This window comes from Candidatus Hydrogenedentota bacterium (assembly GCA_019637335.1).
GTDB lineage: Bacteria > Hydrogenedentota > Hydrogenedentia > Hydrogenedentales > JAEUWI01 > JAEUWI01.
In genome coordinates this window covers 1-57,671 of record JAHBVV010000027.1, presented here as the reverse complement: position 1 = coordinate 57,671, position 57,671 = coordinate 1, and the positions used below count along the sequence as shown (strand labels likewise).

Sequence of the window (57,671 nt, the reverse complement as noted above, 5' to 3'; positions counted from 1 at the left end):
TCATGGCGCGCAGTGTAGCAGGCGGGGCGGGATTGTTGCGACGCCTGGCGCGCTCCGGGGGATGCGGCGCCGACGTGGCGCCGTGGTCGCGGGACAGCCTTTCAGGCGCCGTTCCCGTTGGTGACGCGTGCGGCGTCGGCCTCCATTTCGAAGAGGAGATTGTCGCGGCATACTTCGGCGGTCATGGTGATGATCGGGAGGTTTTCGAGTCCGTGTTCGCGGCGGTAGGCCTCAAAGCGCCCGCAATCTTCGGGATGTTTGAGGTAGGCAATCGCGCGGGTCACGTGGGCCCAGTCCATATGGCGGGAGCGGAGGATGGCTGCGACCACCTCCATCGTCCGCCTTATCTGCCCGTCGATGTCGTTCTCGTGGATTGTTTTCCCGTGGGGTTCGATGCTCGCGGTGCCGGAGATGAATACCAGCCGGGCGTCCGGGAAATTGATCTCGGCGGCGCGGCTGAATGAGCTGCCGTAGTCGGTGGCGGCGCCCTGCAGGGGCGAGGGCACGGCAGCAATTGTGACGGCGTCTGACTTGGGCTTAACGGCAATGAGGCCGCCGACGATGGAGGATCCGCTCACGTTACAGGCGCCGATGCCGGTGCTTGCGGGCAGCAGGCCTTCGTAAACCCGGTGTTCGGAGAAGAATTCGTTTCGCGCGCGGTTGAAGTCGTTGTACCAGGAGACAATGTCGCAGTTGTAGTACCAGGTTCGGACGGTGTGTTCGAAATCCATGCCGGCGGCGTGGAGCGCGTCCTCGAACTCGTGGAGGGCGGCGAGGGTCTGCTCGGCCTCGGTGCGGGTGGGTATGCGGCCGGTGAGCCCGCCCAGGCGGGCGATGGTGGCGTGGGGAGTATCCACCAGGGACCCCGCGATCTGCCCGCGAAGCCGGATTGGGGTGACGCCGGCCTCGCTCTCCGCCCAGAGCTGAATGCCGCCGGCGCCGCCGGTGCGGGGTGCGGCGATCCATGTGAGCGGCCAGGCGACGGGGCCGGTGATGCGTTCGACGGCGGGCAGGCCCGGATGCATCGGAATGCCGAGGATGTCCATCGAGACCAGCGTGGCGCCCGTTTCGCGCAGTGCGGCCATGGCCCGCTCCAGGACGGTTTCGAGACTTTCGCCGGGCGCTCGCTGGGCGGTTATGTAGTGGGCGCCGCGGCCGGCTCCGTGCGGGGAGATAATCTGTGGGTCCTGGCTGGCCGTATTCATGCGGGGTGGAGTTCTCCCGTGCACTCGGTGGTATTACATTCGGCTGCCGGCATGGGATCTCCTGGTGATTGTGGGGCGTTGTGGCTTCTCGCCCGCGTTCTCAGAGCGAGAGCAGGTATTCGACGAGGTCTTGCAGTTGCTCCGCGGTCAGGTTGCTGGTCTTTCCGTGGGTGTCGCCCCTGTTGAACGTGGTGAGCATTTCCATCAGGTTCGCGGCCCGTCCGTCGTGGAGGTAGGGCGCCGTGCGCCAGATTTCGATGAGCGTGGGCGTGTCGAACGCGGTGTCGGCCTCGCGGCCGAGCCCGGTGCCAACGTGGTGGGTTTTCAGGTCGGTGAAGAGCGGCGGGACGTGGCAGTTGGCGCAGTTGGCGGCGTCGAAGATCTCCCTGCCGCGCTCCGCCGCCGGTGACAATTCGCCATTGACGAGGTGCGGGCTGGGAACCGGCCTGAGGGCCTTCAGGTAGGCGTCCACGGTCGCGGCCTGTTCTTCCGGCGCCTGGTTGAACAGGATGAAGCGGATGCCCGAGCGCACGGACATGGTGGCGTCTTCCCGCACGCCGGTGACCGTTGTCGGCGGCGTATCAAAGGCGTGGAGCAGGCTCCGGGAGTTCTTCGGGTTGCCCATGCCGTCGTTGAGCAGGTCCCAGTTGAGCCCATCCACCCGCGCGTCCCCGGGATGGCAGCTTGCGCAACTCTGCCATTGCTGGAAGCAGACGGTGGCGTCATGGAAAAAGAGGTCGCCTGCGCGTTCGGGGGTCAAAGGTGGTTCGGGGCCAAGCATGAAGGATTCGGCGCGCGGGGTGCGATCGCCGGTGAGGTCGACCGAAGCGAGGGCGCCGCTGAAATACTCCGCCGCGAAGACGCGGGAATCCAGTGCGGCGACGCCCCGGGGTCCTTTGCCGAGGAGTTTCACGCGATGCCGCAGTTCCGCGGTGAAGGACAAGTCGTTCGGCACATTGTCCCGCTCGCCGCCGGCCTCGGCGGCGGCCAGCTTCTCATGCAGGCGCTCGCGGTCCAGGATGCTCAGTTCGTGGGTCCCCGAGATGGCCACGCAGAGCCATTGCCCGTCGGGGGTGCAGGCGATTCCCCAGGGGTTGGCGGCGCCAAGATCAACATCGTCGAGGAGAACCGTGTTGACGGCCGCCATACGGGCGGTGTCGATAATAGTCACCGCGTTGGTGTTGACCCAGCCGCGTTCGAGCTGGGTGGTCGGCAGCTGGTAGCGGGAGAGGATATGCGTTACGTACGCATACTGCCCGTCCGGGGAGACACAGATACCGAGCAGGCTGCTGCTGCCGTTGGGCAATGGAATCGCGCCCGCGACTTGCCGGGAGGGGACATCGATCACATCGACGGTGGCGGCGACGTAGTTGTCGTCGGCGCGTCCGGCGGGAAGCAGGTTCGCCACAAAGAGGCGCGCGCCATCCGGCGTCATGGCGGCGGCCACCGGCTCGCGGCTGACGGGGATGTGCACGGGGGCGGCTTTTCCGGCGAGGTCAAATGCCACGACGTTGTTGTTGTGCTGGTTGCATACGAAGAGTGTTTCGCCATCGGGGGTAATCGTGGGCGCCGTGGGGCTGTGCCCGGCGGCCAGCGAAGCCGCCAGCGCGCGGTCGGCGAGCCGGACGATCGCGATCTGGCCCGCGGGGCCGCCCAGGGTGACGTACAGGTGGCCGCCGTCCGGCGCCAGGACGAGCCCCGTGGGCGGGCCCGGCAGCGGGATGACGCCCTCCACGGCGTTTTGCGCGGGGTCGAACACGGTCACCTGATTGGCCGTGAACTCGGCGACGTAGACCTTTCCGCCGGCCGCCGCGAGCGCGAGGGGCGAGCGGTAGGTTTCGCCGGCCGCCGCCGGCGCGATCGCGATTACGGCGAGGCAGGCAAGCAGAGCCCGAAAGGTCCGGTGGGGCGCGCTGTGCGTCACGATGCTATCTCCTGTGTCTGCGACGGCGTACCATTACGCGGTCATTGTTCACGTTGCGCGAGGGCGCCCGCCGGGACGGACGGCTTCCACCAGAGCGATTCCCAGTAGGCGCGGTCGGTTTCATAGGGATTGATGGGGCCATCGTCCGGGAAGTCCGGCGGCAGGATGCCGTAGCGCCGCAATTCGCGCAGGTATTCAGGCCGCGGCTGGAAACCGGGCATGTCGAAGCGCTTGATCCTGTCCAGATAGCGCTTTGTTTCCTCGATGCCGAGCAGCAGCGTCTGGTAGCCGGGATCGCGCGTGTCCGAAAAGATGGCGCGGCCCTCCCCGGTGCGGCATATCCCAAGCCCGCCCGCTTCCGCCGCGAGCGGAGCCAGCACTTGCAGCGAACGATCGGGCCGGCTCAGGTTGTAGAGGATGTGGCGCGAAAATCGCAGGCGCGGGTCGGTGTAATTGATCTCCCAGGGGGGCATATTCATGTTGTCGGAAGGCGAATCGGGCAGCGCGAGGGGGCCGTGATGGCAACCCGCGCAGCGTTCTTCGAGTACGCGCCGCGCCGCCTGTACGCCGGGCCATTCGGTGTCGCGGCGGTCGATGATGTTTTCCGCGTAGCCGCCGACCATACCCGATCCAAGACCCGCGTAGGTGCCGGGGTAGGGCGCGCCGGTCTCAATCCACAGGCGGACGATTTTCCGTTCACGTTCGGTGCCCTTTGCGCCGTAATGGCTTCCATCCAGCAGGGTCAGGAGCCTGCTGGCCGCGCTGCCGAAGGCGCGCGGGGGATAGTTGCTCATCGGGGCGTTTCGGCCGTCGGAGAACAGGCGCTGGGCGCTCAGCGTGAAGTAGCTGTGTGAATAAAGCGGGCCGCGGTCGCCGGTAAGTATCACATGCCCCGCCCTCGGGCCGCCGGCCTTGCCCGCCGAGTAGCCGTGGCAATCCACGCAGAGCCGGTCGAGAATGGGCTGAATGTCCCGTGGAAAATCGAACACATCGGGCACACCGGTGATGGGTTCGATGCGGCTGGGTTCGCGCTTCATGGCCTGCAGGGTGGATACCGGCATCGTGGTGCGGGTGCGCTGCTCGTGGCAGCCCACGCAACTCATCACCTCGCCCGGCTGCACCGTAAGAAAGCTCTGCATGCGCTTGACCGCCAGGTCATTTTCGTCAAGCGCCACGAGAATCAGGCTGCGCAGGGCGGGGACCTCCACGTAGGCCGAGCCGTCGGGCTCGACGGGGGCCGTGCCGAGAACCCGCTCCAGGGTGAAGGTGCCGCCGTAACTCAGCGGCTCCATCCCCCCCGTGTAGTTGATGGGCTTGGGGAGCGATTCGAGAACGAGCAGTCTCTTGATTTCCCCGGGCGTGACAGCGGCCATGTTGCGGCCGTCGTAGATATTGGCGAGTATAAGGCGGCCCGTGGCGCTTTCGGGGCGGGTTCGATCCGGGAGAACGGGTTCCGGCGTGCGCGGCTGGATGGGCCGCGGTTCGTGACACTCGAAATCCGCCGCGAGGTCGTTTGCAGCGAGTTCGAAAATAACCTGGATATCCCCGCGGTCATCCATCAGGTAAATACGGCCCTTCCGGGCGATCAGGAAAGACTCCGCGGAGAGCGGGTAGGGATCGCGAAAATCCTGGTCCTGGTGCAGCGTGCGGGCCGAGCCGAGGGCGTCGGGCCCGGCCTTGGGGTCGATAATCGTGGGCCTGCCGGCATGTTCGCGCCGCCCGTGTCCGGGGGAGAAGATCGAGAGCACGTTTCCGGCGCCGGGGATGGGCTTCGCGCCAATCATGAGGATGCCCGGTTCCATGTTTCCATAGTAGACCATCTGTCCCGTGCCATCGGGGTTCATGGTCCAGAGGTGGTGGTAATGGACCTGGCTCCGGTCGACGTATTCCCAGCGCTGGTAAAGGATGCGGCCATCGGGAAGGGGCCAGGGCGTGTTGTCGTGTTCATTGTTGCTGGAGACAGGGCGGATGTTCCCGCCATCGGCGTCGCAGCGGTATAACACGGCCACCTGCGTGAGCCAGCAGTTTACCCAGCGGTTGCACCGGCTCGAGACGAACATAATCCCGCCGCCGGGCAGGTAGGTCGGTTCAATGTCGTCGTAGGCCCCGTCCGTCAGCTGCCGGAGCCCGGAGCCGTCGGCGTTGATCTCGTAGAGGTGGAAGTGCGCGCTATCGCCCTTCCGGTACGAGAAGAGGATCTTCTCTCCGCTGTAGTGCACCTGCGGATCGCGTACGCCACCCAGCGGATCATCGAGGAGCGCGGTGACCTCGCCCGTCCGAACATTGAGCTTGAGCAGCCTGCCGCCGGGCTCGTATGTCACCCGATCCGGCCCCTCCGCGTAGTAGCTGAAGTTTGCGTACCAGTGGCCGTCCTTTCCGGGCTTGCGAAGCGCGAATACGATCTCATCCGTCCCGGCGAGGGGGCCGGCGAGGGCGTTTTCGAGCAGGGTGGGGTTGGTCGTCTCCAGCGCGCCGGGCGGGGTTTCGGCGAAGGTGGCCGCCGCGGACACGAGTAGCAAGGCGACCGCGGGCATGAATTGGCGCATAGACCTCTCCTATTCGAGCCAGGGACGGATGAGATCGCCCCGGGCCTGCATTTCCGCGTCGTGGTAGGCGCCGTAGAACACGCTGTTGCAGTCGAGCCAGAGCGTTATCCGGTAGCGTTCGGCGTCGGTGAGTTTGACGCCATAATGCGATTCTTCGAGGTAGGGCAGCAGTGTGGAGCCCATCGCGCCGACCTGGCCGGGGATGGAATACGAAGTAACATTCTTCTTCAGGGCGCCATTGCCCCCGTGCTTCGCCCAGGCGAAGGGCGCGAGGGTGTGGTAGGCGTCCGTCCAGCCCCACTTGCCGAATGCGTCCGCCGCCAGGCTGGGCGCGGCATCGTCCTTCGCGTGGCAATCGACACAATGCTTGTTCAGCACCGGCTGCACGAGCCTGGGGAAGGAGACCGGATACGCGCCGTCCACTTCGGGCGTTGGTTTCGACGGCGGCCGCCGCATCGCGAGTGGCGCGCCGTTTCCCGTGAACGGAACTGTTCTCTGTTTGTCCTCGTGACAGCCCGCGCAGGACAGCATTTCTCCGGGGTGGAGGTAGGTGACGGATCGCATGGTCTGGACCGCGCGGCCCTTTTCGTCCAGGGCCTGAAAATAGAAGGGAATCCCCGCGGGGGCCTCGCAGAAGACGCTGCCATCGGCCTCTACCGGGACCGTCCCGAGCACGCCGCGCACGAGGGACTGATCGCCAATGCCAACCTGGGGATCGGACGCGGCGGGGGTTGTCTTCGGGAACATCTGGATGATCCGCATCCCGGTGATTTTCGTATCGTCGGGCCAGGCGTGCGCGCTGTCATATATGTTCATAATCGCCAGATGACCGGTGGAGGGCATCGGGCCCACGCGGTCCTCCTCGGCCTGCCGGGTAAGGCTGGGAATTATCGGGGGTTTCGTTCGCGGGCGAAGGGGGATGGGGTCGAGGCAGGCCACCTCCGGATCGCGGTAGAGCAGCTCCCGATTGCCGAAGGCGTCCACGAGGTAGAGCCCATAGTGCTTCTGGCCCGGGTCATACACGGCGAGATAGTAGTTCTCGCTCAGGGGCCACGGCGCCCCATAGCGCTCCGCCCGCTGGCGGTTGCGCCCGGCGTGGGGCGGGCATTGAACGCCGGGATATTCCTCCGATTCGGGAAAGGCCGTGTCCGGGGTAATTCGCTTGATCTGCGACATGGCGCGGTCGTCGGGCTCGGCGAGATCGATCAGCACCAGCGATCCATAGCTTTGCCCGTGGTGCGGCGCGGCGACCGCCACGTACTTGCGCGAATCGGGGATCGCGCGAATGGACAGCTCCATCCAGGGGCGGGACTCGCGAAATTCCGGATAGTTCGCGTGCGAGGTCCGCGGATCCCGGCCGTCCGGATACGTCAACCAGAGGTGGTGGGCGATGTCCGAATCGCGGTCCACGTAGTCCCACCGGGTATACACGATCATGCCGTCGTTGTTGACGCTTGGATGCCACTCGTGGGTTTCGTGATAGCTCAGCGTGATAATGTCGGAGCCGTCGGCGCGCATGCCGTGCAGGGTGAACGTGGGATTGGGGCGGAGCCCACAGCGCAAATAACCGCCACGCCGTTCCGAGATAAACGCGATCCTCCCATTCGGCAACCAGCAGGGATCGAAGTCGTTGTAGGCGCCGTCTGTCAGTTGGGTCAGGGCCGTCTCCGCGATATCCGCCTTGAATATGTGGTAGGTGCTCTCCGGCGTGAAGAGATCCTCGTGCGGGGTTAGATCTTCGGGAGGTACGGGCACCTGCGCTTCCGACCAGGCGAAGAGGATCTGCTCGCCCTCGAAATCCAGATCCAGGGATATGAACGAGCCGTTGTCGAGCGTCCTGCCGGCCAGCCGCCCATTCGCGATGGGAACATCCCGGAGGAGCTGCCGGACCGTGGGCGCGCCCGAGAACGGCTTTTCCAGAACGTAGATGCCGCCGACAGGTTCCGCGTGAAAACCGTAGTATTGGTCCACCATGTGTTCATAACGCGCCCGCTGGTGGGTCAGAAAAATGATGCGGTCGAAATCGAGCAGCGGATTCTTGAAGGCGATCCGCCGCCGGAGTGCGCAGGCTTCGGCGAACAGGCGCATGGCGGTCTCGTCCGCGTCGGGGAGCACGCGCGAAGCGATGCGCTTATCCCGCAGGGCCGCGAGCGCTTGCTGTTCCGCCTCCAGATCCGGCGCCGAGGGGGCGGCCTTCAAATCGTCAAGCAGCGCACGGGTCCGGCGCAGCACAACATCCACGGGATGCCCGTCGTCCAGGGCGATGAGCGCCGCCTGATGCAGACTCTCCGCTTGCAGGCGCGCCTGCGCCGCCGTATGCTCCCGGTACTCCCGCATCTGCGCGGCAATCGCGTCGAATTCCAGCTGGTGCTCCGCGTCGAGGGTAAAGGATTGACCCGCGGCCGGGAGGAGCCCCCCGGACAGCAGAAGAAGCGTCTGGATAAGCCGGACATGCATGGCAATGCCGATTCTGGCGCGCGGGGCACTATGAAATGCCGTGCGCGGCACACACGGGACGCGTTGTTCCCCCGTCCCCTGCAAGCATAGTCGCATGCGGCTTCCAATTTTGTCAATACGGGTTGATGCGAATCTTTCGATTGCGCGCGCCGCTATCGAAGGCGTATCATTCGCGTAGAAGACAGAGGGACAGAATCATCTGGTCCTCGAGTGGAGAGACTCCTGGCGCGTGCAGGCCGCATCCATCCGTTGCGCCCGTACCACATTCCAAGCGCCCGCAGATGGTCCCGCCCCGCCTCCTGTCCAACGTCTTTGACCGGGAAGGGTGTCTGTACATGAACCCTGCACGCCGCCTTCGGATATTGCCCGTCTTTGCGCTGCTCTGCGCAACGCCCGTGATTGCCCTGCCCCACGATCCCCTGGGCGCGGCCCTCGATTCACTCCTCGTCCGATCCAGCCAGGGCTGGGGCGCGCTCGGCATCGACACCGCCGCCGCGCCGGCTGGCGGGCGCCCGGGATCGCCATTGCAGCTGGGCGAGACGACCTTCGCACACGGGATCGGCCACCACGCGCCCGGGGAGTTGGTCTTCACATTGCCCCCGGACGCCTACACCGCGTTTGCCGCGGAGGTCGGGGTGCACTGGCAGGGCGGCGGTAAGGGCAGCGTAATCTTTCAGGTATTTGTGGACGGAGCGCTCCGATTCGACAGCGGGATCATGACGGACAGCGATCCCGCGCAATCGGTGAACGTATCCCTGGCGGGCGCGCGGGAATTGCGGCTCGTGTCCGGCGACGCGGGCGATGGCATAGCGTGCGATATGGCGAACTGGGCCAACGCGCGGCTGCTGCGCGACCCGGATGCGCCGCAATTCGGCCTGCCGTCCGTGCTGCTGTCCGGCGAACCGGCGCCCGCGCCCAGCTACGCGGTTGCGAGCTTTTATCTAATCGCGAATGCGTCGGGGCCCCAAGTGGCGGCGCTGGGGGAATCCGGCTTCGCCGTGTGCGTGAATCCGGGCGAAGTGGCGGAGTTGGTCATTCCCGCCGCGAATGTAAAAACTCCATTCTCTATCGAAGCCACTGTGGAGCATCTCCACGGCGAGGGCGCCGAAGTCATCGTCTCGGTGGACGGCGGCGAGGCGAAGTCCGTCGCGTTGGTTCCGGGTCCGAACCACATTGTGGTGGCGGCGGAGCCAACGGGCGACGAAACCGCAATCCGCCTTTCCACACGCGGCGGCGGAAGCGGCGAATCGCTCGTGCGATGGCGGAATCTTCGGTGGGTAACGGATCGGGGCGCGAAAGCCCTTCAGGCATTGCCCGATCCACCTGCGGAAGAAGTCTATCCGCCGCCCCAGCTGCCCGCCTTGCGCCCGGGCATGGAATCGGCCCTCATCGAGTGGGACTGGCGCATGCAGGACGGCATCGAGACGGAGCGCGAGGCGGTAACCTATGCCGCCGCTATAGAGCGCACGATCGCCCGAGGCGGCCTGCTCCTGAGCGACTTGCAGGAGAGCGGTGTCGCACTGGAGGAGTTGGCGGTGCAATGGCAGGGCGTGCGGGACACATTGACCAGGCTTATCGGGGCAAATCTGGATGGCGACGATCCGGCTTGGGAGACGCTCTGGCGGGAAGCCCACCACCTGCGACGTCGAATCGCGTTATCCAACCCGCTGGCGGCTGTCGGGCCGCTCGTATTCGCCAAACATATCACCGGCGACATGAGCCACCAGCTCACCCAGTACTACGGGCGTTGCGCTCGGGCGGGCGGTGGGTTGTTCGTGTTGGAATTGCCCGGCCAAAACATGCGCACCCGCGCGCTTACCCAGGGCCAGCTGCCCGAGGGCAGCTTCATGCAGCCAGAGGTAAGTTATGACGGGGATCGCATCCTCTTCGCCTACTGCGAAGTCTCCAGCATGATTCCCCAGGACGACCCCGCGCGGCTCGATCGCTTCTACCACCTTTACGAAATCCGGCCCGACGGTTTGGGACTCCGGCAACTGACCGAGGGCCCCTACAACGATTTCTCGCCGAAGGAGCTGCCCAACGGAAAGCTCATGTTCATTTCCACGCGGCGCGGCGGCTACCACCGATGTGGCGCCGGGCCTTGCGACGTATACACCCTGGCCGTCGCGGAAGCGGACGGCAGCGCGCCCCGCACCGTCTCCTACCACGAGACGCAGGAGTGGGATCCCGCGGTGCTGGAGGACGGCCGCGTGATCTACACGCGCTGGGACTACGTGGATCGGAACGCGGTCCATTACCAGCAGCTGTGGGTAACCCACCCGGACGGCAGTTCGCCCCTGGCCTACTATGGCAACAACACGCTCAATCCCGTGGGGGTGTGGGAAGCGCGGCCTGTGTCCGGTTCGTCCCGGGTCATGGCGACCGCCGCGGCGCACCACGCGATGACGGCGGGCTCGATCATCCTCCTGGATACCACCAGGGGGATCGATGGGCTCGCGCCAATCACGCGCCTGACCCCGGACGCGCCCTTCCCCGAAAGCGAAACCTATGTGCTCCCGAAGAACTGGCATGCGCCAGGGAGCCCGAAGGACTACGTGACGCCGGAAGAGGAACGGCGCTGGCCCGGCCATTGCTACCGCAGCCCCTTCCCGCTTTCCGAAAAATACTTCCTCGCGGCCTACAGCTTTGACGCGCTCATCGGCGAGCCCGACGCGAACAAGGCCAATATGTTCGGGCTGTATCTCGTGGATGCCTTCGGCAACAAGGAATTGATCTACCGCGACCTGAACATCGCGAGCCAGTGGCCCGTTCCCCTTCGCGCGCGACACCGGCCGCCCGTGTTGCCCGATCGCCTCGACCCGCGCCTGGGCGAGGAGGGCACATATTTCGTCCAGGACGTGTACCAGAGCAACGTGGAATTGCCCCCGGGTAGTGTCAAGGGGCTTCGCATTCTGCAGGTGCTGCCGAAGACCACGCCCCACGCCAATAATCCGCCCGTTGGTCTGGCGAACGCCTCGCCGGGCAGACAGGTGCTCGGCACGGCGCCGGTGGAAGAAGATGGCTCGGCCTTTTTCCGCGCGCCCGCCCGGCTCCCGCTGAGTTTCCAGGTGCTGGACGAGCGCGGCCAGGCGATCCATACCATGCGGAGCATCACCTACCTCCAACCGGGCGAACAGGCCTCGTGCGTCGGGTGCCACGAGGACCGCATGAGCGCGCCGCCCCACGCCCCCGCGGGCCTGGCCCTGCGCCGCGATCCTTCGGCACTCCAGCCGGGTCCGGATGGCTCCAAGCCGCTGAGCTACCCCTTGCTGGTGCAGCCGGTGCTCGACAAGCACTGCGTCTCATGCCATGGCGCCGAGCCGCTCGCCGGTTCGCTGGGGCCGCATATCGATCTGACCGGCGCGCCCGAAGGCCACTACACCAAATCGTATGTGGAGTTGGCCAAACGGGTGCCCTACTCCGCGTGGGGGGCGAGCCTGGAGGATAACAGCGAACCCGCGGCGGGCGCGGACCGCTTCGGCGCGCGCGCCAGTGAACTCATGAAGATGCTGTTCGCGGGCCATGAGGGGGTCGAGCTGGCATCGGACGAAATCGAGCGGCTGGTGACCTGGATGGACGCCAATGCGCTGTTTTACGGAACCTTCAGGCCCGAGGATCAAGCCCGCCAACAGCGGGGAGAGCGTATTGAGGGTCCCGCGCTCGAATAATGGGGTGAAAACCAACTGCCGCCGGAAGTGGCGGGGAGACCGACGGAATGAAACCGCATATGCTCATTAAAGCCCTGGCGCCTGTGTTGTGTGTGTTGCTCGCAAACTTGCCGGGAGCCACCGCGCAGGAGACCTCGGAGCAAGCCGTGCAGACGGGCCCGGGCCACCACTTTGCGGCGGCGGACTACACCGGCCAGAAGGTGTTTCTGGTGAACGCGGACGGCGAGGTGGAGTGGGAATACGAAACCGGCGGCGCCTGCAACGATATCTGGGTGCTCCCCAATGGCAACCTGCTTTTCAACACCGGCACGGGCGTGACCGGGGTCAACCGGGACAAGGAGATCGTGTTTCGCTACGCTTCCGATAGCGAAATCTACGCCTGCCAGCCCCTGGCCAACGGCAACACGTTCATCGCCGAGTGCAACAGCGGGCGCCTCCTGGAGGTGGACCCCGCCGGCGCAATCGTCAGCGAACTTCGGCTGCTTCCCGAGGGCGAGGACGGCGGCCATATCTTCATGCGCAATGCCCGAAAGCTGGTCAACGGCAATTACCTGGTGGCGCATTCGGGCCAGGAAATCGTCCGGGAATACGCGCAGGACGGGACCGTGGTCAAGGAATTCGCCGCGCCCGGCGGCCCGCACAGCGCGATCCGGCTTCCCGACGGGAACACGCTGATTACTTGTGGCGACATGCGCGAGGCCCCGATGGTCCTTGAAGTGGATCCCGATGGCCGGGAAGTCTGGAAAGTGGCGCACGACGAGTTGCCCGGCATATCGCTCAAGTTTGTCGCGGGGGTCCACCGGCTGCCAAACGGGAACACCGTTCTGGCGAACTGGGTGGGGCGCGACCAGTTTGGCCAGGCGCCGCACCTGATCGAGGTTACACGGGACAAGGAAGTCGTGTGGACTTTTCAGGACCACAAGACCATGAAGACGATCTCCAGCGTGCAGATTCTCGATGTGCCGGGCAATCCGCTGCTGGGCGAAGTGCTGCACTGAATTCGGCGCCGCATTGCCGATTACGAAGGAGTTTTGGCCGTGAGACACGCCATCGCGAGCCCTGCAACCACCCTTTCCTTCATCAGCCTGATCCTGGCGGGCGCCCTTCCGGCCCTCGCAGCCCACGGCGGAGAACCGATTGTCCCCGGACTTGATTCGGAAATGGCGCGCCAGTACGAAACCCTGACCGCGGACCTGGCCCGGCGCGACGCCATCGCCGGGCATGCGGCGCAAACCTTCCATCCGGCCGCCCTTATTCAACCCGGCGACCGCGATCCCCTCGATATTGTGCTGCGGCGCACCGGCGCGCTGCTGGACGACCTCCTCGCGCTGGATTCCCCCGCAAACGCCCGGCTCCAGGGATTGAAATCGCGATTCGATGAACTCAAGGCGCGAAGTGACGCGACCGCGATGGAATCCGGGGCCGCGCGGCGCGATTTGTATACCGAGGCCTGCCTGCTGCGGCGCGAGATTGCCTTCGCGAATCCACTGCTCGATTTTGATCGACTGCTATTCCTGAAGCGGCATCGGGCCAGCTTCAACCACATGTGCGATCAGTATTACGGCGTCAACGCGCGGCCGGGCGGCGGGCTGTTCGTGCTGCACAATCCATTCGGCCCGGAACCCGCCGTCACGGATCTGCTCGCGGAATCCGTGGTGGAACATGGACGTCTCGCGGGACAAACGCTCGCGGGCGGTTCCTTTCTGTCGCCGGATCTCTCCTTCGATGGCGCGCAGATCCTGTTTGCGTACACGGAATGCGAGGGAGACACCGAGCACCGATACCACACCGACCCATCGCGGGGACACTGGCATCCGGGGCGCAGTTACCATATCTTCAAGACGAATGTTGACGGTACCGGGCTGGCGCAACTGACCGACGGCACATGGAACGACTTCGACCCCTGCTGGATGCCCGATGGGCGCATCGCGTTCATCACCGAGCGCCGGGGCGGCTATCTGCGCTGCGGGCGCGTCTGCCCAACCTATACCCTCTACGACATGGACAGCAGCGGCACGGACATACGCTGCCTGAGCCCCCACGAAACCAACGAGTGGCACCCGAGCGTTACCCATGACGGGCAAATTATCTACACGCGCTGGGATTACGTGGACCGGCACGGGTGCGTGGCGCACCACCCCTGGATCACCAAGCCCGACGGGCGCGATTCCCGCGCGGTCCACGGCAATTTCAGCCCCCGCAAGGCCCGCGCGGACATGGAAATGGACATCCGCGCTATCCCCGCATCGCACAAATTCGTGGCGACTGCCACGCCGCACCACGGCCAGGCCTTTGGTTCGCTCATCGTAATTGACCCGAGGGTGAAGGACGACGACGGAATGGCCCCGGTCAGGCGCGTCACACCCGAAGTGGACTTTCCAGAGTCGCAGGGCGGCGCCCAGGTCTACGGAACCGCCTGGCCCCTCAGCGAACAGTACTACCTCTGCGCGTACGATGACCAGATGACGCCGGAGCAGGGCATGCAGGGGACGGACGAACTCGCCGGCAACTACGGGATCTATCTCGTGGATGTCTTCGGGAACAAGGAACTGCTCTACCGCGACCCCGACATTTCCTGTCAGAATCCGATTCCTCTGCGCGCCCGCACCGCGCCGCCGATCATCCCCTCGCCGCTGCCCGACGATCCAGACGCGGAAGCAACGGTCGCGATCGCCAACGTGTACGACAGCCATATGCCCTGGCCCGACGGCGCCCGGATTGCCGCGTTGCGCGTATACCAGATCATCCCGATGTCGGTCCCGTCCGGTGAACCGCCGCATGAAATCGGCATGCGGCTGCCCGGCGAAGAAGGCTCGGATTCCGTGATCCTCGCGCGCTACGTCCTCGGAACCACGCCCGTCGAAAAAGACGGCAGCGCCCACTTCATCGCCCCGCCCAACGTTGAGCTGTTCTTCCAGGCGCTGGACGAGAAGGGTCTGGCGATACAATCGATGCGCTCCTCCACCTACCTCAAGCCCGGAGAGCGCCTCTCCTGCCAGGGGTGCCACGAGCCGAAAACCTCGGCGCCCATGGCCATGAATACCAAACCCATCGCGATGCAACGGACAGCGCTACCCCTCACGCCCGACGTGGACGGAACCAATCCCTTCAGCTATCCCCGGCTCGTGCAGCCGGTGCTCGACGCCAAGTGCGTAAGCTGCCACCAGCCCGGCAAGGACGCGCCAAGGCTGGACAGCGAGGTGATTGCGGACGGCGCGAAGATCTGGTTCGCTTCCTACCACAGCCTCGCCCCGGACTATGGCTTCTGGCGGTACGGGAACCCCCACCGCACAACCCCGGGGAAGTTCGGCGCGCGAGCCTCGAAGTTGTACGCCCTGCTCTCACAGGATCACCACGGCGTCGAACTCACAGACGAGGAACTCCACCGCCTGACCGTGTGGCTCGATTCGTGCTCCATCTTCTACGGCGTCTACGAGAAGGAAGGCGGAGAAGCACAACTCCGGGGGGAGATCGTGTATCCCACATTGGAGTAAGCGCGGGATGCCGCCGCGCATACAAACCTGCAAGCCCCGAGAACGCGGCGTCCATGCAAAAGAAAACCACCAAACAACTGAGATGATAAGTCGCTTGGTGGCAAATACTTACTGGAGCTGGAACGGGGAATCGAACCCCGGACCTCTTCATTACGAGTGAAGCGCTCTACCGACTGAGCTATTCCAGCCCTCAAAGAGGTATAAAAGATAAAATGGTGCCAGGAGGCAGAGTCGAACTGCCGACACGCGGATTTTCAGTCCGCTGCTCTACCAACTGAGCTATCCCGGCACCGGGATGGGAAGTGTATAGAATTTCGGGTCCCCGTGTCAAAAAAAATTTCGCCGGGCGTGTGTGCGGGGGCGGGCGCCGGGGGCGCGAAATAGAGAACGGGGCGCCCCCGCGGGGGCGCCCCGTTGTGTTTGATGCGAGCTGGCTCGCGCCTTCTGGCCGTGCCGCGCGTTACTTGCCTTTGTTGGCGATCTTGGCGACGCGGGGGGCGTGGATGCGTTCGACGTGGGGCAGGTCGCCGACGAGGGGCGCAACGTAGGCGCGGAAGGCGTCGGTGACGTAGTTGCCTTGCTTGTTGATGAACTTGGCGGGCATTTCGCGGCTCTTGCGGGCGACGGTTTCGAGGGGGGTGAGGAAATATTCGATGGCGTAGTCGCCGACGCGGCGCATGGCGACGGAGCCGTCGAGGTTGTGCCAGATGGCGAACTGGGCGGCCTTTTCGCCGACTTCGCGGGCTTCGCGTTTGTCGGATTCGCTGACGCAGCCGAGGAAGCTCCGCTGGATGTAGCCGAGGGTATCGGCGCGGACGCGGGAGATCTTGGTGCCTTCCTTGACCCAGGAGCTGAGCAGATCGCCGAGGGCCCCGGTGCCGGAGAGCTGGACGTTGCCGTGGGCGTCTTTTTCGCCGCCGGTGAATTGCTCGGCGATCGGGCGGCCTTTGGCGTCGACGACGCCTTCGGAGACGGCGACGACACAGCGGCCGTATTTCTTGTAGGCGGCGGCGACGTCATCGACGAACTGCTTCTTGCTGAGCGGGCGCTCGGGGACGTAGATGAGGTGGGGGCCGTCGTCGGGATATTTGCGGGCGAGGCAGGAGGCGGCGGTGAGGAAGCCGGCGTGGCGGCCCATGACGACGCCGATGTATACGCCGGGGAGGGCGCGGTTGTCGAGGTTTACGCCGGCGAAGGCCTGGGCGACGTAGCGGGCGGCGGAGCCGAATCCGGGGCAGTGGTCGGTGACGAGGAGGTCGTTGTCGATGGTCTTGGGGATGTGGATGACGCGGAGCTCGTAGCCGGCCTTGTCGGCTTCCTCGTTCACGATGCGGCAGGTGTCGGCGCTGTCGTTGCCGCCGCAGTACATGAAGAATCGGATGCCGTGTATTTTGCAGATTTCGAAGATCTTTTTGCAGTAGGCGACGTCCGGTTTATCGCGCGTGGAAAGGAGTCCGGAGCTGGGGGTGTTGGCGACGATTTCGAGGTTGTGGGTCGTGGCCTCGGTGAGGTCGAGGAAGTTCTCGTTGATGATGCCGTTGACCCCGTGGAGCGCGCCGTAGACGTGGGTCACGTGCGGGAATTTGCGCGCTTCGAGGACGGCGCCCACGACGCTCTGGTTGATGACGGCCGTGGGGCCGCCGCCCTGTGCGACCAGGGCCTTCCCTTCGATCTGGGACATGGCGGTATACTCCTTCTGTGGTAGTGTGATTCGGCGAGTTCGGACGAAGAATTCCGGGGGCGTTCATTGTCTCACGCGCATCCCGGGGGAATCAACTGGCGGGCGGCGTTTCGGGGATCAGGGCGGCGGCTGGTGGCGCCCCGGGCGGGCGGCTACGGGCGCGGGATGGACGGGATCGCGGTCGCTTGATGCGGAGCGCGCCTCGAAGACTTCGTCCACGAGCCCGAAGACGCGGGCGACGCTCCGGCGACAGGTCTGGAGGGCTTTGCGCTGGCCGGAGTTGAGTTCGCCGAGCTCTTCGTTCAGGAGGAGGTCGGTATAGCCGAGGATGGCGGAGAGGGGCGAGCGCAGGCGCTGGGACACGGTGGCGTAGAATTCGTTGCGCAGGGTGTCGACCTGCTGGAGTTCGCGGTTGATTTTTTCGAGCTCCAGGTTGGCGGTCCGGGTGGCCTCCTGGAGGTGCTTTTGTTCCGTAATGTCGTGCAGGAGGGCGACGAAGAAGCGGCGGCCTTCCCGGATGTAGCTTCGAACGGACACGGTGACGTTGAGCTCGTCGCCCTCCGGCAGGACGGCGATGGCTTCGCCCTGGTATTCGCCTCGGGACTTGAGTGTGGCGAGTTTGTGGGGGAGGGTTCCGTCGTCGAAGAGGTACTGGCGGAATCGGGTTCCCAGCAGGGACTCGCGGGGGCACTGGAGGAATTCGCAGGCGCGTATATTCACCTCGGTGATGAATTCGTTGTCGTCGTAGACGATGATGGGGCCGTCGGCGGCGTCGAGGATGGTGCGCAGGGTGGCTTTGGAGGAGGCGAGTTCCTGGGCGCGGTTTTGCAGGCCCAATTCGATCGTGTAGAGGAGGTTGGCGAGGCTCTGTATGAGCTGGTAGCAGAGGGAGAGGGCGAGGTAGACGATGCAGAGCGGGAGGAGTTGGGGCACGGCCCCGATCGTGAAATATCGGACGATCACCGCCGCGCTGAACGCCACGGCGCAAAGCAGGAGCACGGTGTAGGTTCGGCGGAAGTGGGGGGCGTACAGGACTTGCGCCAGTAGAATGAGAAAATACAGCAGGCAGAAGGGGCTGGACTCGCCGCCGGTGAGGGCGACGACGGCGGTGGTGGAGGCCAGGTGCGCGAGGGTGTTGCCGTTGCCCAGGTACCAGGCGACGCGCCCCGAGGCCGAAATCGCATGGACGAGGATGTTGTGGGCCACGAGGGTGGCGATGAAGAGCAGGAGCGCGTTCCGGTTGAGGGCTCCCTCCAGATCGAATCGGTTCAGAATTATATAGACGCCCACCAGCGCATAGCGGATGAGGAGCAGCCTGTTCTCGATTTGGACCACCCGGGCCAGGCGGGGCAGGGCCGCGTCGGGCGTTGCGGCTTCGTCAAGGTTTTGGTTCAATGGATGAATGGCGCCGTCCCTTTCGAATTCATGCAGGGCTGTCGGGTATGGATTGCCCGCGCCCCGGAGAAAATAGCATATGCGGCCGCGGGCCGACGCCCGCCGTTCAGGCGCCTTCCATGGGCTGAGGCACGGGATCCGCCATCTCCTCGTTCAGTTCCGATAGGATCTGTTCCCCGTGCTGGTTCATGCGCTGGGGGCCCATGCCGTCGACGCGGGCCAGGGCGTCCAGCGAGTCCGGATTGGACCGCGCGATGCTCCACATCGTCTCCCGCGAAAGGATGACGTCGGATTCGACTCCGCGCGCGACGGCCCGCTCCTTGCGCCACTGGGAGAGGCGCTCGAATCGATCGATGATGCCCTGATCCTGGCGTTTCTTGCGCGCGGGCAGTTCGGGCGGCGGGGCCTTGCGCGCCTCGCGGATGATCCGGAGCAGCTGATCGCCGTAGCGGTCGGCATTGCGCGGGCCCACGCCGTGGATCGCGGCGAGCGCCTTTCGGGTTTTCGGGGCCTCCCGGGCCATGTTCAAGAGGGCTTCGTTGTTCAACACCTTGAAAACCGGGAGGTCCCGGCGCCGCCCTTCCTCGTCCCGAAAGAGGTAGAGCGCCTGCAAGGTCGCCAGTTGGGCGGGGGTAAGATGCCGGGCTCCCCGGAGGCCCCAGAATCCATCGGGGTCGAAGGTCTGGTCCGGCAGCCGCACGCGGCACTGCTCGGCGAAGATCTCGCTGGCCTCGTCGAGGCGTCCCGCTTCTTCGAGCCGCCCGTGGAGCTCATCGCGCAAGCGGAGCAGGTAGTGGGTGTCGGCCTGGGCGTAGGCCAGCATGTCCGGGGTCAGCGGGCGGAGGGCCCAGTTGGCCTTCTGGTGTTTCTTGCTCAGCTCTACGCCGTAGAATTCCTGCAGGAACCAGGCGAGCCCCATGTTCTTGTAGCCCAGAATCCGGGCGGCCCACATGGTGTCGAAGAGATTCACGATTGTCCAGTCATGATCCCGCTTCAGCAGCATCATGTCGTACTCGGAGGCGTGAAACACCTTTTCGACGGCGGGATTGGCGAGGAGGTCGCCGAGGCGATCGAGGTTCAGGCCCGCCAGCGGGTCCACAATATAGTCCCGGTCCGCTATGGAGAATTGGAGCAGGCACACTTGCTCCCGATAGGCGAAGAGGCTGTTGGCCTCCAAGTCGATCGCGACCGCGGGTTCTGCTTCAAAGCGTGTCACACAGCGATCCCATCCTTCCTGCGTGTCGATATATTCGAAGGGTGGCTCAGTCACGGGCGTTACCGGTTCTTCTCAGTGGTACGGGTGTCTACGCGGATATTATACGGGCGCGCGCCCGCATTTGCATACTCCGGCCTTCCGGCGTATTATCCGGGCGCCCGGGAACCCGCCGAGAGCGCCAGGAAGGTCCGGAATTCAAACGCGCAAAAGGGACATAGCATGGAACAAAAGCCCCGAAATCGATGGTCCACGCCGGTGGCCCTGACTGTCCTTGTCCTGCTCGTCGCCGCCTGGGTGGCCAATGCGCTGCACTTGCGCCGGCTGGAGCGGGAATTGGCCTTGCTGTCTTCGGCCAAGCTGGACGAATTCCAGCAGCCGGGCGAGGGCGGCCCCGCGATCGGGCGGATGGCGGCCGATGTGGTCGCCTCGAAACCGTGGGTGTTCTGGGGAACGCCGTCCGGCAAGATCTCCGTCTATGTCGAATACGCGGATACCAACACCATCGACGGGTTCGAGTTTTTCTTCACGCGCGAGGCATCCGGCGTCTGGACGCAAACAGAGAGCGGCCGGTGCGCATCGGAGGAGTGCACCGTGAGAGGGAAGGAACTGCTGGACGCGCTGGACGCGAAATTCTAGCGTTTTGGCCTGAAACGACCCGCCGCCGCTCACTCTCGCAGGGGTTGCGCCAGCGCGATCATAATGCCTTCGGGGCCACGCAGATAGCAGAGGCGGTAGTGGTCCTCGTATTGCACCATCTCGCCCATGAGTTCGGCTCCATGCTTCCGCAGGCGGCCCAGGACCTCGTCGATATCCGTTACGGCGAACATCAGGCGGCGTAGACCGAGCGTGTTCACCGGCGCATGCGGATCCGCGGGGTGCGCCTTCGGCTTCTGAAAGCTGCTCAGCTCGATCCGGCCATGGCCATCCGGCGTCCGCAGCATGGCGATATCACACCGGACGCCCCTGAGCGCAACGAGCCGATCGACCCAATCGCCCTCAACGCTAGCCTTGCCTTCCAGCTCCAGGCCGAGCTCAAGGAAGAAAGCGACCATGGCGTCGAGGTCGTCGACAATAATGCCGATATTGTCCATTCGAAGCAGGGAAGATTCTCGTGGTTCGGACATGGTCAAATTTGCCTTTCTGGGTTCTCCGCGGGTACAGCCACTCGCGCGGGAGGCCGTCCCCGGGGCCATCAGGCGGGCTGAAGCCGCTTCTGCCCGGCGAAATCGACGGCGTTCCGGAACAATTGGAGCCCCGCGCCCTCCTCCGGCAGCGCCTCGCGCGTCCAGCGGGGGTGGTTCGTGCGGTGCAGAAACGCTTCCGGATGCGGCATCAGGCCGAATACCCGCCCCGTCGGGTCGCAGATACCCGCGATATCGTCCGTGGAACCATTGGGGTTGGCCGGAAAGGCCCCGCCCGCCGGGGATCCGTCGGCGTTGGCGAAGCGCAGCACCACCTGGCCCTGATCCCGCAGGCGTTGGAGAACGGCGTCGTCGCGCGGGATGAACTTGCCCTCCCCGTGGCGCACCGGGACTTCCAGGGTCTCGATTCCCTTCGTCCAGACGCAGCGCGTGTTCGCGACCGCTTGCAGGCGCACCCAGCGGTTGTCAAATCGGGCGGAATCGTTGTGGGTCAGGGTGACTTCCTGGGTGAATTCGCCGTCGAAGAGCGGCAGGAGGCCCATCTTCACCATGACCTGGAAACCGTTGCAGATGCCGATGGCCAGCTTGCCCGCTCCGAGAAAGTCCTTCAGGGGGCCGCCGAGCCGGTAGCGCAGGCGATTCGCCAGGATACGGCCGGAGGCCACGTCGTCCCCGAAGGAAAAGCCGCCGGGGATCGCCAGGATCTGGAAATCCTCGAGACGCGCGGGATCCTCCGCCAGATCGTTCAGGTGAACGCGGCGGGCCGTGGCGCCGGCCATTTCGAAGGCCAGCGCGGTTTCATGATCGCAGTTGATGCCGAAACCGGTGAGGATGAGGGCGTTTATGGACACATGGGTGTCTCCCGGATATTAAAGGACCTAAAGGACTTAAACGGCCTAAGGGACGTAATCAGTAGCGCAGCGGCGCCTGCCAGGCTTCTTTCAGTTCCGCGATGGGCGCATCGACGATGGTTCCCGCCGCGCTCCGCACGACGAAGCGGCCACCGGTGGTCACTTCGCCGAGGCGGTAGCAACCCGTAGCATCCATCAGCGCCTCAAAAGCCGCCGCATGCTCCGGGCTTGCCGTGGCCACGAAGCGGCTCTGGCTTTCGCTGAAGAGGGCCACGATGTCGTCGCCCACGCCCAGGGGCGCGAGGTTGAGATCCATGCCGAATCCGCCGGCAAAGGCCACTTCGGCCAGGGCCGCGCCGAGGCCGCCATCGGAGCAGTCGTGGCAGGAGGCCACGAGCCCGCCAGCGATCACCCGGTGTAGCGCTTCATATCGGGCACGCGCGCGGGCAGGATCCACGACAGGCACGTTGTCGCCGAGCTGTCCCGAGAGCGCCAGGTATTCGCTGCCGCCGAGTTCGTTGCGCGTTTCGCCGAGCACATACACGGCGTCGCCGGCGCGCTTGGCGTCCATGGAGACCACGCGGGTGGCGTCGTCGAGGATGGCGGCGGCGGTAAACAGGACGGTCGGCGGAATCGAGATTTTGGTGTCGCCGATCTTGTAGTCGTTCTTCATGCTGTCCTTGCCGCTGATGAGGGGGATGTCGTACGCGACGCAGGTCTCTTTCAGCGCTTCGCAACAGCGGACGAGCTGGGCCATTTTGTGGGCGCCGTCGGGCGTCTTCTCGCTCTGCACGGGGTCGGGCCAGCAGAAGTTGTCCAGGCCGGCGATGGTCCCCATGCGCGCGCCGGTGGCCACCAGGTTGCGGACGGCCTCGTCGATGGCGCAGGCCATCATGTGGTAGGCGTCGAGGTCGGCGTATTTCGGCGTAATGCCGCAGGCGACCGCAATGCCCCGGGGGGAATTGGGGTCGGGGCGCAACACCGCCGCATTGCCCGGGCCATCGTGATCCGCGCCCTGGAAGGGCTTCAGCACGCTCGCCCCCTGGACCTCGTGATCGTACATGCGGACGAAGCTCTCCTTGCTCGCCACATTGAGCGCGCCGAGGACGGCCTTCAGATCCGCCGTCAGGTCGGATTTCGGCTCCAGCGTGGGGGGAGTAAGCGCGATGGGGTCGAGTTTCGCGGGCAGACGCATCCGGGGCACGCCGTCGTGCAGGAAGTCCATCTGGAGCGACCCGATGAGTTCTTCGCCATAGAAGGCTTCGAGGCGGCCGGAGTCGTTGAACTCGCCGATATCCGTGACCTCCACCTCGCGGCGTCGCGCCAGGTCGAGCAGGGCCGCCACGTTCTCCGGCGGCACGGCCAGCGACATGCGCTCCTGCGCCTCGGACAGGAAGATCTCCCAGGGCGCGAGTCCGGCGTATTTCAGGGGGCACTTGTCGAGGTAGACGGTTGCGCCGCCCGGTTTCTCGGCCATTTCGCCGATGCTGGAGGAGAGGCCGCCGGCGCCGTTGTCGGTCACGCAGGTGTAAAGCCCGAGATCGCGGGCTTCCATGAGGAAATCGGCCATTTTTTTCTGGGTGATCGGATCGCCGATCTGCACGGCGGTCGCGGGCGAGCCCTCGTGGAGCTCCTCGGAAGAGAAGGTGGCGCCGTGGATGCCGTCCTTGCCAATGCGGCCGCCCGCCATCAGGATGCGATCGCCGGGGCGCGCGCCCTTCTCTTCGCTGGGCTGGCCGTTGACCGTGACGGGGATGAGGCCGCCCGTGCCGCAGAAGACCAGCGGCTTGCCCAGGAAGCGCTCGTGGAACACGATGGCGCCGTTGACCGTGGGGATGCCGCTCTCGTTGCCGCCGTCCTTCACGCCGCGGTGCACGCCGCGGAGCACGCGCCGTGGGTGCAGCAGGCGCTCGGGGATTTCCCCGTCGAAATCGGGCGAGGCGAAGCAGAACACGTCGGTGTTGAAGATGCAGCGGCAGCCCTGACCCGCGCCGAGGATGTCGCGGTTGACGCCGACAATGCCGGTCATCGCGCCGCCGTAGGGATCGAGGGCGGAGGGGCTGTTGTGCGTCTCCGCCTTCAGGGCGAAGTGGTAATCGTCGGTGAATTTGATGACGCCGGCGTTGTCGTGGAACACGCTGACGAGCCAGTCCACTTTTTCGCCCACAATATCCGTCGTGGCCTTCACGTAGTTGCGAAAGAGGCCGTTGATGCGGCGGGTATTGCCATCGGCGTCGGTGTAGTCCACATCCGCCGCGAAGATCTTGTGCTTGCAGTGCTCCGACCACGTCTGCGCGAGGATTTCCAGCTCGATGTCGGTCGGGTTCTCGGGGAGGCCCGCCGCCGCACGCCGCGCGCGGGTTTCCGGGTCGCGGTAGTGCGCCTGGATCGCCTGCATCTCGCGCAGATCCAGCGCCAGCATCATATCGCGGCTCAGGACGATCAGGGCGTCGTCGCTGATCTCGAGGTTGATGGGGTGCACCTCGGGATCGCTCTGCTCCGTCACGATCGGCAGGTCGAGCAGGGGGGCGTCGCCCTGTGCGGCCATCTCCGCGGCCGATTTCATAACCCAGCGCTCGATAAGGTCGTTCGCGAGACAGCGTTTCGTCGCGCGGAGGCAGTCCGCCTCGGCGATGCCCTTGAAAACGTATTGCTTCGACTTGAACACCGCCGCGCCCGCGGGCAGCCTTCGCCCGATGGTGTCCTGGATGCCTTCCAGCGCGCTCTTGCCCACGTTGTCGGTCACACCCGGGCGGAAGCCCACCTCCACGACGAAATCAAAGTCGCGCGCGAGGGACTGGTTGATGGCCGAGGTTTCGATGATGGGGTCGGTGAAGAGCTCCGCGCGCACCCGCTCCAATTCGTCGGACGAAAGCGCGGCGTGGACGGTATAGATGTTGATTACGCGCACGGACCCCGCTGCGATGTGCAGGTCTTCCGCGAGCGTGTGGCGGACGGCCTCCCCGGCGGGATCCGGGCGGCCCGGCTGCATGGCGACTTCGATGCGATTAGCCATAGCGGATGTCGCCCGTGTAGTGGACCTGGGTCTCGCCGGCTGCCACGCGGCCCACCAGGTAGGCGTCGGTGCCGGTGAGGCTGACGGTCTCCAGCGCCTTCTCCGCCTCGCGCTCCGGCACGACGAACAGGAAGCCGAGGCCCATGTTGAACGTGCGCAGCATCTCGGGCTGGGAGACATTGCCCGTTTCCTGGAGGAAGCGGAACAGCGGCTGCGCCTTCCACGTGTTCAGATCGATCTCCGCCGCGAGCCCGTCCGGCAGGATGCGCGGGAAGTTGTCCGTGATGCCGCCGCCGGTGATGTGGGCCATGCCTTTCACGTTCACGACTTTCATGACGATCTGCATGAGCTTGGCGTAGCTCAGGTGCGGCTCCATCAGCGCTTCCGCCACTGTCTGGCCCAAGCCAGGGATGGGGTCGTGGATGCCGAGGCCCGCCACCTCGAAGCAGATCTTGCGCGCCAGGCTGTAGCCGTTCGTATGCAGGCCGGAGGAGGGGATGCCGATGATGGCGTCGCCCGCATTGATTTTCGATCCGTCCACGATCTTGCTGCGGTCCACCACGCCGACGATCGTGCCGGCCAGGTCGTACTCGCCCGGCTGGTACATGTCCGGCATCTCCGCCGTCTCCCCGCCGATCAGGGCGCAGCCCGCGTAGCGGCAGCCGGTCGTGATGCCGCGCACCACCTCCACCACGATCTCCGGGTCCAGCTTGCCCACCGCCAGGTAGTCCAGGAAGAACAGCGGCCGCGCGCCCTGCACCAGGATGTCGTTCACGCAGTGGGACACGATGTCGATGCCCACGGTGTCGTGCTTGCCGGACATAAACGCCAGCTTCAGCTTGGTGCCGACGCCATCGACGCTCGACACGAGCACGGGGTCGTCGATGCCCTTGAGGTCCAGGCTGAACATCGCGCCGAAGCTGCCGATGTCCTGCAGCACGCTGTCGTTGAAGGTGCGCTGGACCAGGCCCTTGATGGTCTTCATGGCGGTATTCGCGGCGTCGATGTCGACGCCCGCGTCGCGGTAACTCAACCCTTGCTTGGGTTCGGTCATGGGGGATTCCTCTGGTGGGTACAGGCCGGGCAGCCCCCGGCGTGGGTTCACGGGGATAGGATACGCGGGGGGCTTGGCATAAGTCCAATGAAATGATATGATTGAGGTGATAATTTCGCCTTAACCAGTTACCTTGAGAGAGTTCAGGGATTTCAGGACCGTATGTGTTCTCGAATCCTGCTGTCTCTGCTGTCCCTTTAGCCCGTCCGAACTTCGTTGCACTCACCGAAGCCTCATTCCGTTGAGGCCCCCTTTACAATCCAAGCGAGCCGCCATATTGTTGAGTAACCTATGGCAGCGAGGCGTCGGCGCCCGGAACACAGGAGGATACAGAAATGAAATCGAGGGCAGGCGTATGGTTGTTCTTTCTCATATCGATCACCGCACCTGCGGGCGAGTTTCGGCGAATTGAGACTATAGACTCGGTAGATCGAGGTGGCCGCTTAGTACTGGAGGATTGGGATGGTGACGGAGATCTGGAGTTGCTTCGCGGATCACTGGTGTTTGAATATGATAGTGGTGGGATGGCTGGGCGCTTCATGACCCTGACCCAGATTTTCGAGGTAAGTAATGGGGCCTGGGCTACCCGTCACGGGTTCATACATCGCTTCAGTCAGCTCTATCACGATGCCCATTACCGGGTGAAGCGTGACGAAGTAAAGTATACGATTGACGGAGACTTCAATGCCGACGGCGTCGTCGATGCACTCGTCGCCGAGCCCGGCTCGGCATCCGCGACTGAGGGGGGCGCGGCCGAGATTGTGTTGCGACTCAAGCAATCGGGCAAAGTTCTCTTCGAAGACCGGCTGGACGGCGTGTATGCTGGTCTTGGTCTTGGTGGCAGCTTCAATCGTTTTGAGCTTCGGGATTTGGACGGAGATGGTATAGATGAAATACTCGTCTGGGCTCTCAGTTACCGTGACAGCGACCGTCTATTCGTATATGGGAATGATCAGTCCAAATGGCGTGGGAATTCGAGTAACGAGGCTCCGTATGAACTGAATGAGGCTCTACAGTTTCTAAAGGGCATTCGCGCAGCGCGACCGGAACTCCCTTGTCCCGTCGAGGTAAAGATGGAAGCCCTCAAAGATTCCGAGTATCCGTCCTTCTCCTATGCGAAGGTTCCATGGGCTAAACGTTTCAAGCTCACATTCAACGTTCGGACGGGCTATGATGGCGTGAACCTCACCGAATGGCGAGATTACTTTCAGAAGTGGGCCATCGCATACACCCGGGAGAGAGGAAGCGAGTCGCGAAGCACACCCACACGTAGCTCGTGGGGATTGTACATGGTGCCCGAGGGCGATCGCCTTCTCGCGGCTATTGGCGCCCGGGAAAGCCGGGGAAAAAAGCCTGAGGGTTGGCACGATTTCTGGTTAGAGTGTGCATTTGTCGGGGCGGAGTCCAAACCCTTTAACTGGATAGGAACACTTCGCACGGAAGAGGCAATGGCACGGATTGATTATTCTTCCCAGGCGGAGGGTGGCGCCAAGTGACCCTCGAATCCCTGCGCTGTTTGTGCGCGATCATTGAAACCCGGAGCTTCCGCGCGGCGGCGGCGCGGCTGCACCGTTCACAGCCGGCGATCAGCCAGGCGCTGAAGGTGCTGGAGCGGGAGGCGGGGCATGCGCTCATCGACCGGAAGACGGGCGGGCCGACGGCGATGGGCGCGCTGGTGTATGAGCGGGGGCGGCGGATCCTGGAGGCGGTGGACAGCCTGGCGCACGAGGTGGCGGATTTTGAGTCCGCGGCGAGCCGGGAGTTGCGGGTGGGTACGAGCGACACGATCGCGCTGTACGTGCTGCCGCCGCTGGTGCGGGAGTTCGCGGCGCTGATGCCGGAGACGCGGCTTTCGCTGGTGAACCGGAGCAGCGCGCAGATCGCGCGGCAGGTGCTGGAGGGCGCGCTGGACCTGGGCATCGTGACGCTGCCGGCGGGGGAGCCGGACCTGGAGGAGACGCCGCTGTTTCGCCAGCGGATTGTGCTGGTGGCGCCGCGGGGGCATGCGCTGGCGGGCCGGAAGCGGGTGACGCTGAAGGCGCTGGCGGGGGAGCCGTTGCTGCTGCTGGAATCGGGCACGCGGACGGGGGCGCTCCTGGAGCGCTTTTTCGCGGAGCAGGACTTCACGCCGCCCGCGGTCATGGACAGCGGGAGCTTTGAAGTGATCAAACGCTATGTGGCCGAGGGCGTGGGCCTGTCTTTTCTGCCGGAGATGGTGGTCCGCCCGGGGGATGTGGAGTTGCGGGCGATTCCCGTGGCGGGGTTGCCGGAGGTGACGCTGGGCGCGGTGTGGCGCCGGGGGGCGTATAGGTCGAAGGCGCAGCGGGCGTTTGTGGAGATGTTGCGGGGGGCGGGGACGGCGAAGGGCAGGTGACCGCGATTGGCGGTGAGCGCGGTGGGAAGCTCACCGGAAGCGGGAGGCTGTCGCTGGGGGCATGGAGTCTCGGAGTGGGGCCGCGGGAGCGGCATAGTGCTGCGTTACCACGGTGGACCGTGGTAACGAGAGAAAGTAGGATAGGCGTCCCGCCTGTCCCTGACTGCCGGAACGGCTGTGCCTCGATCTCTTCCCGGTCTGCTGGGGCGCCGGCGCTGATGACGCGGCGCGTCACCCGTTAAGGATGAAAATGGACGGCGGCTTCGCCGCCTGGCAGGCGGGGACGCCCACCACGGCGCGTCTTCGACCTGCGCTCCCAGCCTTTGCCGCTTCCTTGTTTGGGATACTGTAATCTGGTTTGGACGAGGCTGTTGTGGTGAAGCTGAGGCGCTTTTTTCGGAGCAGGCGTCCTCGCACCTGACAGACGTCCTCTTACGAGACAGTAATTCTCCCATCATTCCCATGTCTCTACACGGGCAAGCCCCGCAGGGCTTGACCGTGGCACACTAATGATTGCGTAGGGATATAACGCCTGTGGGGCAGCTTGGCGAGCCTGTTTCGGCAAGATGCCGTATGCCTGCGCGCCGGGCCCAGTCCCCATCACGGCTCCACGCGCGCTTCGGCCCAGAGGATTTGCTGGCCGGGGGGTTGGGTGATCGTGAAGAGATTCGCGCCGTCGTTCACGGCGGTCAAGGGGCAGTCGAATGCAATCGCGCGGGCGGCGCCGGGGAACTGGCCGGGGTTGTCGAGGTCTGTGGATGAAACGCGGGGCGCGCCGTTGACGGTGGCGGTGTATTGCGCGTCCGCGACGCCTTCGCGCTCTGCGAGGCCAATCACGAATTGCACCTTGCCCGCCTTCGGTTTCGGGCCGATGTGGATTGTGAAGGTGGCTTCCGGGCCTTCGGCGGGGAGCACGACGCCATTCGGAAAGCCCGATGGGACGGTGTCGCGAAAGCATTGGAGGTGGCGGCGGGGCGCGTTGAACACGACGTCGGGGCCGAGGCCTTTTTCGACGAGGATTCGATAGTCGGACTGGCTCACGGGGATCGTGCCGGAGTCCATGTAGTTGAAGAGGTAGATCTGGTCCGCGCCGCGGCGCCACATGCTGGCGGCGAAGCCGTAGGTGGCCGCGAGATCATTGGCCATGGCGCCGCCGCCGTGCCACCCGCGGGAATTGTATTCGAGGCCCGGCGCCAGGACGATGTTCTTGGTGGCGTCGCCGAGCTGTTCGCGCCAGAGTTCCACGGGGATGTCAAAATCCGACGAGGTCCAAAAGGGGCAGGGCACAAGCATGTCGATCAGCCCTTCCTTCGCCCACCGAACGCCATCCATGCCCAGGCCGCGCGCGGCGTCGGGGTGGGCGGGAACGCGCGCGGCGAGTTTGATCTCGTGGCCGCGCTTTTCGCCCCATTCCTTTGTGAGCTGGCGCACGTCGCGCATGAACTGGGTCAGGATCTCGGCGCCGGCGGCCTCCTCGCCGTCCTTGAAGTGCCAGCCGAAGCGCATCCAGTCAAGTTCGAGGCCGTCGGGGTCGTAGCGCTCCAGGAGTTCCTTCACGAAGGCCAGGTTGTGATCGCGCACTTCCGGGTGGGCATAGTCCAGCGCGCGGACGATCCAGCCGCCGCTGGCATCGTTCGGAACGCGCCAGAACTCCGGGTGATCCAGCCAGAAACGGCTGTGCAGATAACTCTTTGGGTTGGGCACGTCGTGGATGTCGTTCATCCGCATCGAAATCCACGGGGAGATGCCCTTTTCGCGGGAGCGCTCGATCCACACGGCGTAGGGGTCCAGCCCGCGTTCGTGCAGGAGGCGCGCATTGTCGAGCCAGCGCTGCGCCGCCTCGTCCGGCGGCTCCTGATCGCCCAGCTCCCAGATCGCCTCGCGCGTGGCGCTCTTGAAGCTCGCCTTCATCGCGTTCGGGTTCAGGAAGAGGTGGCTGACTTCCGTACCGGCGTACTGGTCGACAAAGGCGTGCAGGCCTTCGATAGTCATGTCGTCCGCGCTGCGGGTCATGAAGAAGTGGCTGCTGTCTTCGTTGATAACAATGCCGGGCTCGGCGGGGGCGTGCAAGCTGGTCGCCAGCGCGAGGGAGGCGTAAAGCAGGAGTCGGTTCATGGCGGGTCCTTTCGGCTGGTGATGCGCTGGGCGCGGGCGCAGTGTAGCACAGGCGGGGCCGCGCGCATTGATCGCGACCGATTGCAATTCAACCGGCCCCCGTCTATGATAGTCGGCGCGGCGGCGGCGCCCACCGGAGGCGCGGTCGCGCCGACACGCAGCATGCCGCGGCGCCCCGCCCGCCGCGCACGCACCCCGAGGAGGACCTGTTGATGCTACCCCTGATTCTTGCGCTGGCCGCGCTGGGCGCCCTGCCCGGCGAGCCGATGTGGGCCGCCGCCGACGCGGAACATGTGAAGGTGTACTACGAGCCCGGCCGCTTCGGCGGATGGCCCGCGAACTACGGCATGTGGAACTGGGAGGACGAGATCCTGGTCGGGTACAGCCGGGGCCACCACAAGGATCTGGGGGCCACCGCGCACCATATCGACCGCGAGAAGCCCGAGGAGTTCTGGTTTGCGCGGAGCCTGGACGGGGGCAAGACCTGGACCCACGAGCACCCGGCGGAGCAGGGCCAGATGATCCCCCGGGGCGTCGCGCTGCATGGGACGGAAATCCCCGGACTCCCGCTGCCCGAAATCCTGGACCAGACCGAGCCGATGGACTTCTCGCACCCGGATTTTGTGTTGACGTTCCGCATGGACGACTACCACGGCGGGCTTTCGCGCTACGAGTACTCGTATGATCGCGGCCGCACGTGGACCGGCCCCTTCGCGCTGCCGGATTTCGGTACGGCGGGCACCGCCGCGCGCACGGACTACATCATCAACGGCAAGCACGACATGTATTTGTTCATCACGGTCGCGAAGGAGAACCGTCGCGAAGGCAGGCCGATGGTCGCGCGGACACAGGATGGCGGGGTGACGTGGGAGTTTGTTTCGTGGATCGGGCCGGAGCCCGCCGGCTTCGCCATCATGCCGTCCACCTTGCGCCTTTCGGAGCGTGAATTCCTCACGACGCTCCGCTGCCGGGAGGGGACCTTCCGCTGGATCGAGCAGTGGCGCAGCACGGACGGGGCGAAGACCTGGACGCAGGAGCCGAATCCCGTGGATTACCTTGGCGAAGGGAATCCGCCGATGCTCAACAAACTGCCCGACGGGCGGCTCTGCCTGACCTACGGGTTCCGTGCGTATCCCTTCAGCATTCGCGCAAAGCTGAGCGACGACAACGGGAAGACCTGGGGTCCCACGATTATCCTTCGGAACGACGGCGTCGACCGCGACATCGGCTACGTACGCAGCATAGTGCGGCCCGACGGCAAGGTGGTCACGACCTATTACATTTCCGACCAGAAGACCGGCCCCGAGCGCTATATCGGTGCGACGATCTGGGATCCGGCCAATATTGCGGAGATCACCAGCGGGGAGGTCGAACGCCAGCTGGGATTCTGAGCCCGCTGCGGAGTCACTCGCGGCATGCGGCGGTGTGGCCGCGGTTGCCCGTCGAAAGCGGGGATTCGCCGCCCGCGTTGATTGCGCTCACCTTGTAGAAGAACCGCGCGCCCCCGCAGTCCCGGGGATCATCATAGTAGCGCCGGTTCGCCTTGAGCGTGGCCACCAGGGTGTACCGGCCATTCGCCGTGCCCGACCGGTACACCGCGTACTGATCGGCATCGCGCACCGCGCTCCACGTCACCCGGATCCGGTCCCGGTAGGCGCCGTCGCTTGCGGTGACGGACGGGGGCTTCTTCGGCGGCGGCGTCGCGCAGGGCGCGGTGTGGCCCGTATTGTAGGACGAATGCGCCGACTCGCCCCAGCCGTTGTACGCCGATACCTTGTAGTATATACGCCGGCTTCCGCACGGTTGCGGGTCGTCAAATTGCCGGACGTTCGGCTTCATCGCGCCGATGATCTCGTATGGGCCGCCGGGCCGCGCCGCGCGGTAGACGCGATAGCCCTCGGCGCGCGAAACGTGGTTCCAGGTCACGCGCACCCGGTCCGGGAAATCGCCATCGCTGGCGTTTACCGCGAGCGGGCGCGGCGGCGCCTTGCCCGCCGACGCGCCGCGGAAAGGCGCGGCCTCGGCCAGCAAGGCCGCGCACAGCAGCAGGCACGCCGCGGCCCTTCCCTTAAAGCCGATCATTCTCGCCATCGTCCAACAACCACGGGTAGAAGATCCGGTAGAAGGTAGCGCGGGAGAACCGAACCATGCGCTCCCACCATCCAAGAAGAAGCGCCAGCAGGCCAAACAGGGCGAAATCGACGCCGCCACCTGGCCCGAAGCAACCGCCCGGATTCGCAATGGCGTTCAACTCGTCCCGCGAGAGGAATCCATCCCCGTTCAGATCGAGCGCGTTGAACTGGAGCTGAGTCAAATTCGGGAAGGCCACCCGCGCTTCGCTCAGCGAAAGGAGCCCATCGCCATTTTCGTCGAGCGCCGCGAAACGGTTGAGTAATTCAAGCGCGATCGCTTCGTTCGACGGGTTTTCGCCCTCGCCCTCGCCCTCGCCCTCGCCCTCGCCCTCGCCCTCGCCTTCACCCTCGCCCTCGCCCTCGCCCTCGCCCTCGCCCTCGCCCTCGCCCTCGCCCTCGCCCTCGCCCTCACCCTCGCCCTCGCCCTCGCCCTCGCCCTCGCCCTCGCCCTCGCCCTCACCCTCACCTTCGCCTTCGCCTTCGCCTTCGCCTTCGCCCTCACCTTCGCCCTCGCCTTCGCCTTCACCTTCGCCTTCACCTTCACCTTCACCGGCGGCCATCTCCACCGTGACCGTTCGAGTGAGCTGAATTGCCATATTGCCAGCGGCATCGGTTGCCTCGTAGGTGACAACATACGTGCCCGCAGTGTTGGTATCCACGGTGTCCCCGCCGATGACGACCATTACGTCCGCGTCGAGCGCATCGCTGACCATCGCGCCCAGTTCGGTATAGGTGTCCACACCGGCGACCAGCGTAACCATCGCTTCACCGTTTAAGGTCAGTATCGGCGCGACCGTATCGACCGTCAGCGCGCCTGTAACCGTCGTGCTGCTTTGATTGCCGGCCAGGTCCTCCGCGTTCACCTCGACGTCATAAACGCCATCTGTCAGAGGCGCCAGGATGTCATCGTCCAGCACCCACGCGCCGTCGCCCAGATTGGTGGCGGTATGCGACTGCACGTCGACTCGGACCGTCACGGTGGCTTGCGGGTCATCCACCGTGCCGGTCAGGGCGGGCGTGTTGTCGTTGGTTACCAGGGTGTCGACGGTGGCCACCGGCGGGACGTTGTCCACCCCCAGCGGCTCAATGCGCGCGATCCCGCCGTCCGGGGGCGTCAGCCGGAGGCCGTCGGTGGCGTAGCCCGCCAGGGCGACGTGTGCCCCGTCGCCGTTGGTCTGGCTGGCGCCGCTGGCCCGGTTTGTCGTGGGGTGGACGAGCAGCGCGCCGTCGCTGTTGGGCGATTGGGACAGCACCGGTTGGCATACGGCAAGTAGCCCGAACGAAACGAGCAGCCGAAGGGCCGCGCGGCAATAAGAGCGGGCAAGAGGTTCAAGAACGGTCATCGATCTCATCAGACAAACCTTTCATTGCCGCGGGCGGCTCCAGGGCCAGGCCGAGCGGGCCTTGATGGAGTCCGGTTGCCGGTATGCATGGCATTCCTCAGTATTCGACGACGATCGAGATGTTTACCGCCAACAGATCAGACGTTGCATTGGCCACCTCAAATTCCAGCACATCCCCCTGCACGAAGGTATTCGAAGCCAGATTTGGGGTAACCAGTGTGTTGCCCACGAACGCCGCGGGGCTGGTGCTCAGGATAGTACTACCGTTTCTCTTAAGATCGACTGTTGCATTGTGCGATGGGCCGCCACAATAGACCTGAAAGCTGATGATCGTGCCAGGCTTGGTCATGCTTTGCCTGAACACGGCCAACGGGCCGCCGAAATCATAGATGTACCCCGTCCAGTTCATGGTGTCCGTGTCGGTCCCGCCGCCGCCGCCCGCGTTCAGCTGGGTTCCGTTCCAGAAGAGGTCGCCGCTGGCGTTGTAGAGTTTGTTGGTTGTTGTTCCGGGTGCGCTGCCGGAGGCGATCTCCAGAATGTTTCCAAGGATGTTCACCTCCGCCGTATCGACGCTCAGGCGCGCCGCGCCGCCGGCCACGAGGGCGAGTTGGTCCGCGCCGGGGCGGTGGATACCGGTGTTGGGGTCGCTGGCGTAGGCGATGGCGGGCGCGGCCGCCGTGTCGTCCGCCGCGCTGACGCCGCGGATGGTAATCGTGTCGGGCACCTGCGCGTCGGTCACGGCGCCGCCGAGATCCTGGAGCAGGTGGCCGTGGTTGCCCGCCGCCACCTGGCCCGGGCTCGTTCCAATGGCGGATTCGACGACGAGGTCGCTGATCGCGGAGAAGGAATCGTTGTTTACTGTTCCGCCCTGGATCGTCAGGTTGTTGGCGATCTGGGCGTCGGTCGCGACGCCGCCGAGGTCCTGGAGCATGTGGCCGTGATTGCCCGCCGCCACCTGGCCCGCGCCGGTTCCGATGGCGGATTCGTCGATGAGATCGCTGATGGCGGAAAAGGAATCGTTGTCCACCGATCCGCCCTGGATTGTCAGGTTATCGGCAATCTCGCCGTCGGCCCAGTCGAAGCCGAGGGTTCCGCTGTTATTGATGGCGTCCTTGTCCACGGTCGCGCCGCCGAGGGCGATGCCGTTGAAGAAAAGGCTGCCGCCCACATTGTAGAGTTTGCTCGCGGTGTCCGCGGGCGCGGCGATGGCCGCCAGCTCCACGAAGCTGTCCCGCAGCGCGACGCCTTCAATCGTCACGCCGGCGTCGGCCGTGGCCTCGTTGATGGCGTCCACGCCCAGCGCGCCGCTCATGGTGTCGCCGGACGCATCCACAAAGGCCGTATCGGCGGCGGCCTGCGAGTAGACGTCGGCGCTGTTCGCCTTGAGCGCGATATCCGCCGTATTCGTTGCGATATTGGTGGTGTTCGTGGCGATGTCGGTTGTGTTCTGCGCGATATCCGCCGAGTTGGCAGCGATGTTCGCCGCGTTCGTTGTGATATCCGCTGTATTGGTTGCAATACTGGTGGAATTGGTTGCGATGTCGGTGGTGTTCTGTGCGATATCCGCCGAGTTGGCAGCGATGCCGCTGGTGTCGATGGCGTCGATCTGCATCTGTACGTTGCCCGTCACGCCATCGAGCGCATCCAGCTCCGCATTGTCGACCGAGCCGCTGCCCACGCCGGAAGCGTCCACGGAAAGCGCTTCGTTCGCCTGCAGGGCGAAGGGCACGCTGTATACGCGAATCCGGCTGGGGAAGAGGTCGTCCGACGCGTCGTTGTCCGCCGGTTCATCCGTGTCGATGCCGATCTCGTACCAGACTTCGGCGGCATTCAGGATGGCGGCGGGCGGCTCCACGGCCAGATTGAAGAGGCCGTCCGCCGAAACGTCCACCGTGCCGGCGATGGCCCCGCCAATGGGGGCGCCTCCGGTCTGGGCGTCGTGGAACTGGATTACGAAGGCGCGCGCGCCCGCTACGGGCAGGCCCTCTGCGGAAAGCAGCTGGCCGTGCACGTTGATTGCGGCGGGTGGCGCGGCCTGCGCCGCCGTGGATGCGAGCAGAAGCACAGACGCGGCGAGGAGGGGGGTGGGGATAGGAAAGAAAAGGCGGGGCGTGGACATGTTGACGGCTCCCATGGTGTTGTTTGCCTAATCGACTCGCTTTTAATTCTACATTAAAGCGCGAGATCTGTCCAGCATCTTGTGCGGTATACTATATCGGACGCGAATTCCCGCCCGTGAATTGGCGCTAAACCGGCGGGCCGAAGTTCCGCTCCGGTGGCGCGGCGCCCGGTTGCAGCGCGAGAAACATCACGCGCTCGCGCACGGTTCGCCCGTCCCCGGCGACGTTGTCCGTATCACCGATATGCACGAATCCGAGCGACTCATAGAGCGCAAAGGCGCGCGCGTTGTCGGGCAGCGTGGTCAATTCGATGCCCGTGCGGCCCGCGTTTCGCGCATCGCCGATCAGGATTTCCAGGAAGCGGCGTCCAAGGCCCTGGTTCTGCCAGGCGTCGGCGAGCCCGATGCCGAGCACGGGGACATCCGTCTCAAACTCCCACAGGAAGAAATAGCCGGCGATATCCTCGCCCGCCATCGCGATGTAGGCGCGATCGGCGCCCTGCTCGGCGCGCGCGATGATGGCGGCCAGCGTTTCCGCGTCGTAGGCATGGGGCAGAAAGCAGCTCCGCGAGGCTTCCGAGAGTTCCGCATTGAAGCGGGCCAGCAGCGGGGCGTCCCCATCGGCCAGCGGGCGCACTTCGATGGTCGTGCCGTTTTTTGCGGTGAGTGTGGTCATGAAGACGGCCTCCCGTGTGGTGTTGTCCGGCCCGATGCGCCGCGCCGGTGGTGGGAACGCGGCGATCATTGCAGCCGGAGGCTCTCCATGCCATTATAAACCCTGAGCCAACCCGGGAGAACCCCATGATTGTCGACGCCCACCTGGACCTTTCCGCGAATGCGCTGCATTGGAACCGAGACTACAGGCAGCCGGTCGCGCGGATCCGCGAGCGGGAACTGGAGCTGAAGCAGACCGATCTGCCCGGGCGGGGCCGGGGCGCGGTGTCGCTGCCGGCAATGCGCCGCGCGGGCATCGGGCTTTGCGTGGCCACACAGATTGCCCGGTGCACCGTGGGCAAGGAGGTGTTGCCCCAGTTTCCCGGCTTCGCGAGCCCAGCGATCGCGTGGGCCGTGACCCAGGGGCAGCTTGCGTGGTACCGCGCGATGGAGGAGGCGGGCGAGATGCGTCCGGTACGAAACCGCGAAGAGCTGGATGCGCACCTGGCCGCGTGGGAGGGCGGGGGCGAGGTGGAACCCATTGGCTACGTGCTGAGCCTCGAGGGGGCGGACTCCCTGATCGATATCGAGTACCTCCACCGCGCGCATGCCTACGGGCTCCGCGCGCTGGGACCCACGCATTACGGCCCGGGCCGCTATGCCGCCGGCACCGCCTCGGAAGGTTCGTTCACACCCGCCGGACGCGCGCTGCTGAAGGAAATGGCGGCGCTCAACATCATATGCGACATCACCCACCTCACCGACGAGGGCATTGCGGAGGCGCTTGAAACCTATGGCGGCCCCATCTGGGCGAGCCACAGCAACTGCCGCGCGATCGTGCCGGGCCAGCGCCAGCTGAGCGACGAGCAGATTCGCGCGCTCATCGGGCGAGGCGCGGTTATTGGGGCGGTGTGCGACGCGTGGATGCTCTATCCCGGCTGGGAGCGCGGCGTCACCGATCCGCACGAGGCCGGGGTGTCGCTTCAGTCCGTCGCCGATCACATCGATCACGTCTGCCAGATCGCCGGGAACGCGGATCACGCCGGTATTGGCAGCGATCTCGACGGCGGCTTCGGCACGGAGCAGGGCCCCACCGATCTCGACACCATCGCGGACCTCCAGCGCCTTCCCGAGATGCTTCGGGCCCGCGGCTATACCGGCGCGGACGTGGAGAAGATTATGGGTGGCAATTGGATCCGATTCTTGCGCGCCTGCTGGTAAACTGCCCCGACAGGCTGGCTGCACATCCCGGCGCGCGCACCGCCGGGGCTCAACCCAACAACCACAGGGAGTAAAGCCATGAAACGTGTTCTACCGCAAACAGCGTGGTTCGCCGCAATCGCCCTCCTGGGCTCCGCCGTGCTCGCCGCGCCAGCGATGGCCGCGGCGCCGCCCGGCGAGGACGGCGTCCTGCGTATCATTGTCTTCGGGGCCCACCCGGACGATTGCGAGTTGAAGGCCGGCGGCGTCGCCGCGCTCTGGTCGGATCTCGGGCACCAGGTGAAGTTTGTGTCCGTTACCAACGGCGATATCGGCCACCACGAAATGGCCGGGGGCCCGCTGGCGCAGCGCCGCACGCGGGAGGTGGAGGCCGCCGCGAAAATCCTCGGCATCGAGACCGAGGTGCTCGATCACCACGATGGCGAGCTGATGCCGACGCTGGAAATTCGCAAGCAGATCATCCGCCTCATCCGCGACTGGAAGGCCGACGTGGTCATCAGCCCGCGCCCGAACGACTATCACCCCGACCACCGCTACACGGCGATCCTGGTGCAGGATGCGGCGTTCATGGTCACCGTGCCCTTTATCTGCCCGGATACCGAGCCCCTGCGGAAGAATCCGGTGTTCCTGTATCTCTGGGATCACTTCCAGAAGCCCTACGCGTTTGAGCCCGACGTCGTGGTCGGGATTGACCAGAGCATCGAGCGCAAGCTGGAGGCGTTGGGGATGATGCCGTCTCAGTTTGCGGAGTGGGCTCCGTGGCACGGGGACTACGAGGACGAAGTGCCCGCGGATCCGGAAGAGGCCCGCAAATGGATCGCCGAGCGCTTTCGCACGCGCATGATGGGCCCCGCCCAGCGGTATACCGGCGAGCTGGCCCGGTGGTACGGCGCGGAGAAGGCGGCTGGAATTTCCTACGCCGAGGCCTTCGAGATCTGCGAGTACGGCCGGCAGCCTTCGGAAGCGGAGCTGCGCGTGCTGTTTCCGTTCTTCCCGGAGCCCGCCGCGTCCGAGTAAGGGCGGATCGCGACCGGCGTCTTGGACGCCTGGTCGTCCGCCGCGACCGGCTGGCAGGGCAATCGCATTTAAACCCGCTCATGGCAAATGGTCGCAATCTTGAGTCGATTTGGAACCTTGAATCAAGGAAAGTGAGCAAGCTGGAGCGCCGGCATCTCTGCCGGCAAGGTCAGGGATTCGCCGCAGGCGAAATACCAGCGCTCCAACACGGGCACTTTTCTGAGTTTCCAGTGGTTCGAACGGCGATTGGCTCGTAAACGAAGTTTAAATGCGAGTAACACTTTAGCGGAATGAAGTTGACTAGATTCCTCGACGACACAAACCTGCTCCGCAACGGAAGGGCGGACCAATGGGAGCGCGGGCGGCCCGCCCGCATAGCGCCGAAGGCGCGAATTTGATCAACGGCGGTGGTCCGGGTCCAGTCTTCCTCCCGATCAATTGTGCCGATATTGCGAACACGCTTTGCACCTCCGGTGCATTGCAGGCGGGGACGCCCTCCTACGGCGCGTCTTCGACCTGCGCTCCCAGCCTTGCGCGCTCTCCTCGTAGTGTCGCGGCAGGCTAGCAAAAAGACTGGCTCAACTTCAGACGGCTAAAGTATTACAAATGCGATTGCCCTGGCCCGGCTGGCGATCCGATGCCGAAACGGGGTATCGTGAAGCAATCGCGTTGGGCAGTTTCCGTGTTGCCTTGCGCCCGGCGCATTTGATGCAGAGGAGTGGAGCATGAAACGTCGAATTCCGGCCCAGTCTGTCCTTTATACGTTGGTCCTCGCGCTGGGCGCGCCCCTGAACGCCTTCGCGGTGGACGGATCGCGACCGAACATCGTAATCATTATGGCGGACGATATGGGCTACGGCGATTTGGGTTGCTACGGCAGCACGATCAACAAGACCCCCAACATCGACAGGCTCGCGGAAGCCGGATTGCGGTTCACCGATTTCCATACCTCCGGGCCGATGTGCTCCGCGACGCGCGCGGGCATGCTCACGGGCCGCTATCAGCAGCGCTACGGCGCGAACTTTGATGGCGCGCTGTCGGGGGAGTCGAATGTGCCGGGCGAGGGCCTGCCCCTCGATGCGGTGACCTTCGCGGAGGTGTTGCAGGCGCAGGGCTACGCCACCGCGCTCTTTGGCAAGTGGCACCTGGGCTACGCGCCGCCGCTGACGCCGCCGAACCAGGGTTTCGACGAGTTCCGGGGCTTCATGACCGGCGATGGCGACCACCACACGCACATTGATCGATCCGGCAATCCCGACTGGTGGAACGGCGACCAGCTCGAAGCGGACGAGGGGTACAATGCCGACCTCCTCACGGACTACAGCATCGACTTTGTCCAGCGGCACAAGGAGAGGCCCTTCCTGCTCTTCGTGTCGCACCTCTCCATCCACTTTCCGTGGCAGGGGCCGAATGACCCGCCGCAGCGCGTCGCCGGCACGAGCTACCACGACGACAAGTGGGGGATTATACCCGACCGGAGCAATATCCAGCCGCACGTGAAGGCGATGGTGGAGAACCTCGACGCGAACACCGGCCGCCTGCTGGACGCGATTCGCGCGGCGGGCATTGCGGAGAACACCCTGATCATCTTTACCTCCGACAACGGCGGCTATATCACCTACGGCGAGGACTTCAAGAACATTTCGAGCAATGGCCCGCTTCGCGGCCAAAAGACCGAGCTCTGGGAGGGGGGCCACCGCGTTCCCGCGATCTTCGTCTGGCCCGGCAAGATCAAGCCGGGCGTCACCGATGCGACGGGGCATTCCACCGATCTCTTCCCGACCTTCGCCCGGCTTGCGGGCGCGTCCGTGGCAAGCATGGCGCTGGACGGCCTCGACATCAACCCGCTGCTCTTTGAAGGTCAGCCGCTGCCCGACCGCCAGCTCTTCTACCGCAAGGATAAGGCCGGGGCGGTGCGATCCGGCCCCTGGAAACTGGTGCACGACGGAACCACGCCGCAGCTCTTCAACCTGGACAACGACATCGGCGAAACCAACGATCTTGCGGCGGAAATGCCGGAGAAGACGGCGGAGCTGATGACCGCGTGGAGAATCTGGGAAACCGACGTGAATAAGAGCGCGGCTAAGTACAACTGACCGAGCACGCTTTGTTCAGGTTTCCGTAAAGCTCTTCCAGGGCGTCCACGATTTCTTTTCGCACAACGGCGGCCGGTCGCTTTTTGCGGATGAGCGCTATGGCTTCCGGTACAGAATGGGCTGTACCGGACTCAATCAAATATGCCGCGACAAATGCTGAGCTTCGCGAATATCCTATCTTGCAGTGCACGTAGACGGCTCCGTGCCGCAATTCCTCCTTGATAAACGTGGCCCCGTCTATGAGTTGCTCCTGCGTGGGCGCGGTCAAGTCGAGCACTGGGAGGTTATGGTATTTTATGGCCCGGAATACTGCGTTTTCCGAGAATTCGGCTGTTACATCGAGCACGGCGGTAACCCCGTTTCCAATGGCCCTGGCGGCGCCTTTATTTGTCAAAGCGCGACCGAGGAATACCCCCCGGACAACCTCGTCCCAGTCGTTGCATTGGCGCCGGTAATACTGGAGCGACAGGTACTGGCCGAGTATGCATGGAGCGAGCGCTACCAGGGAGCTCAGCGGGATCCGGCCATCCACCTTGCCGTAGACTCTTCCGCCGTAGCGATAGTAGCCGGCGGCGACCGTGCCGAAGCTGGCCGCAGGCCATATCAAGAATGCGCCCCAGGGCGCCAGCCTGATAGCGGCTACGGCGCACACGAACGCGGCGGCGGCATAAAGATGCCCGACGCGAACGTTCGGGACAGCCCCGCCCGCCGCGTTTTCTTCACGGAAATAGTGAAGGCAGAAGGCCGCAAGTACAAAACCGCCGGCAACATCCGCGAGATGATGCTGGTGGGTGAAGATGGTGGAGAACCCAACAAGGCTGAACCATACTACGACGGCGGCGCGCAACCATCCGCGGGTGTGGCGCGCGTAAACATCCGCGAGTATCGTGCGCAGCGTGATGTGTAGCGACGGAAAGAGATTCCCGTAGGGCGGGTCAAAGCTGAAAAGCAGGGCGAAGATCGCGCCAAGCGCGCCGTCGGGCTCTTGCCGCCCGTATCCGAGCCTCAACGGCATGGCCATAAAGAACAGTCCCGCGATCAGGATGCCCAGGGTCACGCGTTTGGCGAGAACCGCGCGTTCCCGATCGCCGCAGAGAAACGGTGCGCCGACGAAGAATAAATCGATCGACATGTAGGGAATGATGAACCAGGTAATCAGCGGGATTTGCAGTTCCCACGCGAAGTACATGGACGCCATATCGTCCCGGTGTCCCGCCAGCCAGCTGCACGAGCCATAGACCACGATAAACAGCGCGGAAAGGCACGCGGCCGTCGTCGCCTGCCGCCGGACTAGGCTTTTCGGGCCACAGATACTGTGAAAATTCCCCATCGATCAATTTCCATTCTCGTTTTTGTGAAACCCGCCGCCGATACGAGCGCGTCCATCTCGGCCTGGGTGCGCCGCCGCATGATCCATGGCCGGCCATCCCAGTCACATAGTACGCGCGCGATTAATTCGAGCTGTGGGTGCCATGGCTGGTTGGTGTAAATCAGAAAACTTCCCGGGGCCATGGCGTCCGAAAGCCCGCGGAGCGAGTCAAGAATCATTTCGTTGTCTGGGAAGAGTTCATACAGGCCCGAAACAATGGCCAGACTGGGTTGGGGCGACAATTTCGCCAGGGATTCGCGATCAAAGGCGTTGGCCGATTCAAAGGTAATGCCGGAAAGGCCGAGTTCCTGAGCCAGTTTCTCCGCCTGTGCGAGATTCTTTGGTTCCATGTCCCGGAGGTGCGCGGAAAGCCCGGCGCGGCCGAGCTGACTGAGGGTTTGCAGCAAGTAGCGGCCAGCGCCCGCGGCGATATCTACGATATGGACGGGAATACTCGCTTCATTGAGCCGTTCTACGGTTTCACGTATGAGCGACTCCATGTTCTTGCCGCGAATTCTTATACCCCTCCAACCGATGCCGTCCAAATAGACGCGGTCCACAAGTCTGCCAAATGCGTTTTGGCCGCCGGCCCTGTTTTCGTAGATGTAGTCGAGCGTCCGTCCGGAGTTGAAACCGGATTCCCAGCCGAGGCGAATGCCATCGCTCATGGCGCCGGGCCAGCGCATCAGCGTTTTCAGTGTCCCATACAGAATTCGTTTCGGCGAGCAACAGGGCAAGGGCAGCGAGAGCTTGTCATACTCCTCACGGGTGTAGCCGCGCTTATGCGCCTCTGTGAGATCAGGCCGGTGCGGGGACTTGTCGAAGATTTCCAGCACGAATTCGCGTGTGCGCGCGATCGGCAGATGGCGATCGCGCTCGTGGTAGACGCCATGGTAGAAGTCTGGATACTCCACGATGGCCTTGTGCCACGAGCCGAGGCGGTCATAGAAGCGCCGGCAGGCGGATTTTTTCACGACCCAATCCCTGCCCGCCAGAAGCATCAGTGCCGGTGTTTGAATGGCTCCCGCGTCGTCCAGGAGCCGGGTGGCCGTGTCGTGCAGGTCCAGCAGGACATTGTTGGAGATTGCGTGGGTTATTTGCGGGTCACTATCAATCGCGGCGATTTCGTCCGGGTCATGGGTCAGGACCCTGGCCTTTACGTAGCTCGGAACCGTTGCGACCAGCTTAGTGGCCAGCCCCAGGCGAAGCAGGGGGATGGCGAGGGGCATGTACAGACGAATACGTAATGCGGGAACGGCCAGCACCATGCCGCGGATAGGCGGCGCATAGTCGTGTACCCAGGCGCTCACCACCGCGGCGCCCACGCTCTGGCCCACCGCCACCATGTTCTCCAGGGGGATATCGTTTTGAGCGGAAACATGCCGGACAAACGCCTCGGCATCCTTCGCGTATACGCCGAAGTAATCGGCATAGTCGCGCGGCCCCTCGGAATTGCCGTTCCCGCGGGCGTCCCAGGCGAAAATTCCGAAATCGTGCAGGCCGATGTGCTCGATAAAGTCCTGCCAGCGCCCCGAATGCTCGTGGCCGCGATGAAACAGAATCAGGGCTCTGTCCGGACGCGGTTCCGGAATCCATGCGCGATAGAACAGTTTCGTCCCGTCGCACGTTTCGAAGTACTGTTCGGATGGTTCAAGTGCGCTCATCGTGTGCCTCCATCAATGCCTGAACGGCTTGTTGCAGTTCTCTGGTCGCCGAACGGATTGCGTCTTTGCCGGCGCTTTTCGGAGCAACGCGCATTGGCTTGCCAACGGATACCTCCAGGCGCGTCAATCGGGGGAGGCGTCGCCCCCTGGGCCAACTTTCGAAGGCCCCGCGAATGGCGCAGGGCAGCACGGGCACATCGGAGCCTGCGAGTAGCAGACCAATACCCGGTTTGAATGAGCCGAGCTCCCCGGTCGCGGAGCGCGTTCCCTCGGGGAATATGATTAATACATTCCCGGGCGTGCGAAGGAGTTCCTGGCAGATTTTCAGGCTCTGCTGGGGGCTTGCGCGGCGGTGGAAAGGGAGCGCGTTCAAGAAAACCGACGAGAAAATGGTGTGGGGCGCGCTGGTGAAGAAATAGTCCGCGGCCGCCGCGGGGAAGATCCGGTGCCGCATGCCAAACGGCAACATCGAGGTCAGGCAGAGCGCATCCCAGTGGCTGCTATGGTTTCCGATGAGAATATACGAACCCGAGACCGGCAAGTTCTCCAGCCCGTTGACACGGAACCGGTGTACGGCCTTCAGCCAGCACCGGAGCATCAACGCCGCCAGGGAACGCAGCGCATAAACCACCATGGTAGGCTCTCTGGGAAACCCACGCAGGCGCGCCATCAGGTCCTTGTCGAGGTCGCGGGCGCTATCGTAGGTCCAGTCCTCCATGGCCCTTCCTCAACGTACGCCGTAAAGGCCGTAATACCAGTTGACCATGTGCAGAAAGAGCGGCGCGGTGTAGATCAGGCTGTCGATGCGATCAAGAATACCCCCGTGGCCGGGTATCAGCCTTCCGGTATCCTTAATGTTGATGTCTCGTTTGATGACGCTAATCGAAAGGTCGCCCAACTGCCCACCTATTCCCACGATGAGTCCTGTCAGGACAAGCTGCAGCGGACCGAAGTGGGGGAAGCACGGCGCCGCGAGCCAGGGGAACGCCATGGATACGGCCAGGGCGCCCAGAGAACCTTCCCAGGTCTTGTTGGGGCTGACGTTATCGCGAAGCTTGCGCCGGCCAAAGAGCTTCCCGAAGCAGAACGCGGCGATGTCGTTAATCTCCACGGCGACAATGAGAAACACAAAATAGGCGTAGGGGCGATCGGAATTGATGAGAAACGTCAGATGCCCAAACATCCACGCGACGTAGACAAAACCAACCATGGCCAACGCCACGGCCTGCAATTGGCCTTGGGTCCGGTTTCGCAATACGGGGATAGCCAGGATGAGGGCGATAGCGTAGACCGGCAATGTGCGGAACATCCCGAACCACCCCGGCCTTCCGTTAAACGGATCGGGCATTACGGCGAGTACGAAGATTCCGCCTATAGACAGATAGACCGCCCCGGTCATCCACCAATCACGGTATAGCCCCGTCGCACGGGCGAATTCACGAAAGCCGAGCAAGGCAATGGCGGACACGAGAGTAATCGTCGCCACGCGGCCAAGCAGCACCGCGGCCATCACCACGGGAATCATGATGAGCCAGCCCAGATAGATGCGCCACAGTTTGGAAACGTCCTTGTGGAGGACGAACTTCGAGAACAGCAGGATAATTCCCGCCAGGACCAGCGCTGCGACGACTATACTTCCCAGCAGGCGAAAGCTTGGGTCGTCAAGGGCGGCGCGGGCGTTCATTCGCCATCTGGCTCCGCGCTCTGGCGATTCAGGGAGTGCACGATGCGAGACAGCCGGATGTAGATCGTCTGCGCGCATCCACCAATCACTACGACGAGCGCGCAGTCCATCATGGTCAGGCCGAGCGGGAGGCACCAGTCCGCACCCGACCAGTGTTCCGAAAGGGCAAGCCAGGCGCCGAGATGCGCTACGACCATGCGCCAGGGCTTTGCCATGATACCGCTGAACTCCCGCTGGACGCCCACGGCTTGTCCAAAAATCCCCACGTAGGCGGTGAATACGGCCAACAGGGCGGCCCAATAGCCCAAGGGCAGGAAGCAGAGTCCACTGTGCGCGATCCCGGCGAAGATCAGGATATCGGAAACGCGATCCGGCACCTCATTAACGATCTCACCATGGGGGCTCGCCTTTCCCGATGCCAAGGCCACCATGCCGTCCAGCATATTGAGCCAGAGCCGAATGTAACAGAAGAGGGGCGCCACCAGGAGCAGAATGGGATAGGACGAGGCGCGCAGGAAACATAGCCCGGCAAGGGCGGCGAAAACGATGGAAAGATAGGAGACGGTGTCTGGATGAATGCCCCACCTGACGCATATGTTTACCGCGGAATTTGCAGTTCGTCGGAACGCCTCCGCGATTGGGCGGCGAGATTTGGGTGCGTAGTTGTCCATCCAGTGCAAGTCCCCTGCCGGGAAGTATCGAAATCCCTATGACCGGATAGTATCACGACATCTTATTCCGCAATCAAGAGGCTATGGACTTTCCTGGCGCTAGCAGAACAGCTGACAATCGAAGTCGTTCCGAGCCCATTGAGTTAGTGAATTCGCGTCTGGTTCCGGCGGGCCGTGGATGCAGGGGGCAATCGCATTTAAACTTCCAACTCGAGCCGAGCGCCACATGAACTTCCTTCAATGTCAAAAAAGGGCGCGTGTTGGAGCGCTGGCATTTCGCCTGCGGCGAATCCCTGACCTTGCCGGCACAGATGCCGGCGCTCCAAAACGCTCACTATCGTTGATTCAAGGTTCCAAATCGACTCAAGTTTACGCCCATATACCGAGATCGAGTTCAAGATGCGATTGCCCTGGCCATGGATGCGCCAAGAATTCGGTGCACTCCATGTTGTACTATGCTCGAAGGTTTGATCGATGACCGCCGCGGCGCGCATCTGCGCGCTTACACATCAATATATGAGGCGCCAGTGTCCTGCCCCCCGCTAGACCATATCCCCACGCCCTGCCTGCTCCTCGATGAGGCCGCGCTGAATCGCAACCTTGCGCGGATGAGCCGGCGCGCGCTGGACGCGGGCGTCGATCTGCGGCCGCATTGCAAGACGGCGAAATGCCTCGAGGTTGCGATGCGGGCGACGGCGGGCCATTCGGGGGCGATTGCCGTGGCGACGATGAAGGAGGCGGAGTTTTTCGCGGCGAATGGCTTCTCGGACATCCTCTACACCGTGAACCTGGAGCCGTCGAAGATCGAGCGTATCGCGCCGCTGCAGGAGGCCGGCGCGCGGGTGTCCGCCGTGCTGGACAGCGCGGCCGCGGCGCACGCGATCGCCGCCGCGCAGCACCGGCTCGCCGGGCCGCTGGAGATCTTCCTGGAGCTCGACAGCGGCACGCACCGCACGGGCTTCCTGCCGGGCGACAGCGAAATCCTGGAGGCAGCGCGCATCCTGGAGGCGGCTCCGAAGCTCGCCCTGCGGGGGACCCTCGCCTTTGGCGGGAAGGGCTACGCCGCCGATCGCGTCGAGGGGACCCGGGCGGCGGCCGAGGCCGAGCGCCGCGCGGCTACCGACGCCGCCGAGGCGATCCGCGCGGCGGACATCGACTGCCCGGACGTCAGCATTGGTTCCACGCCAACGCGCACCCTGGGCGACAGCCTGGAGGGCGTTACGGAAATCCGCCCCGGCGTCTATGTCTTCATGGATCTCATGCAGGTGAAGCTGCACGTCTGCGACTATTCGGACATCGCCGTGACCGTGCTTGCGCGCGTTATCGCGCACAACCAGCGGGAGAACCGGATCTACATCGACGCGGGGGCCCTGGCCCTGTCCAACGATCCCGGCATCCGCCCGCCGGACGGGCCCTATGCGCCCTATGGCCTCTTGCGCGATCCGGAAACGGGCGGCCCCATCTTCGGGCTCGGCGTGTTCAATGTGAACCAGGAGCACGGCTTCGTGCAGTGCGCCGATCCCGAGGCGCCGTTCCCGTTCGATGACTTCCCGCTGGGCGCACCGGTGCGGGTGTTTCCCAACCACGTCTGCCACACGGCGGGCAGCCACGATCGCTACCACGTGATCGGGCCGGACGGATCCCTGATTGGCGAATGGAAGCGCGTTACGGGCTGGTAGGGAGGGAATGCGCTGCACGCGGGTGGAATGGCGCACCCGGCGGAGGGCAACCGAGCTTCGAACAAGCGGGCGGGACTCGGAGGATCGCGGACATTCGTGTCCGCGGCAGAGGAAGCGCAAGACTTCTCGTGATCATTGCGCTCGTGAAGTGGTCCCGGCCCCCGTTGCGTTTCGCTTTCGAGTGACGCCGGGTTTCTATTCCATGCTCGTAACGCCCGTCGACTCCCGAAGTGTGCCCTGCCGCGGAATGTCCGCGATCCTGGGGCGCCTTCGGCGCTTAAAACAGGCGGGACGTCTGTTCCACTTTCCTTTCGCGGTGGTCCCTGCGCCGTTCGTGCTTTCCCCTCGGCGTCCGCGCCTGTTAAGATTCTCCGCCCGAGGAGTTGCACCATCAATACCGTCCCCGAAATGACCGCCGCCGCGCGCAAGGCAGCCCTGCTCGCGCGCCTGAATGAGCATCCTTTCCGCCCGGCCTGGTGGCTGCGCAACAAGCACGCGCAGACCATCTGGGGGCCGAAGTTTGGCCGCGCGCCGCGCATCCCCTACGACCGCCAGATCTGGAACACCCCGGACGGCGACGATCTCTCCGTGTACGTTTACCGGGGGGAACCGGAGAAGCCCTGGGTGCTGTTGATGCACGGCCTGGAAGGCTGCATCGGCTCCTACTACATCCCCCGGCTCAACCGCGACTTCCACGCGATCGGCTGGAATGTCGCCACGCTCATTTTTCGGTCCTGCGACGGGCGCATCAACAAGACCAAACGCATCTACCATATGGGCGAGACCGGCGATCTCGATTTTGTCGTTTCGGATATGCCCGCGCGGCTCGGCGTGGCGCACCTCTATATCGCCGGCATGTCGCTCGGCGCGAATGTCCTTTGCAAGTGGCTCGGCGAATACGGCGAGGGCGTCCCCGGGATTGTGCGCGGGGCCGCCGCGCTCTCGCCGCCGTTCCAGCCGGAACACGCCATCGAGCAGTTTGAGAACACGTTCTTCGGGGTGTACCGGCGCTATTTCCTGAAGACGCTCATCCGCAAGGCGATTGAGAAAGAGCGCCAGTTCCCCGGCAGCATTGATTTGGAGAAGGTCCGCAACTGCACCAGCTTCCACACCTACGACACCGAAGTCACCGCGCGCCTCCACGGCTTCCGGGACGCGCGGCACTACTGGGAGGAGGTCGGTTGCCATCAGTTCCTGAAGGATATCCGCGTGCCCACGATGCTGCTTACCGCCGAGGACGACGCCTTCAACCCGGCCCACACCATTCCGAGAGCGATCGCGGACGCTTCGGACTACCTGATCCCGCAGTGGCCCGCGCGCGGCGGGCACGGCGGGTTTGTGGCGGGCCGCTGGCCGTGGCGGCCCCGCTACTGGATGGACGAGCAGGTGTTGCGTTTTTTCACGGCACTGGAGTCGGGCGCTTGACGGCCGGCCGGAATTCGGGTTATCGTTGCCCTTGTCCATGGGCAGTAATGCATTACAACCTTCTGATGGGAACCGCGAATGGACGCCAATGAACGCGAATTGGAAACCCGGGCGCTGCTGGAGATCCTGGCGATTGGCCGCAATGAAATAGAGAACGGCGAGCACGAGTTGGCAAGCGATTACTTCGCGCGCGTACGAAAAGAACGCGGGTTCTCGTAGTGGGCATACGGTTCGCGTGACAAAGAGCGCTCAACGGGACATGGATGAGATCTTTGATTTCATCGCCCTGCACGATGCCTTTGAAAAGGCCGAACACGTATTCCACAAGTTGCACGAATTGATTGACGGCTTGAATGTGCTCCCGTCCCGCGGGGTGCATCCCCCAGAACTCGCGGAGCAGGGAATAACGGACTATCGTGAGACCTTCTTCAAGCCGTATCGAATCTTTTATCGAATCGAGCGTAAGACGGTCTTCGTCGTCATGGTGGCGGATGGCCGGCGGAACATGCAAAAGCTGCTCCAGAGAAGGCTTCTCCAGAGCTGATCTGGCAGTTGAATTCCGCTCCAGCGTGTCGCCCACCGGAATTGCCTTTACCGGTCATGCGTTTGCAAATCGAGGCGGACGACAAGCACCACATCCCCCTTCTCAAGTTGCTGCGGCCGCCTGGTGTACGTGGCCCCGCCATCATCCGCCAGATTCAGCCCAACGCAATGCAGGAGGTACCCGGCGCCTTCAACCCGGTAGCGCAAGGGCTGGCCGTCATACGGATCCCGCGGAATCGCGGGAAAGAAATCTGGAACCAGCGATTCAAGCGAATTGGGGAGCATGCCGTTCTCGCGCCGCCACCGTTCCACGGCAATGGCCGCCTCCGACATTCGATCGCAGGCCCGCGCCTCCCATACCGGATCCAGTCGAATCGGCGCGTTGAAAAGGATAAGGGCCTCGGCTACCGCGGCCTTGAACGCTTGCTCCAGGGCCTCATAGCGCGGGATGGCCTCGGCGGCCGTTTCACCTGCGAGCGCCAGAACGTCTTGGCGGAAGCGAAAATCATACAGCGCGTATTCCTCGATGATTCGCTCTGCCCAGCGCGCCTTGTAGCGTTTCGGGAAGGGCAGAATAAGGCGCTTGTCGTGCAGCGCAATCAGCAGTATTGATTCTTCGGGCGTTACTATTCGACCGGCGCCGGAAACGACGGCATTCGAATACACCTCTTCCGCGGGTATCCGCCAATCAAGGCCGGCAAGCAAGTTCAGAAGCTCCTCCCCGGGATCGTAGCGCGAAAACACACGCGCCACCATACCCGCGAATTCGCGCCGCATTCTCATCGCCACATAGGCGTCAATCTGTTCCGGGGATTCGTCCAGCATTTGCACCGCCGCGTGGAGGGAGACCAAGGCGCCCGGCATCGCCTCCCGATTGCCATCAAGAGACAGGATCTCGATCCGGAGCATGAGCAACGTGGTCAGCGCCTCGGCTGTGTACAGCGCCGATAGCCTTTCCTCGTCCAATCCATACTGGGCGAAGGCGTTGCGTGAATAGCCAACGGCCTCGTCCGCAATCGCCAAGGCGTCTTCATTGGCCGCCAGGTGCGCGCGCATGGCCGACAGCGCATCCTCCGGATACGGGGCGCCGGGATCTGGTGGGTCCAGTTTGCCGGCATAGGGAACGAGAAGATCCTGTTCGGGCGGCAGGGCGCGCATTGCGGCGCTGGCTTTCCCATACACCAGCGCGCCGTTCTCCGTGTCGGCTGGTTGCGGGAAGCGGGCCTCCCACAATGCATCCGTCACCGGGTAGCCCTTTGCTTCGAGTTCTGATGCCACTTCTTCGCGCGCGGCCCGCATCGAATCCAGTTCAGATCGGAGCGCGCGGTCGTACCGCGTAATCAGAACAGCGGCGGCGGCCACCAGGAGGACCGCGGGCGCGAGCGCGACCATGGTCAGTCGCCAGGGGAATGCGCCACGCCTGGGTTTGGGGCGCGGGAGTTCCGGGGGTTGGTTCACGGGAGCTGCCCTCCTTTTTCTCACCATACCATTGGGGCCCCGCCGTATTCATCCAAACCATGGGGTGCGCTCGGTGGCTCATCACAAGCAGCCTTCCCCCGTCTACATTCGGGAATAAATTGTCTAAATTAAATTAGACAAAACACCGATCTTGTGGTAGATTTGTCGAGAGTAGTGATGATTTTGAACAACTAATAAAGAGAAAGGTGCGTAAATATGATTAGAAAAAGTCAATACGTAATCCTGGTGGCGGCGTTTCTCTCCTTCCTGCTCTCGGTCTATCTCTTCTTCACCGGCCAGCGGGAGGAGGGGATCTTCGTGGGGATCTGGGTGCCGTCGATTCTGTCCTTTGGGGCCTATACCCGTACGCGCTGAACGCGGAACGATGTGGAGGATTACACCATGACCGACGTTCTCATTTTCTTGTCCGGGACGTTCATTTCCCTGCTGACCCTGGCGGGGTTTGCGCTTACGTTTCGGGAGTTCAAGTACATGGGCGAGCATCCCGAGGAATTTCCGCGGGATTACGCGCATCTACGCGAGGGAGGCAAGAGCAAACCCTGACCAACGCGGAAACTGAATCCCGGGGCGGGCCGCGGATGTCTAATCGCGAAAACAAGGAGCCCCCTCATGTCCCGATATGTCCCGCGTGTGATTTCCCTGCTGACCCTGTTGTCGTTGTTGACCCTGCCCGCCGCCGCGCAGATCTTCAAGGCCGGTTTTGCGAAGGCCGATGTGACCCCCACGGCGCCGATGCCGATGTGGGGCTACGGGGCGCGTCACGATGCGCTTTCCGAGGGCGTGCGCGACCCGCTTTACGCCAAGGCGGTGGTTGTCGAAGCGGGGGACCAGAAACTCGCGCTGGTGGGGCTGGACCTGGGCCGATCGCCCGACGCGGAGTCGATGGCGCGGATTCGCGCGGCGGTGAAGGAGGGTGCGGGCGTGACGCACGTGATGATTTCGGGATCGCACACGCACCATGGGCCGGTGATTGAGTTGCGCGATGTCGAAGGCCAGGGGAAGGGCAAGTTTGACGCCTGCGTGGCGTACGTGGGCGAATTGGAGAAGAAACTCATTGCGGCGATCACCGAGGCGGCGGGCAATGCGCGGGACGCCCGCATCGGCTGGGGCTCGGCGATGGTGGATATGAACCGGAACCGGCACCAGCAGTTCGATCCGAAGCCCGTCGACCAGGAACTGAATGTCATTCGTTTTGACGACCTGGACGGCAATCCCATCGCTTTGATGATCAACTACGCCGCGCACCCGACCATGCTGCCCGCGGAGGATCTGCGCTTCTCCGCCGAGTGGCCCGGCCAGATGATGTATGCGGTGGAAGAAGCGCTGGGCACGAACGCGGGTTTCCTTCAGGGCGCGGCCGGCGACATGTCCTGCAAGCCGAGCGAGGATACGCGCGGGATCGAGGCCTTTGGCCAGGCCCTGGGGGCGGAGGTGGTGAAGATCGCGCGGGCCATTGAAACGAAGGTTCCCGAGGCGCCGTCGATCCGGGGCGTGCACGAGGATTTCACCTTCAAGACGCGGATTCCGCTCGACAACGATATCATGCGGGGGCTCTTCGGCCAGGCCTTCTTCCCCGAGCTCGCCGGCGCCGCCATGTCGACCGTGAAGGGCGACGTCATCACGCCGCACCTCTCCACCGTGCTGATCAACCAGGAGCTGGCGCTGGTTGGCGGATCGGGCGAGTTCTTCTGCGACCATGCGAACCGGCTGAAGGAGCGCGCGTGGGGCCTGAAGACGATCTTCGTGGGCTACTGCAACGGGCACCACATGTATTTTCCGACCATCGAGGCGACTTCGGTCGGCGGGTATGGCGCGGACGCCGCCGTGAGCTGGGTTCCGATCGGCGCGGGCGAAGAGATGATGAACAAGGCGCTCATTAACCTGTACACGATGCTCGGGAAGTACGAGATGGGCATACCGGGCCGCTGATGCAACGGCGACGTCCCAGGGCAATCGCATTTAAACTTCCAACTCGAGCCGAGCGACAGATGAACCACCTTCAATATTATAAAGGGCGCGTGTTGGAGCGCTGGCATTTCGCCTGCGGCGAATCCCTGACCTTGCCGGCACAGATGCCGGCGCTCCAAAACGCTCACTATCGTTGATTCAAGGTTCCAAATCGACTCAAGTTTACGCCCATATACTGAGATCGAGTTTAAATGCGATTGCCCTGGCGCCGTCCGGCTGGGACCCATCCGCGCGATCTGGTAAACTGCTCCGCGGGGTAATCGCGCCCCGCCCGGAGGAGTTCGCCATGTTTCGTATCCACGCTTTCGCCGCCGCGTGTCTTTTGATTGCGCTTTCCGCCGCCGCCGTGGATCCGCCGGCGCCGCTCGATCCGTCGCCGACGCCGCGCCAGCTTGCCTGGCACGAGCTGGAATACTATGGCTTCCTGCACTTCACCGTGAACACCTTCACGGACAAGGAATGGGGCTACGGCGACGAGGATCCGGCGATATTCAATCCCACCGAACTGGACGTGAACCAGTGGGTGCGCGTTGCGAAGGAGGCGGGCATGACCTGCCTGATCCTCACCGCGAAGCACCACGACGGGTTTTGCCTGTGGCCGTCGGCGTATACCGAGCATTCCATCAAGAATTCGCCGTACAAGAACGGCCAGGGGGACCTGGTTCGCGAACTGGCGGACGCGTGTCGCGCGGCGGGTCTGAAGTTCGGTGTCTATCTTTCGCCCTGGGACCGGAACCACCCCGAGTACGGACGCCCGGCCTACATTGAGTACTTCCGGAATCAGCTGCGCGAGTTGCTGACGAATTACGGCGAGATACAGGAGGTTTGGTTCGATGGCGCAAACGGCGGCGACGGGTATTACGGCGGCGCGCGGGAAGAGCGCCGGATCGACCACACCACCTACTACGACTGGGAGAACACGTGGGCGCTCGTGCGCGAGCTGCAGCCCGGGGCCATCCTGTTTTCGGATATCGGGCCGGATATCCGCTGGGTCGGCAACGAGCAGGGGTTTGCGGGTGATCCCTGCTGGGCGACCTACACGCCGAAGCCCCGGGAGGAAGGCAAGCCCGTTGCGCCGGGGATGACGAAATACAAGGAGGCGGAGCACGGGCATGTCGATGGCCGCTACTGGCTGCCGGCGGAAGTGGATGTAAGCATCCGGCCGGGCTGGTTCTACCACGCCGATCAGAACGACCAGGTCCGCACGCCCGAGAACCTGATGGAGCTGTATTACCAGTCGGTTGGTCGCGGCGCCTCGTTGCTGCTGAATATCCCCCCCGATCCCCGCGGCCTGCTGCACGAGAACGACGAGGCCGCGTTGATGGGGTTCAAGCAACTGCGCGACGCGATTTTCCACGTGGACCTGGCGCGCGGGGCCACCGCCACGGCGGACAACACGCGCGGCAACGATGCGGCCTTCTCGGCTGGCAACGTGCTCGACGGCGATCACCGGACCTACTGGGCGGCCGACGACAGCGTGACGTCGGCGAGCATTACCATCGATCTCGCGGGCGAAACCACGATCGATCACGTGGTCTTGCAGGAATACATTGCCCTGGGCCAGCGCATCCTGCGGTTTTCGGTGGACGCCTGGGTCGACGGCGGCTGGAAGCCCCTGGCGGAGGGAACCTCCATCGGCTGGAAGCGCATCCTGCCCGTGGAACGGCTCGCCACCACCCGAATTCGCTTCAACATACTCGAAGCCAAGGCGTGCCCAACACTCGCGACCCTTTCGCTCTACGCGGGCCCGGAGAACTGACGCCGCGATCGCCTCGGTAGCGATCAGCGCCGGGTTTCCGGGTGTGATTTGCGCCGGTATGCATACTCCGGCGCAGGGGCAGGCAGTGTCCCCGCATTTTTTCATCACCCGGACCAATCCGGTCTCCAGGTAGCTCCACCGTGAAAACCAGCACATTGAATTATCCGGGCATGGTCATGGGCTTCTCGGCCTATGCCATATGGGGCGTATTTCCCATCTATTTCTACTTCCTCTCCAGTGTATCCAGCTGGGAGGTGCTCGCGCACCGGATTATCTGGTCGGTGGTCGCGTTAATTGCCCTGCTCTGGTGGCGCGGCGCCCTGCGCGGGGTCTTCGCGGTCCTGGCCTCGCCTCGCCAGGCCGGATTGCTTGCGGCGGCCTCTCTGCTCATCTCCGCCAACTGGCTCATCTATATCCACGCGATTGCGACGCACCGCACGATTGACGCGAGCATGGGCTACTTTATCAACCCGGTGTTTCTCATCGTGCTCGGGATTGTGGTGTTTCGCGAGCGGCTCAACAACCACCAGATCGCGTGCGTCACGCTCGCCGCGGCCGGGATACTCTACCAGTTCATCACGCTCGGCGGCTTTTCGTGGATTTCCTTGTCGTTGCCCGCGGCATTCGGGGGTTACGGCGCCATCAAGAAGCACCTGCAACTCGACTCCATCGCCAGCCTCTTCCTCGAAACGCTGCTCGTCATGCCGTTCATGATCGCGTATCTGGCCTGGCAGGGGAGCCAATCGGGCCTCGCACTTGTGGAGGGCGCGCCGCACGTTCAGATCCTGCTTGTGCTTGCCGGCATCGTGACCACCATCCCGCTGCTGTTGTTTGCCGAAGGGGCGAAGCGGCTCCCGCTGTACGTCATGGGATTCCTGCAGTACATCACGCCGACGCTTCAGTTTTCCATCGGCCTGTTCGCGTTTGGCGAACCGCTGGACCGCCACAAGCTCATCGGGTTCATACTCGTCTGGACCGGGCTACTGGTTCTCATTCTGGGCCAGCTGCACTCACGCCGCCGCCGCGCGCTCGCGCCCGCCGCGGAGATGGAGTAGGGTTCCGCGCGCATTCGGCTGCCGCATCAGAAGTAGCGCCAGTACAGGTACACGCTGGACAGTGCGGCGGTCAGGATCATGATGGGGAAGCCCGCGCGCGTGAAATCCATGAAGGAGATCCCGCAGTTGTTGCGCTTGCCCACCTGGGCGATCACCACGTTTGCCGATGCGCCGATCAGGGTGCCGTTGCCGCCGAGGCACGCGCCCAGGGCGAGCGCCCAGTAGAGCGGAGCGGCGATGGTCGTGTGGGTCAGTTCGGGGTTGTCCGCCAGGCCCATTTGCATGGCGAAGGTTGGGATCATGGTCTTGATGAGCGGGAGCATGGCGATGACGAGGGGGATATTGTCCACGATCGCGGAGGCGAAGGCGCCGGCCCAGAGGATCACGAGGGCGGTGAGCAGCAGGTTGCCGCGCGTGGCTTCGACGAGGAGCTCCCCGCTTCGCTCGAAGAGGCCGTTGTGCTCCAGGGCGCTGATGAGCATGAAGAGGCCGATGAAGAAGAGGATAGTGGCCCACTCCACCTTGTGCAGGGCGGTGTGGATATCCACCCGGCAGACGATGATCATCAGGACGGCGCCCGCGAGCGCCACGATTCCGGGCTCGAAGCCGGTAAGGCGTCCAGTGAAGAATCCGAGGAGGATCAGGGCGAGTACGCCGAGGCATCGGCGGAGCAAGCCCGCGTCGAGAATGGCGAGTTCCGGCTGCGCCATCATAACGCGGCTTCGCGCTTCTTCGGGCGCGTTCAGTGAATTCCGCAAGCGAAAGCGCACGAGGGCGAGGCACAGCAGGGTGGCGATGACGACCACCGGGCCCAGGTTGAGGAGGAAATCGTTGAAGCTCAGGGTGGTGGCCGAGCCAATGATGATGTTCGGCGGGTCGCCGATCAGGGTGGCGGTACCGCCGATATTGGAGAAGATCGCGAGGAGAATCAGGATGGGCGCGGTTCTGATTTCCAGCAGCTGGGTGATGAGGATGGTGATGGGCGCGATAAGGATGACGGTGGTGACGTTGTCCAGCACGGCGGAAAGCACCGCGGTGACGGCCAGAAAGAGAATTACAATAGTCCGGGCGTTCCCCCGCGCGCGCTGCGCGATGGAGATGGCGAGCCACTCCAGGAAGCCCGTTTCCGACAGGATGCTCATCACGATCATCATGCCAATGAGGAGGAAGAGCACGTTCATGTCGATGCTTTCCACCGCAACGTGATAGGGGACGAGGTGCAGCAGGATTACCGCCGCGGCCCCGAGCAGCGCCGCGGCGGTTTTGTCCACGAGATCGAAGGCGATGAGCACATAGACGGCGGCGAAGATGGCCAGGGAGAGGAACATGGCGGGGCCCTAATAGTTGATAACGCGGTTGAGCACCGCGATGCGATCGATAATGCCCACGAGGACGCCGTCGCGGACGACGAAGACCTTCGGGCGCTGCTTTACGGACAGTTCGAACACCACCTCCAGCAGGGTGGCGTCCTCCGGCAGCGCGGCGAAGTCCCGCGTCATGATGTCTCCGGCGACCGCGCATTTCACTCCCTTGAAGTAGCCCTCGAAGGGGTCGAAGTTCTTCACGAACGCCACGCTCTTGAGCTGGCTGAAGAAATCCGGCAGGCCGCAGCGGAATATCTGGTCGCAGGTGATCATGCCGGCGACCCGCCCGTC

Annotated in this window: 44 protein-coding genes and 2 tRNA genes (1 of these 46 running past the window's edge); 19 read left to right on the top strand and 27 right to left on the bottom strand. The window is 64.0% G+C overall.

Annotated features, from left to right (window positions below; genetic code table 11):
* From KF886_21855 to KF886_21835, 5 genes are all read right to left on the bottom strand, one after another.
* On the bottom strand, window positions 1–4 hold the 5' portion of the coding sequence (locus KF886_21855) for a glycosyltransferase (GenBank protein MBX3180004.1). The gene continues 1,073 nt to the left of window position 1, outside the view; the window shows 4 of its 1,077 coding nt (coding positions 1–4); the start codon lies at window positions 2–4; the stop codon falls past the left edge of the window.
* 97 nt (window positions 5–101) lie between these two features.
* Window positions 102–1,205: a hypothetical protein gene (locus KF886_21850; GenBank protein MBX3180003.1), complete on the bottom strand. Its 1,104-nt coding sequence runs from the start codon at window positions 1,203–1,205 to the stop codon at window positions 102–104.
* A 100-nt stretch (window positions 1,206–1,305) separates the two neighbouring features.
* Complete coding sequence (locus tag KF886_21845; GenBank protein ID MBX3180002.1) at window positions 1,306–3,129, bottom strand: c-type cytochrome; 1,824 nt, start codon at window positions 3,127–3,129, stop codon at window positions 1,306–1,308.
* Window positions 3,130–3,170: 41 nt separating this feature from the next.
* The gene (locus KF886_21840) at window positions 3,171–5,675 is read right to left on the bottom strand and encodes a hypothetical protein (GenBank protein ID MBX3180001.1); all 2,505 of its coding nucleotides are present in this window, start codon (window positions 5,673–5,675) and stop codon (window positions 3,171–3,173) included.
* 9 nt (window positions 5,676–5,684) lie between these two features.
* Window positions 5,685–8,132, bottom strand: a complete 2,448-nt coding sequence (locus tag KF886_21835) for a hypothetical protein (GenBank protein ID MBX3180000.1) — start codon at window positions 8,130–8,132, stop codon at window positions 5,685–5,687.
* Between the two features lie 335 nt (window positions 8,133–8,467).
* Here KF886_21835 and KF886_21830 point away from each other — a divergent pair, with 335 nt between their 5' ends.
* The 3 genes from KF886_21830 to KF886_21820 are packed head-to-tail and all read left to right on the top strand — an operon-like array spanning window position 8,468 to window position 15,294.
* Window positions 8,468–11,800 (top strand): NPCBM/NEW2 domain-containing protein, encoded by a 3,333-nt coding sequence (locus KF886_21830; GenBank protein MBX3179999.1) that lies wholly within the window; start codon window positions 8,468–8,470, stop codon window positions 11,798–11,800.
* A gap of 47 nt (window positions 11,801–11,847) precedes the next feature.
* The gene (locus tag KF886_21825; GenBank protein MBX3179998.1) at window positions 11,848–12,798 is read left to right on the top strand and encodes a PQQ-binding-like beta-propeller repeat protein; all 951 of its coding nucleotides are present in this window, start codon (window positions 11,848–11,850) and stop codon (window positions 12,796–12,798) included.
* Between the two features lie 39 nt (window positions 12,799–12,837).
* Window positions 12,838–15,294 (top strand): hypothetical protein, encoded by a 2,457-nt coding sequence (locus KF886_21820; GenBank protein MBX3179997.1) that lies wholly within the window; start codon window positions 12,838–12,840, stop codon window positions 15,292–15,294.
* Window positions 15,295–15,406: 112 nt separating this feature from the next.
* Here the strand turns inward: KF886_21820 and KF886_21815 are convergent.
* The 5 genes from KF886_21815 to KF886_21795 all read right to left on the bottom strand — a co-directional run bounded on the left by KF886_21815 (window position 15,407) and on the right by KF886_21795 (window position 19,586).
* Window positions 15,407–15,482, bottom strand: a tRNA-Thr gene (locus tag KF886_21815).
* 25 nt (window positions 15,483–15,507) lie between these two features.
* Window positions 15,508–15,583 (bottom strand) — tRNA-Phe (locus KF886_21810).
* Window positions 15,584–15,754: 171 nt separating this feature from the next.
* On the bottom strand, window positions 15,755–16,975 hold the full coding sequence (locus tag KF886_21805) for a 6-phosphofructokinase (GenBank protein ID MBX3179996.1): 1,221 nt from the start codon (window positions 16,973–16,975) through the stop codon (window positions 15,755–15,757).
* A gap of 117 nt (window positions 16,976–17,092) precedes the next feature.
* Window positions 17,093–18,370 (bottom strand): PAS domain S-box protein, encoded by a 1,278-nt coding sequence (locus KF886_21800; GenBank protein ID MBX3179995.1) that lies wholly within the window; start codon window positions 18,368–18,370, stop codon window positions 17,093–17,095.
* A 106-nt stretch (window positions 18,371–18,476) separates the two neighbouring features.
* Window positions 18,477–19,586 carry a ribonuclease D gene (locus KF886_21795; GenBank protein ID MBX3179994.1) on the bottom strand — a complete coding sequence of 370 codons (1,110 nt, stop codon included), beginning with the start codon at window positions 19,584–19,586 and terminating at the stop codon, window positions 18,477–18,479.
* Between the two features lie 219 nt (window positions 19,587–19,805).
* Here KF886_21795 and KF886_21790 point away from each other — a divergent pair, with 219 nt between their 5' ends.
* A complete protein-coding gene (locus tag KF886_21790) occupies window positions 19,806–20,222 on the top strand; it encodes a hypothetical protein (protein MBX3179993.1) in 417 nt (138 codons plus the stop codon).
* 29 nt (window positions 20,223–20,251) lie between these two features.
* Here the strand turns inward: KF886_21790 and KF886_21785 are convergent, their stop codons facing one another.
* From KF886_21785 to purM, 4 genes are all read right to left on the bottom strand, one after another.
* Window positions 20,252–20,677 carry a VOC family protein gene (locus tag KF886_21785; GenBank protein MBX3179992.1) on the bottom strand — a complete coding sequence of 142 codons (426 nt, stop codon included), beginning with the start codon at window positions 20,675–20,677 and terminating at the stop codon, window positions 20,252–20,254.
* 101 nt (window positions 20,678–20,778) lie between these two features.
* Window positions 20,779–21,579: a phosphoribosylformylglycinamidine synthase subunit PurQ gene (locus KF886_21780; protein MBX3179991.1), complete on the bottom strand. Its 801-nt coding sequence runs from the start codon at window positions 21,577–21,579 to the stop codon at window positions 20,779–20,781.
* Between the two features lie 58 nt (window positions 21,580–21,637).
* Complete coding sequence (locus tag KF886_21775) at window positions 21,638–24,595, bottom strand: phosphoribosylformylglycinamidine synthase (GenBank protein ID MBX3179990.1); 2,958 nt, start codon at window positions 24,593–24,595, stop codon at window positions 21,638–21,640.
* Entirely contained in the window at window positions 24,588–25,649 is a 1,062-nt protein-coding gene (gene purM, locus KF886_21770) for a phosphoribosylformylglycinamidine cyclo-ligase (protein ID MBX3179989.1), read from the bottom strand. Before purM ends, KF886_21775 begins: the two co-directional genes overlap by 8 nt.
* Before the next feature lie 335 nt (window positions 25,650–25,984).
* On the opposite strand from purM, the gene KF886_21765 reads away from it, so the two are divergent.
* Both KF886_21765 and KF886_21760 read left to right on the top strand, forming a co-directional pair.
* The gene (locus KF886_21765; GenBank protein MBX3179988.1) at window positions 25,985–27,145 is read left to right on the top strand and encodes a VCBS repeat-containing protein; all 1,161 of its coding nucleotides are present in this window, start codon (window positions 25,985–25,987) and stop codon (window positions 27,143–27,145) included.
* Window positions 27,142–28,023, top strand: a complete 882-nt coding sequence (locus tag KF886_21760; protein ID MBX3179987.1) for a LysR family transcriptional regulator — start codon at window positions 27,142–27,144, stop codon at window positions 28,021–28,023. Before KF886_21765 ends, KF886_21760 begins: the two co-directional genes overlap by 4 nt.
* Window positions 28,024–28,623: 600 nt before the next feature.
* Here the strand turns inward: KF886_21760 and KF886_21755 are convergent.
* Window positions 28,624–30,138 carry a hypothetical protein gene (locus KF886_21755; protein ID MBX3179986.1) on the bottom strand — a complete coding sequence of 505 codons (1,515 nt, stop codon included), beginning with the start codon at window positions 30,136–30,138 and terminating at the stop codon, window positions 28,624–28,626.
* Between the two features lie 212 nt (window positions 30,139–30,350).
* On the opposite strand from KF886_21755, the gene KF886_21750 reads away from it, so the two are divergent.
* Window positions 30,351–31,529, top strand: coding sequence for an exo-alpha-sialidase (locus tag KF886_21750; protein MBX3179985.1), 1,179 nt, complete (start codon window positions 30,351–30,353; stop codon window positions 31,527–31,529).
* Between the two features lie 13 nt (window positions 31,530–31,542).
* Here the strand turns inward: KF886_21750 and KF886_21745 are convergent, their stop codons facing one another.
* The 4 genes from KF886_21745 to KF886_21730 form a co-directional block, all read right to left on the bottom strand.
* Window positions 31,543–32,220, bottom strand: coding sequence for a hypothetical protein (locus tag KF886_21745; protein ID MBX3179984.1), 678 nt, complete (start codon window positions 32,218–32,220; stop codon window positions 31,543–31,545).
* Window positions 32,207–33,622 carry a DUF5011 domain-containing protein gene (locus tag KF886_21740; GenBank protein ID MBX3179983.1) on the bottom strand — a complete coding sequence of 472 codons (1,416 nt, stop codon included), beginning with the start codon at window positions 33,620–33,622 and terminating at the stop codon, window positions 32,207–32,209. Before KF886_21740 ends, KF886_21745 begins: the two co-directional genes overlap by 14 nt.
* 88 nt (window positions 33,623–33,710) lie before the next feature.
* Complete coding sequence (locus KF886_21735) at window positions 33,711–35,732, bottom strand: hypothetical protein (protein ID MBX3179982.1); 2,022 nt, start codon at window positions 35,730–35,732, stop codon at window positions 33,711–33,713.
* Window positions 35,733–35,859: 127 nt separating this feature from the next.
* Window positions 35,860–36,477 (bottom strand): GNAT family N-acetyltransferase, encoded by a 618-nt coding sequence (locus tag KF886_21730; GenBank protein ID MBX3179981.1) that lies wholly within the window; start codon window positions 36,475–36,477, stop codon window positions 35,860–35,862.
* A 56-nt stretch (window positions 36,478–36,533) separates the two neighbouring features.
* On the opposite strand from KF886_21730, the gene KF886_21725 reads away from it, so the two are divergent.
* The 3 genes from KF886_21725 (at window position 36,534) to KF886_21715 (ending at window position 40,720) form a co-directional block, all read left to right on the top strand.
* Window positions 36,534–37,607, top strand: a complete 1,074-nt coding sequence (locus KF886_21725) for a membrane dipeptidase (GenBank protein ID MBX3179980.1) — start codon at window positions 36,534–36,536, stop codon at window positions 37,605–37,607.
* A gap of 156 nt (window positions 37,608–37,763) precedes the next feature.
* On the top strand, window positions 37,764–38,624 hold the full coding sequence (locus tag KF886_21720) for a PIG-L family deacetylase (GenBank protein ID MBX3179979.1): 861 nt from the start codon (window positions 37,764–37,766) through the stop codon (window positions 38,622–38,624).
* A 725-nt stretch (window positions 38,625–39,349) separates the two neighbouring features.
* Window positions 39,350–40,720, top strand: a complete 1,371-nt coding sequence (locus KF886_21715; GenBank protein ID MBX3179978.1) for a sulfatase — start codon at window positions 39,350–39,352, stop codon at window positions 40,718–40,720.
* On the opposite strand, the gene KF886_21710 is transcribed toward KF886_21715, so the two are convergent.
* The 5 genes from KF886_21710 to KF886_21690 form a co-directional block, all read right to left on the bottom strand.
* Window positions 40,707–41,909, bottom strand: coding sequence for a dual specificity protein phosphatase family protein (locus tag KF886_21710; GenBank protein ID MBX3179977.1), 1,203 nt, complete (start codon window positions 41,907–41,909; stop codon window positions 40,707–40,709). The two genes, KF886_21715 and KF886_21710, sit on opposite strands and share 14 nt — an antisense overlap.
* Window positions 41,910–42,010: 101 nt before the next feature.
* A complete protein-coding gene (locus KF886_21705; protein MBX3179976.1) occupies window positions 42,011–43,753 on the bottom strand; it encodes a bifunctional alpha/beta hydrolase/class I SAM-dependent methyltransferase in 1,743 nt (580 codons plus the stop codon).
* Window positions 43,740–44,471, bottom strand: a complete 732-nt coding sequence (locus KF886_21700) for a 1-acyl-sn-glycerol-3-phosphate acyltransferase (protein ID MBX3179975.1) — start codon at window positions 44,469–44,471, stop codon at window positions 43,740–43,742. The genes KF886_21705 and KF886_21700 overlap by 14 nt, the downstream gene beginning before the upstream one ends.
* 9 nt (window positions 44,472–44,480) lie before the next feature.
* Window positions 44,481–45,437 (bottom strand): phosphatidate cytidylyltransferase, encoded by a 957-nt coding sequence (locus tag KF886_21695; GenBank protein MBX3179974.1) that lies wholly within the window; start codon window positions 45,435–45,437, stop codon window positions 44,481–44,483.
* The gene (locus tag KF886_21690) at window positions 45,434–46,108 is read right to left on the bottom strand and encodes a CDP-alcohol phosphatidyltransferase family protein (GenBank protein ID MBX3179973.1); all 675 of its coding nucleotides are present in this window, start codon (window positions 46,106–46,108) and stop codon (window positions 45,434–45,436) included. Before KF886_21690 ends, KF886_21695 begins: the two co-directional genes overlap by 4 nt.
* Before the next feature lie 527 nt (window positions 46,109–46,635).
* Between KF886_21690 and KF886_21685 the strand changes: the two genes are divergently transcribed.
* The 4 genes from KF886_21685 (at window position 46,636) to KF886_21670 (ending at window position 49,756) form a co-directional block, all read left to right on the top strand.
* Window positions 46,636–47,787: an alanine racemase gene (locus KF886_21685; GenBank protein ID MBX3179972.1), complete on the top strand. Its 1,152-nt coding sequence runs from the start codon at window positions 46,636–46,638 to the stop codon at window positions 47,785–47,787.
* A 408-nt stretch (window positions 47,788–48,195) separates the two neighbouring features.
* Window positions 48,196–49,212: an alpha/beta fold hydrolase gene (locus KF886_21680; GenBank protein MBX3179971.1), complete on the top strand. Its 1,017-nt coding sequence runs from the start codon at window positions 48,196–48,198 to the stop codon at window positions 49,210–49,212.
* A 78-nt stretch (window positions 49,213–49,290) separates the two neighbouring features.
* The gene (locus tag KF886_21675; protein MBX3179970.1) at window positions 49,291–49,431 is read left to right on the top strand and encodes a hypothetical protein; all 141 of its coding nucleotides are present in this window, start codon (window positions 49,291–49,293) and stop codon (window positions 49,429–49,431) included.
* Between the two features lie 40 nt (window positions 49,432–49,471).
* Window positions 49,472–49,756 (top strand): type II toxin-antitoxin system RelE/ParE family toxin, encoded by a 285-nt coding sequence (locus KF886_21670; protein ID MBX3179969.1) that lies wholly within the window; start codon window positions 49,472–49,474, stop codon window positions 49,754–49,756.
* A 47-nt stretch (window positions 49,757–49,803) separates the two neighbouring features.
* Here the strand turns inward: KF886_21670 and KF886_21665 are convergent, their stop codons facing one another.
* Entirely contained in the window at window positions 49,804–51,213 is a 1,410-nt protein-coding gene (locus tag KF886_21665; GenBank protein MBX3179968.1) for a hypothetical protein, read from the bottom strand.
* Window positions 51,214–51,429: 216 nt separating this feature from the next.
* On the opposite strand from KF886_21665, the gene KF886_21660 reads away from it, so the two are divergent.
* The 5 genes from KF886_21660 (at window position 51,430) to rarD (ending at window position 56,016) form a co-directional block, all read left to right on the top strand.
* Window positions 51,430–51,588, top strand: coding sequence for a hypothetical protein (locus KF886_21660; protein ID MBX3179967.1), 159 nt, complete (start codon window positions 51,430–51,432; stop codon window positions 51,586–51,588).
* A 27-nt stretch (window positions 51,589–51,615) separates the two neighbouring features.
* Window positions 51,616–51,777, top strand: a complete 162-nt coding sequence (locus KF886_21655) for a hypothetical protein (protein ID MBX3179966.1) — start codon at window positions 51,616–51,618, stop codon at window positions 51,775–51,777.
* A gap of 66 nt (window positions 51,778–51,843) precedes the next feature.
* On the top strand, window positions 51,844–53,163 hold the full coding sequence (locus KF886_21650) for a neutral/alkaline non-lysosomal ceramidase N-terminal domain-containing protein (GenBank protein ID MBX3179965.1): 1,320 nt from the start codon (window positions 51,844–51,846) through the stop codon (window positions 53,161–53,163).
* Between the two features lie 325 nt (window positions 53,164–53,488).
* Window positions 53,489–54,961: an alpha-L-fucosidase gene (locus tag KF886_21645; protein ID MBX3179964.1), complete on the top strand. Its 1,473-nt coding sequence runs from the start codon at window positions 53,489–53,491 to the stop codon at window positions 54,959–54,961.
* Between the two features lie 140 nt (window positions 54,962–55,101).
* The gene (gene rarD, locus KF886_21640; protein ID MBX3179963.1) at window positions 55,102–56,016 is read left to right on the top strand and encodes an EamA family transporter RarD; all 915 of its coding nucleotides are present in this window, start codon (window positions 55,102–55,104) and stop codon (window positions 56,014–56,016) included.
* A gap of 26 nt (window positions 56,017–56,042) precedes the next feature.
* On the opposite strand, the gene KF886_21635 is transcribed toward rarD, so the two are convergent.
* Window positions 56,043–57,344 carry an ArsB/NhaD family transporter gene (locus KF886_21635; GenBank protein MBX3179962.1) on the bottom strand — a complete coding sequence of 434 codons (1,302 nt, stop codon included), beginning with the start codon at window positions 57,342–57,344 and terminating at the stop codon, window positions 56,043–56,045.
* Between the two features lie 9 nt (window positions 57,345–57,353).
* Window positions 57,354–57,671, bottom strand: a 318-nt coding sequence (locus tag KF886_21630; GenBank protein ID MBX3179961.1) for a CBS domain-containing protein, incomplete at its 5' end; no start/stop codon positions are given.

What these genes read in the sequence shown, in the direction of transcription:
- KF886_21850 (MBX3180003.1), bottom strand. Translation starts at nt 1,205, where the DNA reads ATGAATACGGCCAGCCAGGACCCACAGATTATCTCCCCGCACGGAGCC.
- KF886_21840 (MBX3180001.1), bottom strand. Translation starts at nt 5,675, where the DNA reads ATGCGCCAATTCATGCCCGCGGTCGCCTTGCTACTCGTGTCCGCGGCG.
- KF886_21835 (MBX3180000.1), bottom strand. Translation starts at nt 8,132, where the DNA reads ATGCATGTCCGGCTTATCCAGACGCTTCTTCTGCTGTCCGGGGGGCTC.
- KF886_21830 (MBX3179999.1), top strand. Translation starts at nt 8,468, where the DNA reads ATGAACCCTGCACGCCGCCTTCGGATATTGCCCGTCTTTGCGCTGCTC.
- KF886_21825 (MBX3179998.1), top strand. Translation starts at nt 11,848, where the DNA reads ATGAAACCGCATATGCTCATTAAAGCCCTGGCGCCTGTGTTGTGTGTG.
- KF886_21805 (MBX3179996.1), bottom strand. Translation starts at nt 16,975, where the DNA reads ATGTCCCAGATCGAAGGGAAGGCCCTGGTCGCACAGGGCGGCGGCCCC.
- KF886_21790 (MBX3179993.1), top strand. Translation starts at nt 19,806, where the DNA reads ATGGAACAAAAGCCCCGAAATCGATGGTCCACGCCGGTGGCCCTGACT.
- KF886_21785 (MBX3179992.1), bottom strand. Translation starts at nt 20,677, where the DNA reads ATGGACAATATCGGCATTATTGTCGACGACCTCGACGCCATGGTCGCT.
- KF886_21775 (MBX3179990.1), bottom strand. Translation starts at nt 24,595, where the DNA reads ATGGCTAATCGCATCGAAGTCGCCATGCAGCCGGGCCGCCCGGATCCC.
- purM (MBX3179989.1), bottom strand. Translation starts at nt 25,649, where the DNA reads ATGACCGAACCCAAGCAAGGGTTGAGTTACCGCGACGCGGGCGTCGAC.
- KF886_21765 (MBX3179988.1), top strand. Translation starts at nt 25,985, where the DNA reads ATGAAATCGAGGGCAGGCGTATGGTTGTTCTTTCTCATATCGATCACC.
- KF886_21755 (MBX3179986.1), bottom strand. Translation starts at nt 30,138, where the DNA reads ATGAACCGACTCCTGCTTTACGCCTCCCTCGCGCTGGCGACCAGCTTG.
- KF886_21750 (MBX3179985.1), top strand. Translation starts at nt 30,351, where the DNA reads ATGCTACCCCTGATTCTTGCGCTGGCCGCGCTGGGCGCCCTGCCCGGC.
- KF886_21745 (MBX3179984.1), bottom strand. Translation starts at nt 32,220, where the DNA reads ATGATCGGCTTTAAGGGAAGGGCCGCGGCGTGCCTGCTGCTGTGCGCG.
- KF886_21740 (MBX3179983.1), bottom strand. Translation starts at nt 33,622, where the DNA reads ATGAGATCGATGACCGTTCTTGAACCTCTTGCCCGCTCTTATTGCCGC.
- KF886_21735 (MBX3179982.1), bottom strand. Translation starts at nt 35,732, where the DNA reads ATGTCCACGCCCCGCCTTTTCTTTCCTATCCCCACCCCCCTCCTCGCC.
- KF886_21730 (MBX3179981.1), bottom strand. Translation starts at nt 36,477, where the DNA reads ATGATCGCCGCGTTCCCACCACCGGCGCGGCGCATCGGGCCGGACAAC.
- KF886_21725 (MBX3179980.1), top strand. Translation starts at nt 36,534, where the DNA reads ATGATTGTCGACGCCCACCTGGACCTTTCCGCGAATGCGCTGCATTGG.
- KF886_21720 (MBX3179979.1), top strand. Translation starts at nt 37,764, where the DNA reads ATGGCCGCGGCGCCGCCCGGCGAGGACGGCGTCCTGCGTATCATTGTC.
- KF886_21715 (MBX3179978.1), top strand. Translation starts at nt 39,350, where the DNA reads ATGAAACGTCGAATTCCGGCCCAGTCTGTCCTTTATACGTTGGTCCTC.
- KF886_21710 (MBX3179977.1), bottom strand. Translation starts at nt 41,909, where the DNA reads ATGTACTTCGCGTGGGAACTGCAAATCCCGCTGATTACCTGGTTCATC.
- KF886_21705 (MBX3179976.1), bottom strand. Translation starts at nt 43,753, where the DNA reads ATGAGCGCACTTGAACCATCCGAACAGTACTTCGAAACGTGCGACGGG.
- KF886_21700 (MBX3179975.1), bottom strand. Translation starts at nt 44,471, where the DNA reads ATGGAGGACTGGACCTACGATAGCGCCCGCGACCTCGACAAGGACCTG.
- KF886_21695 (MBX3179974.1), bottom strand. Translation starts at nt 45,437, where the DNA reads ATGAACGCCCGCGCCGCCCTTGACGACCCAAGCTTTCGCCTGCTGGGA.
- KF886_21690 (MBX3179973.1), bottom strand. Translation starts at nt 46,108, where the DNA reads ATGGACAACTACGCACCCAAATCTCGCCGCCCAATCGCGGAGGCGTTC.
- KF886_21680 (MBX3179971.1), top strand. Translation starts at nt 48,196, where the DNA reads ATGACCGCCGCCGCGCGCAAGGCAGCCCTGCTCGCGCGCCTGAATGAG.
- KF886_21675 (MBX3179970.1), top strand. Translation starts at nt 49,291, where the DNA reads ATGGACGCCAATGAACGCGAATTGGAAACCCGGGCGCTGCTGGAGATC.
- KF886_21670 (MBX3179969.1), top strand. Translation starts at nt 49,472, where the DNA reads ATGGATGAGATCTTTGATTTCATCGCCCTGCACGATGCCTTTGAAAAG.
- KF886_21660 (MBX3179967.1), top strand. Translation starts at nt 51,430, where the DNA reads ATGATTAGAAAAAGTCAATACGTAATCCTGGTGGCGGCGTTTCTCTCC.
- KF886_21655 (MBX3179966.1), top strand. Translation starts at nt 51,616, where the DNA reads ATGACCGACGTTCTCATTTTCTTGTCCGGGACGTTCATTTCCCTGCTG.
- KF886_21650 (MBX3179965.1), top strand. Translation starts at nt 51,844, where the DNA reads ATGTCCCGATATGTCCCGCGTGTGATTTCCCTGCTGACCCTGTTGTCG.
- KF886_21645 (MBX3179964.1), top strand. Translation starts at nt 53,489, where the DNA reads ATGTTTCGTATCCACGCTTTCGCCGCCGCGTGTCTTTTGATTGCGCTT.
- KF886_21635 (MBX3179962.1), bottom strand. Translation starts at nt 57,344, where the DNA reads ATGTTCCTCTCCCTGGCCATCTTCGCCGCCGTCTATGTGCTCATCGCC.